This window comes from Lacisediminihabitans profunda, assembly GCF_008040105.1.
GTDB lineage: Bacteria > Actinomycetota > Actinomycetes > Actinomycetales > Microbacteriaceae > Lacisediminihabitans > Lacisediminihabitans profunda.
In genome coordinates, this window is record NZ_VRMG01000009.1 from 278,249 (window position 1) to 334,033 (window position 55,785).

Sequence of the window (55,785 nt, forward strand, 5' to 3'; positions counted from 1 at the left end):
GATCCCGCTCGCCTCCACCCCTCCCTTCCCCTTCCGAAATCCATGCGTTCTTCGCCGACCACCGCGTGTCGTGGTACGACACGCCGGGTGGCATCCAAAAAAGCATGGATTTCGGAAGGCGGGACGACCGCATCCTCACGAAAGAGAGAACGACAATGACTTCACGAATCGAGATCGCCGGCCCGCTGCGCGATCGTTACGACGAGATCCTCACGCCGGGGGCGCTGCGCTTTCTGGCCGACCTGCACGACCACTTCGCCGGCCGCCGGCACGACCGGCTCGCCGCCCGCATGCAGGTGCGCTACGACCTGGGCAACGGCCGCAACCTGCGGTTCCTGCCCGAGACGGCCGCCATCCGGGCGGATGACTCGTGGCGCGTCGCCGGCGCCGGCCCCGGCCTCGAAGACCGCCGGGTGGAGATCACGGGCCCGACGGACCGCAAGATGGCCATCAACGCCCTCAACTCCGGAGCGAACGTCTGGCTCGCCGATCAGGAGGATGCCACGAGCCCCACCTGGGGCAACGTGATCGAGGGCCAACTCTCGCTCTTCGATGCCTTCCGCGGGCGGCTCGAGTACACGAGCGACGACGGCAAGCAGTACCGGGTAACCGGCACGCAGCCGACCGTGGTCATGCGTCCGCGCGGCTGGCACCTCGTGGAGAAGCACCTCACCTACGTGGACCGCACCGGGCGCCGCACCGCGGCATCCGGATCGCTCGTCGACTTCGGCCTCTACTTCTTCCACAACGCGAAGCGACTGATCGAGCTCGGCCGCGGCCCGTACTTCTACCTGGCCAAGCTCGAGTCGCACCTCGAGGCACGGCTCTGGGACGACGTGTTCAGCTTCTCGGAAACGGCGCTCGGCATCGACCATGGCACCATTCGCGCCACCGTGCTGATCGAGACGATCCCCGCCGCGTTCGAGATGGACGAGATCCTCTGGGAGCTGCGCGACCACTGCGCCGGTCTCAACGCCGGCCGCTGGGACTACATCTTCAGCATCATCAAGAACTACCGCGGCCGCGGCCAGTGGTTCGTGCTGCCGGATCGCACGCAGATCACCATGACGGTGCCGTTCATGCGGGCCTACACCGAGCTTCTCGTGCAGACCGCCCACAAGCGCGGGGCCCACGCTATCGGCGGCATGTCGGCGTTCATCCCCAACCGGCGCGACCCGCAGGTCACGGAGCAGGCGCTCGAGAAGGTGGCAGCAGACAAGAAGCGTGAGGCCGGCGACGGGTTCGACGGCACCTGGGTCGCGCATCCTGACCTCATCCCCACCGCACGGGCCGAGTTCGACGCCGTGCTCGGCTCCCGGCCGAACCAGCTCGACCGGCAGCGCCCGGAGGTGTCGGTGACCGCCGAGCAGCTGCTCGACATCCGCTCGGCCGGGGGAACCGTGACGGATGCCGGGGTGCGCGGCAACGTGTCCATCGCCATCCGTTACATCGAGTCCTGGCTGCGCGGCGTGGGCGCGGCGGCGATCGACAACCTCATGGAGGATGCCGCCACGGCGGAGATCAGCCGTTCGCAGATCTGGCAGTGGATCCACCAGGACACCGTCACCGAGGAGGGAACGGTCATCACCCGGCCGCTCATCGAGGGCTACATCGCGGAGTTGGGGTTCACCGGCGGACGTTTCGCCGACGCCATCGAGGTGTTCCGCGAGGTGGCGCTGAAGGAGGAGTTCCCGACCTTCCTCACCGTGGCCGCCTATCCGCGGTACCTGGTGGAAGAGGCGGAGGGAGCCCCGCGCGAGAGGGTGGGAGTCGCGGCCTGAGCCCGCCGCGCCGCCTCCGCCGCGCGGCCCCGGCCGACGGCATCCGCAACTGTGCCCGTGTGACGTGACTGTGCCTGCTCGACCCGGCACGGATGTGTCACGCGGGCACAGTCACGCGTGCGGGGGCCGAGCGGCGAGACGAGGGGCGCTACGACTCGCGCGACCGGTGGATGAGCTTCGAGAGCACGATCGCGCTGCGGGTGTGGTCCACGTTGGGCGCGACGCGCACCCGTTCGAGGGCGAGCTCGAGCGACGGGATGTCGCGCGAGCGCATGTGCACTATCGCATCCGCACTGCCGGTGACGGTGCCGGCGTCCACCACCTCGGGCACGCCGGAGAGGATGCGGCGAAGCTCCTCCGGTGCCACGGTGCCGCGGCAGAACAGCTCCACGTACGCCTCCGTGCCGAGCCCGTCGACGGCGGGGTCGACCTGGATGGTGAAGCCGCGGATCACCCTGTCGGCGACGAGCCGGTCGACGCGCCGTTTCACTGCGGATGCGGAAAGCCCGATCACCTCGCCGATATCGCCGTATCCGGCGCGCGCATTCTGGCGGAGAAGATCGATAATGCCGTAGTCCAGGCTGTCCATGGCCCTACCTTACGGTTTATATTTGTGCCGCAGGGTGCAATTTCAGCGATTTCGTGCGCCTTAAGCGCTGAATGTTCTGATGTGTGCGTGTGACACTGGAACGACCCCACACCCCGATCTCCAAAGGAGCCCTCGTGTCGGCCACCACCCCCATTACGGATGCTGCACCCAGCATCGAAAAGACCCCTCAGCGCGTCGCCACCAAGCGCACAGTGCTGATGTGTCGCCCCGACTTCTTCACCGTCGTGTATCGCATCAACCCGTGGATGGATCCGCGGCTCCCCACCGACACGGCGCTCGCCGTTCGCCAGTGGGAAGTGCTGTACAACACCTACCTCGAACTCGGCTTCGACGTGGAGCTCATCGATCCGATCGACGGCCTGCCCGACATGGTCTACGCGGCCAACGGCGGTTTCGTCCTCGACAACATCGCCTACGGTGCGAGCTTCACCTACAAGGAGCGCCAGCCGGAGGGCCCGGCGTACATGGACTGGTTCCGCGCCAACGGCTTCGACGTGCGCGAGCCGCAGAACGTGAACGAGGGCGAGGGCGACTTCCTGCTCGTCGGCGACGCCATCCTGGCCGGCACCGGCTTCCGCAGCGCCTCCAACAGCCACCGGGAGATCGGCGAGATCTACGGCCGCGAGGTCGTGACGCTCGAGCTCGTCAACCCGAGCTTCTACCACCTGGACACCGCGATCGCCGTGCTCGACCCCGCACCGGCCCCCGGCGAGTCGCCCAACATCGCCTACCTGCCGTCGGCCTTCAACGAGGACGGGCTGGCGGTGCTCCGGGAGCGCTATCCGGACGCCATCCTCGTGAACGAGGAGGACGCGGCGGTTCTCGGCCTCAACTCCTTCAGCGACGGCTACAACGTCGTGATCGCCGCCCGCGCGAAGGACTTCGAGCGACAGTTGCTCGAGCGCGGCTACAACCCCATCGGCGTCGACCTCTCCGAGCTGCTGCTCGGCGGCGGGGGCGTCAAGTGCTGCACCCTCGAGCTGCGACGATGAGCGTGATCTCGGGGCTGTCGACCTCGGCCTCCGCGCAACTCATCGAGCTCGAAGACGCCCACATCGCCCACACCTACCATCCGCTTCCCGTGGTGGTGGCGACGGCGCAGGGCGCGTGGGTCACGGATGTCGAGGGCCGCAAGTACCTCGACTGCCTCGCGGCGTACTCGGCCGTGAACTTCGGTCACGGGCATCCGGCACTCATCGCCGCGGCGAAGGCGCAGCTCGACCGCGTCACGCTCACGAGCCGCGCGTTCCACAACGACCAGCTCGGCCCGTTCGTCGCCGCGCTCGCCAAGCTCTCCGGCAAGGACATGGTCATCCCGATGAACACGGGAACCGAGGCTGTCGAGTCCGGCATCAAGGTCGCCCGCGCCTGGGGCTACCGCGTGAAGGGCGTCGAGCCGGAGAACGCCAACATCATCGTGGCCGAGGGCAACTTCCACGGCCGCACGATCACGGTCGTGGGTTTCTCGAGCGACCCGGTGGCCCGTCACGGCTTCGGTCCGTTCACCCCGGGCTTCCGTTCGGTGCCCTACGGGGATGCGGCGGCCCTCGAGGCGGCCATCGACGACAACACCGTCGCCGTGCTCATCGAGCCCATCCAGGGCGAGGCGGGCATCCTCGTTCCGCCGGCCGACTATCTCCCCGCGGTGCGGGAGATCACCGCGCGGCGCAACGTGCTCTTCATCGCTGACGAGATCCAGTCCGGTCTCGGTCGCACCGGGGCCACGTTCCAGTGCGACAACGTCGGGGTCATTCCGGACCTCTACCTCCTCGGCAAGGCGCTCGGCGGCGGCATCGTCCCGGTCTCGGCGGTGGTCGGAAACGCCGACATCATCGGCGTTCTCGGCTCTGGAGAGCACGGCTCCACCTTCGGTGGCAACCCGCTCGCGGCGGCCGTCGGGCGCGCGGTGGTCGGCCTGCTCGAGACGGGGGAGTTCCAGGAGCGCTCGCGCACCCTGGGGCTCCGCCTGCACGCCTCTCTCGATCGTCTGGTCGGCAAGGGAGTGCTCGCCGTGCGCGGCGTCGGCCTCTGGGCGGGGATCGACATCGATCCTGAACTCGCCACCGGCCGTGAGGTGTGCGAGCTTCTCGTGGCGCGCGGCGTGCTCGCCAAGGACACCCACGGTTCCACCATCCGTCTCGCGCCGCCCATCGTTGTCGAGGCGGCCGATCTGGACTGGGCCGTTGAACAGCTCGAGGCCGTGCTGCAGGAGCTGGCCGCCGCGAGGTAGTCGTTGCCTATGCTGGGCGGATGACGTCGCCCAGCATCCGCGGCCGCATGGTGGCGCGCAACCCCAGCGAGCCGCACCGCGCCTCCAGCCCGCTCGAACTGCTCTTCGACCTCACCTTCGTGGTGGCGATCGCCCAGGTCGCCGCCCCGCTCGCCGCACGAATCGCCGACGGGCACGGCCTGGACGGGATCGTGCCGTACCTCATGGTCTTCTTCGCCATCTGGTGGGCGTGGATGAACTTCACCTGGTTCGCCTCCGCGTACGACATCGACGACGTGCCATACCGCCTGCTCACCATGCTGCAGATGGCGGGGGTGCTCGTGCTCGCGGCGGGCGTGCCGGCGGCGTTCAAGGGTCAGGACTACCTGGTCGTAACCATCGGCTACCTCATCATGCGGGTGGGACTGGTGAGCCAGTGGGTGCGCGCCGGAGTCGAGCACCCGAAAGGCAGGGTCACGGCGTTCCGCTACGCGGGCGGGGTGACGGCGGTGCAGATCGGTTGGGTGGCGCGGCTGGCGCTTCCCCCGGAGTTCGGCGTCGCCTCGTTCCTCGTGCTCGCCATCCTCGACCTGTCGGTGCCGATCTGGGCGGAACGGACCGGGATGACGTCGTGGCATCCGCACCACATCGCGGAGCGGTATGGCCTGTTCACGATCATCCTGCTCGGGGAGTCGGTGTCCGCCGCGACGATCGCGGTGAAGGGGAGCCTCTCGTCGACCGGCGTGAGCGTCGGGCTCGTCGAGGTTGCCGCGGCGGGGCTCGTGCTGCTCTTCGCGCTCTGGTGGCTGTACTACCTCGAGCCGGCGGGAGGTGGCCTGGCCGCCCGTCGCAACCGCTCGTTCCTCTGGGGCTACGGGCACTACGTCATCTTCGCCTCCCTCGCGGCGGTGGGGGCGGCGCTCGAGGTGGCGGTGGAGCGCGGGGCAGGTGCGGCGCCCCTCCCGGATGCCGGGGCGGCGCTCGCGCTGGCCGTTCCGGTCGCGCTGTTCCTGGCCTCGCTCTCCGCCCTGCACGCGCCCCTCGTGACCAGGCTCGCCATTCGTCCGGCCGCCGTCGCGATCGCCGTCGCCCTGGTGCTGGCCGTGCCGCTCGCGGCCCCGACGATCGGGGTGCCGTCGTCCGTGCTCGCGATCGCGCTGGTCACCGCGGCGCTCGCGGCGGTCACGATCGCGGACCCCCGACGTCGCGGGACAGCGACCTCCTGAGGCGTGGTACCGATTCGGTACCGTTCCGGTACCATTGCCGAATGGCAACGAATCTGCGGCTGAGGGCCGACGCCGAAGCGGCGGTGAGGGCCGAGGCCGAGAGGTCCAACCGGTCGCAGCAAGACGTGATCCGGGCGGCGATCGCCAGTTACCTGCACCTGGACGGGGCCGAGCCGCCGGCCCCCGCAGCGTCCCCAAGAGGCACAGAACCGGCGGAGGGGTCGGCGCCCGACCGCCTGCTCCCGCCGCGGTCGCGCTTCGCGCGCGCCGGCCAACGGTTGCTGCTGCCGACGTCGATGCGCTCGAGCGACCTGATGGGGCGCACCGACCGTGGCTAGGTTCTACGTCGACAGCAGCGCGCTCATCAAGCGGGCGGTCGAGGAGGTCGAGTCCGACGCCCTGGAGGAGGAGCTCTCCTTCGGGGTGGAGCGCGGCCACGTGCTCATCGCCTCGTCCCTCGCCTGGGTCGAGGTGACGCGGGCGCTGAGGTCGCGGCTCGGTTTCGAGAACGCGGACGACATCCGGCTGCTCGCCGACGTCGCCCTGTCCGGGATCTCCGAGGGGGTGATGGATGGCGCGGTGGTCGCTCTCGCCCGCCGGCTCTCGCCCGTCACGCTGCGGAGTGTCGACGCCATCCATCTCGCCACGGCGGTGTTGCTCGACGCGGATGTCGTGATCGCCTACGACCAGCGGCTCATCGAGGGCGCGCGCGAACTCGGTCTGCGCACGCGCAGCCCCCGCTGAGGCCCCGGGCTACTCGATGGTCGCGAGCAGCTTCATGAACTCCCGCATCCACTCCGGGTGGTCCGGCCAGGCCCGTCCGGAGACGAGGTTGCCGTCGACCACCCCGGCGCCTCCCTCGAAGATCCCGCCGCCCAGCTCCACGTCCGGCTGGAGCGCTGGGTAGGCCGAGGTCGTGCGGCCGTGGAGCACGCCGGCTGCCGCGAGCAGGAGCGGCCCGTGGCAGAGGGCGGCGACCGGCGCGTTCTTCTCGAAGAAGTAGCGCACGATCCGCTTGGCGTCCTCATCGTTGCGGATGTATTCCGGCGCCCGGCCGCCGGGCACCACCACGGCGACGTAGTCGGACGGGTCCACGTCTTTGAACGCGATGTCGGCATCCCACATGTGGCCGAGCTTCTCGGTGTAGGTGTCGAAGCCATCGACGAAGTCATGCACCACGAACTGCAGTTTCTTCTTGGTCGGGGCCGCGATGTGCACCTCGTAGCCGGCCTCACGCAGGCGCTGGTAGGGGTAGAAGACCTCGAGGGTCTCGGCGGCGTCCCCGGTCAGGATGATGATCTTGGCCATGTCATACCTCTCTGTATGCGAAATCGGGCTCGTCACACGGGCCCGATGACCCAAGCGTCGGTCCCGGGGCGCGGGGAGGCAACGCGGTTTCGCACCATCTGCGAAACGGGGCCCGATGGGCCTCGATCGCGGGGCGGCACACGGCCTAGACTCGCCCCATGTCTGCAGCGACGCAGTTCTCCGACCGGTCCGGCATCCAGTCCGCCGAGCGCGTGCTCGCCCTCCTCGGCGAGATCGGGGCGGCGCCGTCCGGGGCCACCGCCCACGAGCTGGCGGGCCGTCTCGGCCTCACGCTCTCGACCACCTACCGCCTGCTCAAGACCCTCGAGCGGCAGGAGTTCGTGAGCCGCCAGGCGGTGGACCACCGCTACATCCTCGGCCGCACCGTCGACACGCTCGGCCGCGCTCTGCGCTACCAGCTCGTGGCCACCGACGAGGTTCGGGCCACCCTCCGTTCGGTGCACGACGCGGTGCACGCTCCCGCCTACCTCACGGTGTTCCGCGGCGAGGACATCGCCGTGGCGCACATCGAGGACTCGCCAGAGCATCCGCGCATCGGACAGCTGCACGTGGGATTCGCCGAGGCGTCGCACGCCACCGCGTTCGGCAAGCTCATGCTCGCGGCGATGGACGACGCGTCCCTCTCGCGCTTCCTCGAACGCCACAATCCCCGAGCCCTGACGACCCACAGCGTGACCGACGCGGCCAAGCTGCGCGAGCAGCTCGACGAGGTGCGCGCCCAGCAGATCGCCGTGGAGGTGGAGGAGTACACACCACTGCTCGCGTGCATTGCGGCCCCCGTGCGGGCCCGCGGCGGCAAGGTCATCGGGGCCGTGTCGGTCTCCGTGTCGGCGGCCGACTTCTCCCGCCGGTCCGGAGAACTCGAGAAGGCGGTGCGGCGGGGAGCCTGGCACGTCTCGGCCCAGGTCGAGTGATCGCGCCGCCGATCGCGGGCTGACCCGCCGCCAGCTGTACTGTCCAGGCAGGTTGGTTTCGCGTGTGGCCGTCGGCGACGTTTGCGGATCTCGTGGTCGTGGACCTCGACCCCGTCACGGCCGCCGCGGACCTCCTCGCGGCTGCCCCGGACGTCCTCCGCCGCATGCCGGTCGCCGCATGCCGGAGGCTGGACCTTCTCGGCCCTCTAGTTGTACCGCCTAGTTGTGCCGCCCGCGTCGGTCGGGCCGCGTTCTGCAGGACGGGCCCCGGAGGTGCGGGTGCCCACCCCGCAGACTCCAGTTATGCAGGACATCTTATGCAGGACAGCTTGTGCAGGACACGGCAGGGGGTGGCGAACCGAAGGGTCCCGCTCTGCAGGACGCTCCCGTCGATTCTGCACCAATCGTCCTCGCTATCCGCCCGAGCCGTCCTGCAGAACCGTCCTGCACAACTGGAGTCTGCGGGGTGGGCACCCGTGGACGGCGGAGCCGTCCTGCAGAACCCGTCCTGCACAACTGGAGTGTGTGGGGTGGGCGCCCGTGGACGCCCGAGCCGTCCTGCACAATTGGGGTCTGCGAGGCGGGCACCCGTGGACGCCCGAGCCGTCCTGAGCCGGCCCCATCCATCAGCTGGTTAACAAACGTCCCTGGCAGTACAACTAGCGTGCGCGGGGCGCGAGCCTCTCCAGCTGGGTGACGTGCGCCGGGGTGAGTTCCTCGAGCGAGTTCACCCCGAGCAGGCGCATGGTGCGCACGATCTGCTCGCCGAGGATCTCGATCGCCCGGTCGACGCCCTCGCGGCCGCCGGCCATCAGCCCGTACAGGTAGGCGCGACCGACCATCGTGAACTTGGCGCCGAGCGCCACGGCGGCGACGATGTCCGCGCCGCTCATGATGCCGGTGTCGAGGTGGATCTCGGTGTCCATGCCCACCTCCCGGGCGACCTCCGGCAGCAGGTGGAACGGGATCGGCGCCCGGTCGAGCTGGCGCCCGCCGTGGTTGGAGAGAGTGATGCCGTCCACTCCCATGCTCGCGAGCCGCTTGGCGTCCTCGAGGTTCTGCACGCCCTTGACCACGAGCTTGCCCGGCCACTGGTCCTTGATCCAGGCGAGGTCCTCGAAGGTGACCGTGGGGTCGAACATGGTGTCGAGCAACTCGCCGACGGTTCCGCTCCAGCGGTCGAGGGAGGCGAAGGCGAGCGGCTCGGTGGTGAGGAAGTTGATCCACCACTCGGGGCGCGGCAGGGCGTTGACGACGGTTCCGAGGGTGAGCTGCGGGGGGATGGAGAATCCGTTGCGCTTGTCGCGCAGGCGCGCCCCGGCGACCGGCACATCCACCGTCACGAGCAGGGTGTCGAAGCCGGCGGCGGCGGCGCGGTCCACGAGGGCCATCGAGCGCTCGCGGTCCTTCCACATGTAGAGCTGGAACCAGTTGCGACCGTTCGGATTCGTCGCCTTCACGTCTTCGATCGCGGTCGTGCCCATTGTCGAGAGCGCGAACGGGATGCCGGCGGCGGCGGCGGCCCCGGCCCCGGCGATCTCACCCTCGCTCTGCATCATGCGGGTGAAGCCGGTCGGGGCGATGCCGAACGGGAAGGCCGTCGGGCCGCCGAGCACGGTCGACGAGGTGTCGACGACGGACACGTCGCGCAGGATTCCGGGGTTGAACTGGATGTCCTCGAACGCCTGGCGGGCGCGGGCGAGCGAGATCTCCGCCTCCGCCGCGCCCTCGGTGTAGTCGAACGCGGCCTTCGGGGTGCGGCGTTTGGCGATCGTGCGCAGGTCGTGGATGGTGAGGGCGTTCTTCAGGCGGCGCTTCTTCGCGTTGAGCTCCGGCGTCTTGAAGTGCATGAGCGGCGCGAGATCGCGCGGTCGGGGGAATCGTCGTTGCAGGGAGGACATGGCTCAGCTTTCGTTGTGGTCGTCGTCGAACTTGCGCAGCAGGCGGTCCCGCGCGTTGAAGATGTGCTCCCGGGTGAGCCGGCCGGCGAGGGCGATGTCGCCCACCGCGACGGCGTCGAGGATGCCCTGGTGCTGCTCCGCGACATCCGACGGCCTGATCAGCTGTTGGGCCTGCACCTGCCCGATGCACAACTCGATCTCGCCCATGATGAGCGAGTGCAGCCGACTGAGCCGGGGGCTCTGCTGGGCGAGGACGAGGGCGCGGTGGAAGTCGATGTCGGTGCGGGCCAGGGCGGCGCGATCGTCGTTCGCCGCGTGCTCCTCGAGTTGCCGTTGCAGCGCGAGAGCAGTGGATGGCACAGTGCCGGCCATCGCGAGGTTGTGCAGCGCGGCCTCCTCGATGAGGGCCCGGTTCGCGTAGAGGTCGACGATGTCGTCCCGGTCGAGTTCGGGCACGCGCGCGGCGTGGTGTGCCTGGCGGGTGAGCAGGCCCTCGCTCACGAGGCGCTCGAGTGCCGCCTTCGCCGTGGGCCGGGCGACCCCGTACTGCAGGGCGATGGCGGTCTCCGTCATGAGGGACCCCGGCGTTGCCGAGCCCGTGACGATGCTCTCTCGGAGCGCCTCATAGACGGCCTCGGGGAGGGACGTGGTCTTCAGTGACACGGACATTGTTATACAAGTATACGAGCCGCGCGGCCGGGCGCAAGTGCCCCGGGGGATGGGGTGCCGCCGTGCGATCGCGACGAGCTACGAACCGCGGTACCGACGTGCCTGAGGCATCAGGATGGCCCCAGCTCGGCGTCGATCACCGCCCTGATGGCGGGGACGGCGGCGACGAGGCGCTCCATCGGGCAGCGAAAGGCGAGGCCGCTGACGCTCACCGCGCCCGAGGGGAGCGGTCCCGGCTCGAGGTGCACGGCAAGCGCGACGCAATTGACGCCGACTTCGTTCTCCTGGTCGTCCACCCCGTAGCCGCGCTCGCGGGTCGCCTGAAGCTCCTCGAAGAGTGCCCTCGTCGAGACGATGGTGCGAGGGGTGCGGGCGACGAGAGGCGCGGGGCCGAGCCGGCGCTTCAGCTCATCCTCGGAGTCGACGACGTAGCTCAACAGCAGCTTGCCGACGGCGGTGCGATAGGCGGGATTGCGGCCGCCGATCGTGGAGGTCAGCCGCATCGCCCCGTCCGGCGGATCGACCTTCGCCCGGTAGACCACGTCGGCGCCGTCGAGGACCGCGTAGTGGGCGGTCTCGCCGTACTCGGCGGCAAGCCGGCGCAGCAGAGGCTCGACCCTCGCGCTCTCCGGTCGCTGGTCCTGGTAGCGGAAGGCGAGCCGCAGGAACTCGTCCCCGAGCACGTAGATGCCGCGGGCAGACAGCCTCGCGAGCCCCGCCTTCCTGAGCGACGCCAGGGCCCGGTGCACGGTCGGCTTGGAGCTGGAAAGCCGGCGGCTCAGGTCGTCGAGACCGATTCCCCCCGGATGCTCCGCGAGTTCGATCAGCACGGCGAGCACCCGGTCGGAGCCGACGAGGCGCGGGTCGTCGGATTCGTTGTCGGTCATTTCGGTCACTTTCGGGGGTCCACGTGAACCTTGGGACCGGGTCCGGCGTCGGGGCCCCGGCCGCCCTCGAGCCGGGAGGCGACCTCGTGTAGCCCGACCGTCTCGCTCACGAGGGGTTCGGGGTTCACCGCGCCGGAGGCGAAGTACTCGATCGCCCCCACGAGCCCGGGCGAGGCCGAGAGGATGCCGATCGCCGTGATATCGCCGAGGGCGAGCTCGCGGGTGTCGATGAGGCTGGGCGTGCTGGAGAGGCCGATCAGCACCACGCGGCCGGCCGGCTTCACCAGGCGGGCGGCCAGGGCCGGACTCGAGTCGATGCTCGTGGCGTCGATGACGGCATCGAAGCGCCCGACCGTGCCCGGATCGAGGTCGACGGTGCGGTGGGTGTGCTCGACGCCGAGCGTCGCGGCGAGGGCGAGTGAGCTCGGTCGTGCGCCGGCGACGTGCACCTCCCGGCCCTTGGCGAGGGCGAATTGGGCGGCGAGCAGTCCGATCGTGCCGGAGCCGAGAACGAGCAACCGGCCGCCGGGTGGGAGCGCCGCCGCATCGATCGCGCGCAGCGAATTGCCCGCCGGCTCCACCAGCGCGGCGGCGGTGACGCTCACGGCCTCGGGCACGCGGTGGGCGAACCGGGCGGGGATGACGAGCTGTTCCGCCAGCGCGCCCGGCCAGCCGTCGAGTATTCCCACTTCGGAGCGGTCGGGACACACCCAGTGGGTGCCGGCGCGGCAGTACTCGCAGACCCCGCAACCCAGCATGGTGTCGCCGACGATGCGCGCGCCGATCCACGACTCGTCGGTGTCCGGTCCGACGGCGGCAACCCGGCCGGTCCATTCGTGCCCGAGCCTCAGGGGAAAGTGGGTCCTGCCCTGGTGGATGTAGGCCATCTCGCCCGAAAACAGCTCGATGTCCGTACCGCAGATTCCCACCCTCTCGACATCAACAAGCAGTTGCCCGGCTCCGGGCACCGGGGCGTCGAACTCCTGCACTGCCGCCCGGCGGGGCGAGGTGACGACTAGTGCCCTCATCGGGCCGAGGCCGGGATGACGCGCTGGGTCTGAGTGCCCAGGCGGGTGATGCCGAGGGTCATCGTCTCGCCTCCGTGCAGGAAGATCTGCGGCGAAAGCCCCATCCCGACGCCGGGTGGGGTCCCCGTGTTGATCAGGTCGCCGGGTTCGAGGGCCAGGAACTGGCTGAGGTAGTGCACGATGAACGCCGGGGAGAAGACCATCGTCGAGGTGGAGCCGGTCTGCCGGCGCGTTCCGTCGACGTCGAGCCAGAGGTCCAGGTCGAGCACGTCGCCGACCTCGTCGGGCGTGACGAGGTAGGGTCCCGCGGGGTTGAAGGTCGGTGCGGACTTGCCCTTCACCCACTGTCCGCTGCGCTCGATCTGCCAGGCGCGTTCGCTCAGGTCGTTCACCAGCACGAAGCCGGCGATGGCGGCGGCGGCCTCGGTCTCGTCGGCGAGATAGGACGAACGCGAGCCGATCACGATGCCGAGCTCGACCTCCCAGTCCATCTTCTGAGACTCGCGCGGCACGACCACATCGTCGTTGGGGCCGATGAGCGTGTTCGGCGCCTTGTTGAAGATGATCGGCTCCGGTGGCACGGCCTGGCCGGTCTCCGCGGCGTGGTCCCGGTAGTTGAGGCCGACACAGAGGATCTGATGCGGCCGGGCGAAGGGGGCGCCGATCCGCCGCCCGCCGATCGGGGTCGCCGCGTTCTCGCGTTCGGCGATCGCCGCCGGCAGGGAAGCGATCTGCCCCGAGGCGAAGAACGCCTCGTTGAAGTCGACGACGATGTCCGAGAGATCGACGAACAGGTCGTCGCGGATGAGTGCGCCCGGGCGTTCGGCTCCGGCCTGGCCGACTCGGACTAACCGCATTGTGTTCCCGCCCTCGATTCGTGGCCGGCGCGCCCGGCTGTGACATAATTCAGAATAGCAATACACCATTCGAATAAATGGAATGCAAAGGAATCACCGTGGATGACCTTCGTAGCGCCGAGTGGTATGCCGGCCAGGACCGGAACTCGTATATCCATCGCGCCTGGATGAGACGCGGCCTCCCGGACAATGCCCTCGATGCGACCAAACCGCAGATCGCCATCGCCAACACCGCCTCCGACCTCACGCCGTGCAACTCCCACCTGAACGAGGTTGCGGAGAGCGTGAAGCAGGGGATCTGGGAGGCCGGCGGGGTGCCGTACAACCTCCCGGTGGTGTCTCTTGGCGAGACGCAGGTGAAACCCACGGCCATGCTCTGGCGCAACATGGCGGCGATGGCCATCGAGGAGATGCTCCGCGCCAACCCGATCGACGGCGTCGTGCTGCTCGGCGGGTGCGACAAGACCATCCCCGCCCTGCTCATGGCCGCGGCCTCCGTCGATCTCCCGGCGATCGTGGTGCCCGGTGGCCCGATGCTCACCGGCCACTTCCGCGGCGAGGCCCTGGGCTGCGGAACCGACGTCTGGCGGCTCAGCGAGGAGGTGCGGGGCGGCCAGATCACCAACGGCCAGTTCCTGCAGTCCGAGTCGTCGATGATCCGCAGCAAGGGCCACTGCAACACCATGGGCACCGCGTCGACGATGGCCGTCGTGGCCGAGGCGCTCGGGATGACCATTCCCGGGTTCGCGGGCACGCCGGCCCCCGACTCCCGGCTGCTCGCCCTCTCGCACGAGACCGGCCGGCTCATCGTGGACATGATCCGGGAGGACCGCCGACCGAGCGACATCCTCACCCGGGAGTCCTTCCTCAACGCGATCGTCGCGGTGGCCGCCGTCGGCGGCTCGACCAACTCTGTCGTGCACCTCCTCGCGATCGCCGGTCGCCTGGGGCTCGACCTCACGCTCGACGACTTCGACGCCGCCGGTCGGGACGTGCCGCTCATGGTCAATCTCCAGCCCTCAGGCACCTTCCTCATGGGCGACCTCTACCGGGCCGGCGGGGTTCTCGCCGCCCTCTCCCAGGTGAAGGAGCTGTTCAGCCCCGTACCGATCACCGTCACCGGCCGTCCGCTCGTGGAGTACCTCACCGACCAGCCGGTCTTCGACGAGACCGTGATCTTTCCGCGGGAGAGCCCGCTCATGGCGGATGCCGGCATCGCCGTGCTGCGGGGCAATCTCGCTCCGCGCGGTGCCATCATCAAGCCCGCCGCGGCGACCGCGGAGCTGCTGCAGCACACCGGACCGGCCGTCGTCTTCGACAGCATCGAAGACATGCGGGCCCGTCTGGACGACCCGGACCTCGACGTGACCGCCGACTCCGTGCTCGTGCTGCGCGGGTGCGGCCCCCGCGGCTACCCGGGAATGCCCGAAGTCGGCAACATGCCGCTCCCCCGCAAGCTCCTCGAGCAGGGCGTGCGCGACATGGTGCGCATCAGCGACGCCAGAATGAGCGGCACCGCCTACGGCACCGTCATCCTGCATGTCGCGCCCGAGGCCGCCGCCGGTGGGCCGCTCGCCTTCGTGCGCACGGGGGACATCATCACAGTCGATGTCGCCGGCCGGTCGCTCAGCCTCGCCGTGTCGGATGCCGAACTCGCCTTGCGCGGACAGAGCGCGGCGAGCGAGGCCGCGTACGCGGCGCCGCAGCGCGGCTGGGCCAAGCTGTATGTCGAGCATGTGATGCAGGCAGACACCGGGGCCGACCTCGACTTCCTGGTCGGATCGAGCGGAGACCGGGTGACGCGTGAGTCCCACTGAGGTGGCGTCGCGCGCCGGCCTGGGAGAGGACGGGGGCGCGCTCGGCGTGCGCCTGCACGAGGCACTCCCGCACGAGGGCCAGGCATGAGACGCGCGATCGTCACCGGCGCACAGAGCGGGATCGGCGAGGCGTGCGTGGCGCGACTCCGTCGGGAGGGAATCGAGACCTTCTCCCTCGATCTGTCGCCCGACGCCGACTTCTCCCTCGATGTGAGCGACTCCGCCGCGGTGAACCGGGCGGTGGCGGAGATCGGGCAGATCGACATCCTCATCAACAGCGCCGGCATCATCGGTCCGAACCTGCCGCTCTGGGAGGTCGACGACCGGTCGTGGCAGAAGACTCTCGACGTGAATATCACCGGCGTCTTCAACCTCTGCCGAGCCGTCGTGCCCGGCATGCGCGAGAGGGGTTGGGGCCGCATCGTCACGATGGCGAGCATTGCCGGCAAGGAGGGCAACCCCAACCTCAGCGCCTACTCGACGTCGAAGGCGGCGGTCATCGGCCTCACCAAGTCCCTCGGCAAGGAGCTCGCCACGAGCGGCGTGCTCGTCAACGCGATCGCCCCCGCGGTGATCGAGACGCCGATGAATGCGGCGAACACCCCGGAGGTGCTCGACTACATGATCTCGAAGATCCCGATGGGCAGGCTCGGCAGGGCGGATGAGGTGGCGAACCTCGTCTACTGGCTCGCGTCCGACGAGTGCAGCTTCTCCACCGGCAGCGTGTACGACATCAGCGGCGGCCGCGCCACCTACTAGGCGTACTGCCCAGGCGGGTTCCGGCCGAAGGCCCACTCGTTGGCGAGGGTGCGGTCCGCGACGCGCGACCACACGATTCTGGCGCCGTCGAGCGATGCCCGCGTCGGGTGCTCCGCGTGCTCGGCCGCCTCATCCAGATAGCGCTCGCTGACGACCTTGATGTCGAGGTAGCCGCCCGCGGCGTCGTGGTGTCTCACCGCCGGCCCCCCGGCAGGTAGCGTCGCACCTCGATGCTGGAGGCCACCCGCGCGCGCAGCGACTCGACGGTCCCCGTGATGAGCCCGAGCGCGCGAGCCTGGACGAGCACGTTGCCGATGGCCGTGGCCTCGGTCGGCCCGGCGAGCACCGGTAGGGCGCAGCGGTCGGCCGTCAGCTGGCAGAGCAGTTCATTCTGGGATCCGCCCCCCACCAGGTGCACCGCAGACACCGTCGTGCCCGAGAGCTCGCTCGCGAGCTGCACCGTGCGCGCGAAGGTCGCGGCGAGGCTCTCGACGATGCTCCGCACGTATTCGGCGCGGCCCTGCGGCACCGGCAGGCCATGCTCCCCGCAGTAGTCGGCGATCCGCGCCGGGATGTCGCCTGGCGCGAGGAAGCGGGGGTCGTCGGCGTCGAAGACCGAGACCTCCGTCGTCACGGCCGCGGCCGCCGCCAGGAGGCCGGCGAGGTCATCCGTCTGCCAGCTGCGAAGCGACTCGCTCAGCAGCCAGGTGCCCATGACGTTGTGCAGGAAGCGCACCCGCCCATCCACTCCGCCCTCGTTGGTGAAGTTGGCGAGGCGGGCGGCCTCGGTGACGATCGGCGCGTCGAGCTCCACCCCGACCAGGCCCCAGGTGCCGCAGCTGATGTAGGCGAAGTCGCTGTCGACCGCCGGCACGGCGAGAACGGCGGATGCCGTGTCGTGGGATCCGACGGCCGTCACGACGGTCGACTCCGGCAGGCCGAGCTCCAGGGCCATGGCGGCCGCGAGCGTGCCGAGGGTGGTGCCGGCGTCGATGAGCTCGGGGAAGAGGCCGCGCGGCAGGCCGAGTCTCGCGATGAGGGCGTCATTCCAGCCGCCGCGGAGGTCGAGCAGGCCCGTCGTGGAGGCGTTGGTGCGCTCGGCGGCCGGCCGACCGGTGAGCCAGAAGGCGATGAGGTCGGGGATGAGCAGCATCGAATCGGCCCCGGCGAGGGTGCCGTCGGCGAGATCGGCGGAGAGCTGGAAGAGGGTGTTGAACGGCAGGTGCTGCAGGCCATTCGCCGCGTACAGTTCGGCCGGCGTCAGGGCCGCCAGCACGGCGTCGACGCCGCGGAAGTTGCGCTCGTCGCGGTAGTGGTGCGGGGCGCCGAGCATCCGTCCCTCGCGCAGCAGGGCGTAGTCCACGGCCCACGCATCGACCCCGATGCTGCGAAGACCCGGCTCCCGGCGGCCGGCGTCGGCGAGCCCGGCGCGCACGTCGGCGAAGAGCCGATCGATCGGCCAGTGGATGCCGTCCGCACCGGTCACCGGCCCGTTGGGAAACCGCGCCACCGACTCCAGGCGTAACTCGTTCGGCCCGACGTAGCCGAGCATCACCCGCCCGCTCGTCGCGCCGAGGTCGACCGCGGCCACCGCCTCCGTCATCGCCAGCCCCCGCATCCTCTTCCGAAATCCATGCATTTCTCGGTGGGGCCCGGCGTGTCTGTGTCAACACGCCGCCGGAGCATCACGATTGCATGGATTTCGGAAGGGCGGGAAGGGCGGGAAGGGCCGGGAGGGCGGGGGGAGCCGTGTCCGGTCATCGGAGGAAGGCCGCGGCGACGCCGGCGTCGACCGGGATGTGCAGGCCGGTCGTGTGGCTGAGGTCCGCGGAGCAGAGCACGAAGACGGCGTTGGCCACGTTCTCGGGCAGCACCTCGCGCTTCAGCAGCGTGCGCTGGGCGTAGTACTTGCCGAGGTCCTCCTCCGGAACGCCGTAGACGGCGGCGCGCTTGGCGCCCCAGCCGCCGGCGAAGATGCCGGAGCCGCGCACGACGCCGTCGGGGTTGATGCCGTTGACCTTCACGCCGTGTTCGCCGAGTTCGGCGGCCAGCAGTCGCACCTGGTGGGCCTGGTCCGCCTTGGTGGCGGAGTACGCGATGTTGTTGGGGCCGGCGAAGATCGAGTTCTTGCTCGAGATATAGACGATGTCGCCGCCGAGCTTCTGGTCGATGAGTACCCTCGCGGCCGCGCGGGAGACGAGGAACGATCCCTTGGCCATCACGTTGTGCTGCAGGTCCCAGTCCGCGACGGTGGTCTCGAGCAGGGACTTCGACAGGGACAGACCGGCGTTGTTGACCACGAGGTCGAGACCGCCGAACGCGAGCACGGTGGCGTCGACGGCGGCCTGCACCTGGTCCTCGTCGGTGACGTTGGCCTGCACGCCGATCGCGACATCCGTGGTTCCGAGTTCCGCGGCGGCGGCCTGCGCCTTCTCGAGGTCGAGGTCGGCGATCACGACGCAGGCCCCCTCGGCGGCGAGACGGGTGGCGATGGCCTTGCCGATTCCGGATGCCGCGCCGGTGACGAGCGCGACGCGGGTGGCGAGGGGCTTAGGCCTCGGCATCCGCTGCAGCTTGGCCTCTTCGAGCGCCCAGTACTCGATGCGGAATTTCTCCGCCTCGTCGATGGGCGCGTAGCGGGAGATCGCCTCGGCACCCCGCATCACGTTGATGGCGTTGATGTAGAACTCGCTCGCCACCCGGGCGGTCTGCTTGTTCGCGCCGTAGCTGAACATGCCGACGCCGGGCACGAGGATGATGAGCGGGTCGGCACCCCGGATGGCGGGACTGTCCGCAGTCGCATTGCGGTCGTAATAGGCCTGGTAGTCGGCGCGGTACTCGGCGTGGAGCTCGTGAAAGCGCGCGAGCTGCTCCTCGAGGGTCGCGGTCGGCGGCAGGTCGAGCAGCATCGGCTTGACCTTGGTGCGCAGGAAGTGGTCGGGGCAGCTCGTGCCGAGGGCGGCGAGGCGGGGGTGCTCCGAGCGCTCGAGGAAGTCGAGAACGACCTCGGCATCGGTGAAGTGGCCGACCAGGGCGCGGTCGGTGGAGGCGAGCCCGCGCAGGGTCGGGGCGAGGGCGGCGGCCCGGGCGGCCCGGGATTCCGGGCTCAACGGGGCGTAACCGGCCAAGGCGGTTCCGAATGGTTCGGCCCGCCCGTTGGTGGCGATGAACTTTTCGGCGGTCTCGATGATCCAGAGCGAGTTGGCCTCCGCTTCGGCGCTCGTGTCGCCCCAGGCGGTGATGCCGTGGCCGCCGAGGACGCAGCCGATCGCGTTGGGGTGGGCGCTCTTGATCGCCGCGATGTCCTCGCCGAGCTGCCAGCCCGGCCGGCGCCAGGGCACCCAGACCACATTCTCGCCGAACGCCTTGGCGGTGAGCTCCTCGCCGTCGGCGGAGGTGGCGAAGGCGATGCCGGAGTCGGGATGCAGGTGGTCGACGTGCGCGGCATCCACCAGCCCGTGCATGGCCGTGTCGATCGAGGGCGCTGCACCCCCCTTTCCGTGCAGGGTGTAGTCGAACGCCGCGACCATCTCATCCTCGCGGTCCACCCCGGGGTAGACCGCGGAGAGGGCGCGCAACCGGTCCAGGCGCAGCACCGCGAGCCCGGACTCGGTGAGGGTTCCCAGGTCGCCCCCCGAGCCCTTCACCCAGAGCAGCTCGACGGGCTCGCCCGTGACCGGGTCGGTCTCGAAGCCCTTCGCGGAGGTGTTGCCCCCCGCGTAGTTCGTGACGCGCGGGTCCGAGCCCAGGCGATTGCTGCGGTTGATGAGATCCTGCTTGGCGGTCATTGCTCTTCCTCGATGGTGTCGCTCCTCAGGGAGCTGTTGTGCGGGTGATGGTCGCGTCAGTCAGTCGACCGCTGCGGGGGCTCCGGCCTCCAGATGGAAGACCTCGTCCAGCCGTGGGGCGTCCTGGTCGGCGCGCTCGGCGATCGAGACGAAGAACGGCTTCATCTCGGCCTCCCAGCGCGCTGCGACCGCTGACCTTGCGAGGTACTCGGCCGACGTCGAGTCGGAGGCCGTCTCGTAGTAGCCGACGAGGAGGCCGTCCGGCCGAAGGAAGAGGCTGTAGTTGCGACGCCCGGAGAGCCGGATCTCCTCCAGCATCTCCGGCCAGACCTCGGCGTGACGCCGCCGGTACTCGTCCAGAAGGTCGGGTCGAACCTGAAGGGTGAAGCACACGCGCTCCATCAGGCTCCCCAGCCGGCCTGCACACCGCCGACGCGGTCGGCGGCGATGCCGGCCTGGTAGCCGGATGCCGCGTAGGCGGCCATCGGGTCGCCGGCGAGGCCGCGGGACTCGCGCCAGGCGGCGAGGTCGCCGCGCACGTCGGTGTAGAAGGCGTCCATGAGGATGCCGTTGGCGCCGAGCACGTCCCCGGCATCCTGTGCCGCCTTCAGCGCGGCCCCGTCGACGAGCAGCGCGCGTGCCGTCATCTCCTGCACGTTGAGCACGGAGCGGATCTGGCCGGGGATCTTGTCTTCGACGTTGTGGCACTGGTCGAGCATGAACGCGACTCCCGAGTCCGGTCCGAAGCCGCCGCCGCGGATCACCTCGTAGAGGATGCGGAACAGCTGGAACGGGTCGGCGGCACCGACGATGAGGTCGTCGTCGGCGTAGAAGCGGGAGTTGAAGTCGAACGAGCCGAGCTTGCCGAGTCGCAGCAGCTGGGCCACGATGAACTCGATGTTGGTGCCCGGCGCGTGGTGGCCGGTGTCCAGGCAGACGAGGGCGCGCTCGCCGAGGGCCGAGACCTGGGCGTAGGAGGTACCCCAGTCCGGAACGTCGGTGTGGTAAAACGCCGGCTCGAAGAACTTGTACTCGAGCACGAGCCGCTGGCTCTCGCCGATGCGGGCGTAGATCTTCGCGAGTGAGTCCGCGAGGCGGTCCTGGCGGCCGCGGATGTCGCCCTGGCCCGGGTAGTTGGTGCCGTCCGCGAGCCAGATCTTCAGATCCCGCGAGCCGGTCGCGTGCATGATGTCGATGCACTCGAAGTGGTGGTCGATGGCCTTCTGCCGCACCGCCGGATCGACATGGGTGAGGCTGCCGAACTTGTAGTCGTCGTCCTGGAACGTGTTGCTGTTGATGGTGCCGAGCGCGACGCCGTGGTCGGTCGCGAAAGCGCCGAGGGCCGCGTAGTCGTCGACCTTGTCCCACGGGATGTGCAGGGCGACCGTCGGCGACAGGGCCGTGTATTTGTTCACCTGCGCGGCATCCGCGATCTTCTCCTGCGGTGTGCGCGGTGTGCCCGGCGTGCCGAACACCTTGAAGCGGGTGCCCGAATTGCCGAACGCCCACGAGGGAAGCTCGATGGCCTGCTGGGCGAGCAGCTCAGCGATCTGGGTGAATTGCGCCATTGGAGTTCTCGTGTCCTTCTCGTGGTTCAGCGGCAGAGGGTGAAGTTAGGTGAATCGTTTCAATAATAGGGCCTGGCCGGCAGTGACGCCAGCGGGTGGTGCCGGGGTCGGCGGAACTGCTCCGCCGACCCCGGCCTCCGTGGGTGCTGCTTAGAAGTTGAACTTCGCGATGTTGCTCTTGTCGAACGTGTACGGGTCGCCGAGAAGAACGGTGCCCTTGGCGCCGACCTTGAAGGTGCCGAGCTTGCCAGCCTTGAAGCTGTCGCCCTCCTTGCCGGTGATCGTGCCGTCGATCAGGGCCTTCGCCGCATAGGAGGCGAGGTAGCCGAGGTCGGCCGGGTTCCACAGCGCGAACGCCGTGACCGTTCCGTCGTTGACGTAGTCCCGCATCTGGTTCGGGGTTCCGAGACCGGTCAGTGCGACCTTGCCCTTGTAGGCGGAGGTCGACAGGTAGCGCGCGGCGGCGGCGATTCCGACCGTGGTGGGCGAGATGATGCCCTTCAGGTTGGGGTACGTCTGCAGCAGTGCGGCGGTCTTGTCGAACGACGTCTGATCGTCGTCGTTGCCGTAGACGACGTCGTCGAGCTTGACGTTCGGGTGGTTGGCGGCGAGATCCTTCTTCATAAGGTCGATCCACGCGTTCTGGTTCGTCGCGTTGGCCGCGGCGGAGAGGATGGCCACCTCGCCCTTGTCACCGATCTGCTTGGTGATGAGGTCGACCTCGATCTTCGCGATGCCGTCGGCGGTGGCCTGGTTGATGAAGATGTCGCGGTACTTGGCGTCGGTGTCCGAGTCGAAGGTGACGATCTTCACCCCGGCGGCCTTGGCCTGGGTGAGGGCGCTGCCCACGGCGGTCGGGTCATCGGCGGAGAGCACGATCGCCCCGACGTTCTGCTGCGTGAGGGTGTTGATGTAACTGACCTGCGCGTCGGCGGTGGCGGTGGCCGGTCCGACCTCGGCGTAGGTTCCCTTGAACTCCTTGATGGCCGCGGCGCCGCCCTTGTCCGAGGTGTCGAAGTAGGCGTTGCCGAGGTTCTTCGGCAGGAAGGTGATCTTGTAGTTCTTCGAGCCGGACGACCCGGACGACCCGGACCCGCCGGCGGTGCCCGCCGAGCAGCCGGTCGCCACCAGGGCCAGGGCGATCGCCGCTGCGGTGAGGCTCAGCGTGCGCGTGACGGTGCGCGTGCTGGATTTCTGAAACAACATCGTTGTGCTTCCTTTCGTTGGGATGGTGATGCAGGCGGCGCTCCTGTGCAGTGGGGCGCCTATTTTCTTTGCCTGGGCGCCGACGGTCGAAGCCGTCGAGCCCAGGCAAGAATCCGTGGGGAGAGCACTGACACGATGAGCAGCGTCCCGATGATGATGTTGATGGCGTCGGAGCTGACGTTGGCCAGGCGGAGGGCGCTTTGCAGCACCCCGATGAGCAGCACCCCGGCGATGACGCCGTGCAGCGCTCCCTTGCCGCCGAAGATCGAGACTCCGCCGAGGAGCACCGCCGCGATCACCGAGAGCTCGAGGCCGGTCGCATTGTCGCCGCGCGCGCTTCCGTAGCGGAGCGTCCAGTAGATGCCGGCGAGGGCCGAGATGAGTCCGGTGAGCAGGAAGGCGATGAACTTGGCGCGATTGACCTTGACGCCCGAGAACGTGGCCGTGTCCTTGCTCAGGCCGAGGGCGAATAGGCCGCGACCGAACGGCGTGACGTGCAGCACGAGCGCGAAGATCACGATGAGTACGACGACGAGCACCATGACCACCGGGATCCCGGTGAGGCCGAATCGCGCCTGGGCGAGGTTCTGCCAGAACGGCGGGAAGGTGGTGATCGCGGTCGTGCCGAGAAGACCGACCGCGATGCCGCGGAAGAGGGCGAGGGTGCCGATCGTCACGGCGAGCGAGGGCAGTCCCACGATCGTGACGAGGAACCCGTTGACCGCACCGGCGAGGAGTCCCACGACCAGGCAAAAGACCATCGCGAGTTCGATGGGCATGCCGCCCTTGGTCAGCACCCCAAGCATCACGCTCGAGAGCCCCAAAGTGCTCGCCACCGAGAGGTCGATCTCTCCGGTGATGATCACGAAAGTCATCGGTAGCGCGATCAGGAGGATCGGCGTCGCGTCGAGAAGCAGGAAGTCGAGCGTCGTGGTCGTGCCGAAGTAGGGCACGACGGAGGAGGCGATCACCCAAACCAGGATCACGGCCACGATCACGGCGCTCTCCCGGCTCAGGAGCCAGCGCCGCCAGAGCGGGCGACCGTAGTTCGCGATCGTCTTCGCCGCGAGGGGTGAGCGGGTGTCGAGGCTAGTCATGAGACACCTGCCGTTCCGAGGTCAGTTTGCGGGAAAGTCGAAGGGCGAGCAGCCGATCGAGAACGATGGCGCCGATGATGAGCGCTCCGACGACGGCCTGTTGCCAGAAGTCCTGGATGCCGAGGATCGGGAGTGCGCGGTTGATGGTGAGAAGCAGCACCGCGCCGATCGCGGCACCGTACACCGTGCCGCTTCCGCCGAAGATAGCGACACCGCCGATAACCGCTGCACCGACCGCCTGCAGCTCCAACCCGGTTCCGGTCTGCGAATTCGTGGTGCCGTACCGGGCGGCGAACAGGATGCCCGCGAGCCCGGCGAGGGCGCCGCTGAGTACGAAGGCGGTGACGATGCGTCGCGGAACGCGCAGGCCGTAGAGTTCTGCCGCATCCGGGTCGGAGCCGATCGCGTAGAGCTCGCGGCCGCCGCGCTTGTTGCGCAGGTACCAGCCCGCGGCGAGAACGACGACGAGCGCAATGATCGTGAGGGAGGGGATGAAGAGGAGGGTCTGGGTGCCGAGGCCCAGGAAGGCCTTCGGCATGTCGGAGGAGTTGATTCGGTTGCTCCCGGTCCAGAGCACATTGATGCCGCGATAGGCATACAGGGTGCCGAGGGTGATCACCAGCGCCGGAACCTTGCCGTAGGCCACGAGGAGTCCATTGACGAGTCCGAGAAGGGCGCCGCCGGCGACCGCGATCAGGAACACGGCGATGATGGGGATGCCCGGCACGTCAATGAAGAGGCGACCGGCGAGGTAGGCGGTGAGCCCCACGACCGAGCCGACCGAGAGATCCACGCTTCGGGTGATGATCACCATCGCCTGTCCCACCGCGATGAGGATGAGGATCGACGGCGTGAGGAGCAGGTCGCGGAACCCGTCGGAGCTGAACAGGAAGGTCGGGTTGACGATTGTCGTCACCGCGATGACGATGACGAGCGCCGCAAGAATACCCGTCTCGCGGGAGCGGAAGAACTGGCCGGTGAGCCGGGCGACCGCGTTCGTCGGCGGTCGTTCTGTGCTGGTGAGTGTCATCGGACCGGCTCCTCGGCGTGGGTCGCGGCGAACATGACGGACTCGGCCGTCGCGTCGGCTCGGGCTATTTCGGCGGTGATCCGGCCCTCGCGCACGACGAGCACGCGGTCGGCCATTCCGAGCACCTCGGGGAGTTCGGACGAGATCATGAGAATTCCCAATCCGCGGCCGGCCAGGTCGGACAGCAGACGATGGACTTCGGCCTTGGTGCCGACGTCGATCCCGCGGGTCGGCTCGTCGATGATGAGCACGGTCGGCTCGGTGGCGAGCCACTTGCCGAGCACGACCTTCTGCTGGTTACCGCCACTGAGCGTTCCCGCGAGGGTGTCGAGCGCGCTCGATTTGACCTGCAATCGTGTGGCCCAGATGCGGGCCGCCGCGTTCTCGGCCCGGGAGGTGATGAAACCGAATCGGCTCAGCTTCGTGCGGATGGAGAGCGTGGCATTGCGCGCGACGGACGATTCGAGGATGAGGCCCTGCTTGCGGCGGTCCTCGGGCACGAGCGCCAGGCCGAGGGTCATCGCGGCGGCCGGATTGTGCCGGGGAACGCGGCGGCCGCCGAGGGTGACGGTGCCACTGTCGTACCCGTCGACGCCAAACACGGCGCGCGCGATCTCGCTGCGCCCCGCGCCGACCAGTCCGGCCAGGGCGACGATCTCGCCGGAGCGCACGGAGAAGCTGACGTTGCTGAAGACCCCGGTCGACGAGATGTCGTCGACCTGGAGAAGCACGTCGCCGATCACTGCCTCTTCCTTCGGGAAGAGCTCGGTGATGTCGCGGCCCACCATCCGTCGAACGATCTCGTCTTCCGTGACGTCGGTGATCGCATCCGTCGAGATGTAGCGGCCGTCGCGCATGACCGTGATCGTGTCGCTCAACGCGAACACCTCGTCGAAGCGATGGGAGATGAAGACGATCCCACGGCCCTCGTCGCGCAGGCTGCGGGCGACGGCGAACAGCCGGTCGACCTCTACACCGCTGAGTGCCGCCGTCGGCTCATCCATGATGAGAACGCGAGCGTCGAGGGAGATCGCCTTGGCGATCTCGATGAGTTGCTGATCGGCGATCGACAGGCCCTCCGCCGGGCGATCGAGGTCCATGTGCACTGCGAGCCGCTCGAAGATCTGCGAGGCCTCGGCCTTCATCGCCCTGCGGTCGATTCGACCGTATCGATCCGTCGGCTGGCGGCCCATGAAGATGTTCTCGGTGACCGACAGGTCGGGGAATAGCGTCGGCTCCTGGTAGATGACGGCGATGCCGGCCGCCTTGGCCTGGGCGGTGGAGGTGAAGTCGACCGATTCGCCACGGAGGAGGAAATCACCGGCGTCGCGCTGGTAGAGACCGGCGACGATTTTCACGAGCGTGGACTTGCCGGCGCCGTTCTCGCCGACGAGGGCGTGGATCGAGTTCATCTCCAGGCGCAGGTCGGCGGAGGCGAGCGCGACGACGGCGCCGAACGACTTGGCGACCCCGCGGAGTTCGAGGGCTGCGGGTGCGGGGCTATTGGGGCTCATCGTCATTGACGCCTGATCCTCCACTGTGAGGTTATTGAATCGTTTTAACAACGGGAACGAAATGCACTCTATGACTCCGGCGTCCACTCGTCAAGCTGGACTCTGAATCGCTCGGAATTCGGTCTTGTGAGGCGCGCGTTTACTGGCATCATGCAATGAGTGACGCAGTGGGGCGTCGGCCGATCAAACTCGAGGAATCAGATGTCAGCCAGTGTCAAGGATGTCGCCGCCCTAGCGGGCGTCTCGGTCGGCACTGTCTCCAACGTGATGAATCGCCCCGAGAAGGTCTCGGCCGCCGTCTCCGCGCGGGTTCAGGCGGCCATAAATCAGCTCGGTTTCGTTCGTAACGATGCCGCGCGGCAGCTGCGGGCGGGTCACAGCTCCACCATCGGGCTCGTCGTGCTCGACGTGCGCAACCCCTTCTTCACCGACGTGGCCCGCGGAGCGGAAGACCGGGCGGCCAGAGATGGCTTTTCGGTGATCCTCGGCAACAGCGACGAAAAGACGGACCGGGAGGCGACTTACCTCGACCTGTTCGAGGTGCAGCGGGTACATGGCGTGCTCATTTCTCCGATCGGCGACATCACCGACCGACTCCGGCGGCTGAGAGAGCGCAGGATTCCCGCGGTGCTCGTCGACCGCACGAGTGACGACACCTCCTTCAGCTCGGTATCGGTCGATGACGTCGACGGTGGCGCGCTTGCGGTGGAGCACCTCATCTCCCAGGGGCGTCGCCGTATCGCCTTCATCGGCGGGCCGATGGAGATCCAGCAGGTCGTCGACCGGCTCGAGGGCGCCCGGGCCGCAGTCGCGGCGCATCCGGATGCCACTCTCGAGGTGATCCACCTCGACGCCCTCAGTGTGATCGAGGGCCGAATCGCCGGGGCCGGCCTCGTGGCTCGTGCTCCGGAGGACCGTCCCGACGCGGTGTTTGCGGCCAACGACCTCGTGGCGATGGGGGTGCTTCAGGCCCTGATGATGCAGGGCGCCGACGTGCGGGTTCCCGACCAGATCGCGCTCATCGGCTACGACGACATCGACTTCGCCAGTGCCGCGGTCGTGCCGCTGTCGTCCATCCGCCAGCCGAGCGCCCTCATTGGGCAGACGGCAGTCGAGATCCTGCTCGAAGAGGCCGCCGATCCCGCGCTCTCGCCTCGGCAGGTGGTATTCCAGCCCAAGCTCGTCGCGCGAGAGAGCACCGTGCGCCGCGCCTGATCTCCTCCCCTCTTCTCCCCTTCCGAAATCCATGCATTTCGTCCGCTGCCTCGGCGCGCCGTGCGCAACACGCCGAGTCGAGGCAAGCGGAGCATGGATTTCGGAAGGGGAGGCGACCGCGAAACGCCGGGTACGCAGCGGCGAAACAACGCCGCAACATCTTCCGTCTAGGCTCACACCATGGATGGCCTGTTCGACGGATACGGCGCCCAGGCAACCACGGGTCGAAAGACCGGTGCGAAGGCCTGGGATGAGATGTTTGCCGCGCCGGACTCCGTGCGCACGGCGTACCGGGAGATCCATTCCGCGCTCGCCCAGATGACCCAGGAGGAGTTGCGCGGGCGCACAGACGCCCTCGCCAGCTCGTACCTCGCCCAGGGCGTCACGTTCGACTTCGCCGGCGAGGAACGGCCGTTTCCCCTGGACGCGGTGCCCCGGGTGATCGAACTCGCGGAGTGGGTGAGCGTCGAGGCCGGAATCAAGCAGCGAGTGCTCGCCCTCGAGGCCTTCCTCGCCGACATCTACGGCAAGCAGAACGCGGTCAAGGACGGCGTGATCCCGGCGGCCCTGATCAGCTCGTCGAGTCACTTCCACCGCGAGGCCGCCGGCATCGTTCCGGCGAACGGCGTGCGCATCCAGGTCTCCGGCATCGACCTCATCCGCGACGAAAACGGCGCGTGGCGGGTGCTCGAAGACAACGTTCGCGTGCCCAGCGGTGTCAGCTACGTCATCTCCAACCGCCGAGTAATGGCCCAGACGCTGCCCGAACTGTTCGTGAGCATGCGCGTGCGGCCGGTCGGCGACTACCCGCACAAGCTCCTGCAGGCGTTGCGGGCGAGTGCGCCGGAGGGGGTGGATGATCCGACGATCGTCGTGCTCACCCCCGGCGTCTACAACTCGGCCTACTTCGAGCACACGCTGCTCGCCCGTCTCATGGGGGTGGAGCTCGTCGAGGGCCGGGACCTCTTCTGCTCCGGTGGGCGGGTGTGGATGCGCACGACGGCGGGCCCCACCCGCGTGGACGTGATCTACCGCCGGGTGGACGACGAATTCCTCGACCCGCTGCAGTTCCGCGCGGACTCGATGCTCGGTTCGCCCGGCCTCCTGCTCGCCGCCCGCCTCGGCAACGTCACCATCGCCAACGCGATCGGAAACGGGGTCGCCGACGACAAGCTCGTCTACACCTACCTGCCCGACCTGATCCGCTACTACCTCGGCGAGGAGGCGATCATCCCCAACGTCGACACGTGGCGGCTCGAGGACCCCGAATCGCTCGAGGAGGTGCTCGACAGGCTGGACGAACTCGTCGTGAAGCCCGTCGACGGCTCGGGCGGCAAGGGCCTCGTCGTCGGCCCGGCCGCGAGCCGGGAGGAACTCGACAAGTTGCGCACGCGGCTGCTGGCCGACCCGCGAGGCTGGATCGCCCAACCTGTGGTGCAGCTGTCGACCATCCCCACCCTCGTCGAGGACGGCATGCGACCGAGGCACGCCGACCTTCGCCCGTTCGCCGTCAACGACGGCAAGGATGTCTGGGTGCTGCCGGGCGGACTCACCCGCGTGGCGCTGCCAGAGGGCGAGCTCGTCGTCAACAGCAGCCAGGGCGGCGGATCGAAGGACACCTGGGTCGTCGGCCAGGATCCGCTGCAAGTCTCCCGGCATTCGATCCAGGGGCTCGTCGCCGACCAGGCGACCTCCGCCGAGGCGATTCCGATCGTCTACACCGAGGTGCACCACATCGACCAGGCGCCCAGGGACCGTGCGCTCGGCCAGGGCCAGCAGGAACAGCAGCAACAGGGCCGGTCGGCTCCCTCCCCCGAATCCGGTCCATCACCCCACGCCGGGTCACGGCGGCCCGATCGGGCCGGCACGCCGACCCGGATCGCCCGCACTGGCCCGGCGGAGCCCGCGACCGTCGGCGAGGAGCCGCAATGCTGAGCCGCATCGCCGAGAGCCTGTTCTGGATCGGCCGCTACATCGAGCGGTCCGATGGCACCGCGCGCATCCTCGACGTGCACCTGCAGCTGCTGCTCGAGGACCCGTGGATCGAGGAGAACCTCGCCTGCCGTTCCCTGCTGAGCGTCATGGGCACCGACGTGCCAGAGGGCACGGTGCTCACCCGCCAGCACGTTCTCGAACTCCTCGCCGTCGACCGCTCCGAGCCCGCGTCGATCGCGTACTCGCTCGGGGCCGCGAGGGAGAACGCCCGCCGGGCCCGCGAGATCGTGTCGAGCGAGCTCTGGGAGTGTCTCAACACGACAAGGGCGCGGATGCCGCGCAAGGTCTCGAGCGACAAGGTGCACGAATTCTTCGGCTGGGTCCGTGAGCGCAGCGCCCTCGCCGTCGGCATCATCGAGTCGGCGACGAGCCGGGACGAGGCGTGGCAGTTCTTCACCCTGGGCCGTTCGATCGAACGCGCAGACATGACCGCCCGGCTGCTCTCCACCCGGTCGCTCACCGAGGCGAGCGGGCCGTCCTGGACCACTATCCTGCGCTCGTGCGGGGCCTACGAGGCCTATCTCCGCACCTACCGCGGAGTGCCGAGCGCCCGCAACGCCGCCGAGTTCCTGCTGCTCGACCGGCTCTTCCCCCGCAGCATCCTCTTCTCCGTGCGCCGCGCCGAGATGTGCATGCGCGACATCGAACCGCGCACCGACCGGGTCGGAGTCTCCGACCAGGCGCAGCGACTGCTCGGCCAGATCCGCAGCGAGCTCGAATACCGGCCCATCGCCGAGATCCTCGACGACCTCAGCCTGCACATGGACAACGTGCAGGCCGCCACGAGCGCCGCGTCCGAGGCGATTCGTCAGAGGTACTTCCCGACCAATGCCGCGCCCAGCTGGGTCGGTGAGGTCACGTGAACCGGCTCCGCATCAAGCACATGACCGGCTTCCGCTACGGCGGGGAGGTCACGGCGAGCTACAACGAGGCGCGGATGCTGCCGACGAGCAGTGACGGACAGTTCGTGCTCTACTCCAACCTCGACATCCTGCCGATCTCCTCCCACCACACCTACGTCGACTACTGGGGCAGCCGGGTGTCGTCATTCGAGATCCTCACCCCGCATCAGGAGCTCGCGCTCACGGCGACGAGCCTCGTGGAGGTGCGCCCCCGGGATCATCCGCAGCACGTGGTGACCTGGGAGCAGCTCGCCACCGAGGCGGAGCGGGCGACAGAGTACGTGGAGCAGCGCAAGCAGACGAAGCGCACCGAGCCTCCGGCCGATGTCGTCGAACTGGCAAAGGAGATCGTCGGAGACACCGACAATCCGTGCGACGCCGCCCTCGCGATCTGCGTGCGCATCGGCGAGAGTGTGGAGTACATGCAGGGTGTGACGGGAGTGCACACGACCGCCGCCGAGGCCTGGACGCACCGCAAGGGGGTCTGCCAGGACATCGCCCATCTCGCGCTCGGTGCGCTGCGCTCGGTGGGCATTCCCGCGCGCTACGTCTCCGGCTACCTGCATCCGAAACCCCAGGCCGCGATCGGAGAGACGGTGGCCGGCGAGTCGCACGCGTGGGTCGAGTGGTTCTGCGGTGACGGCTGGCGCGGCTTCGACCCGACGAACCAGATCGACATCGGCGACCGGCACGTGACGATCGGCCACGGCCGCGACTACAACGACGTTCCCCCGCTGCGTGGCGTCTACGCGGGGCCGTTCAAGTCGCAGCTGTTCGTCACGGTGGAGATCACCCGCGAGAGCTGAGGCACGGCCTTCGAGGCATCCACGCGAGCGGCCGGGAACACCGATCTGTCACAATGGGGCCAGTTCGAGGGGGAGAACCGTGCGACAACACAGCAACGCGGTGACGGTCGTGCGGGCCCTGCCCTCGCCCGCGCGCTTGGGAATCATCGGCGCCGCCCTCGCCGCAACCTACCTCCTCGGTGTTTCGGCGGTGTTCCTCACTCCTCCCGGCTCCACGACGGCCGCCTGGTGGCCCGCGGCCGGTGCGGCGGTGCTCGCCGTTCTGTTCGCGCGCCGCGCGCGGTGGGCCGTGGTGATCCTGATCTTCGTCATCGGGGTCGCCTCCAACTTTTCGGCCGGCCGGCCCATTCTCGTCTCCGTGGGATTCGGTGTCGCGAACGCGAGCGAAGCCTGGATCGTCGGCTCGCTTCTGTCCAGCGGCCGCCCCGATCCCGGGCTTCGCACCATGAGGGACGTCGGCCGGCTGCTCATCGCTGCCACACTGGGCGCGCTCGCGATCGGCGCGCTCGCCGCCCTCGTGGTGCTGGTCGCGGACGGCGGCGACTTCGTCTCGACGATGGCGGCCGTCACCGCGTCCCACGCGTCGGCGGTCATCGTCATCGTTCCCACCGCCCTCGCGTCGTTCGGCGGTCCCCGCTCGGGGCGCCGGAGCGAACAGGCGACACAGATCCTGGTCGCAGCCGCGGTGGTCGGCTTCGTGTTCTCCCTCTCCAATTCGCTTCCGCTCGCCTTTCTCACGCTTCCGGTGCTGTCCTGGGCGGCCTTCCGCTTCAGTTACGGATTCGTGGTCGCCGAACTTTTCTTCACCGCCCTCGTCGCCTCCGTGCTCACTTCTCTGGGCGGCGGACCTTTCGCCCGCGCCGAGCTCTTCGGTACGACGGTCACCGACGAGATGCTGCAGATCTTCATCGTCGCCCAGGCCGGGTCCGTGCTCTTCTACGGCGCCGGGCGGCTCGAGCGCGAACGACTCGCCAGGCAGGTGGTCGCCCGGGAGCAACTCCTGCGCGGCGGACTCGTCGGTGCGCAGGTGGGGCTGCTCATCCTCGAGCCCCGAGTGTTTCCCGAGGCGCGGATCGTGCTCGGCAATCTCGCGGCGGCGCAGTTGTTGGGCTGGCCGGAGTTGGAGGGCATCGGGGAGGCCGGAGTGGCCACGAAGATGCTCGATCTCACCCGGCCCGATCCGGTGATCCGGATCCTCGCCAAACACTTCGCGGGCGACGGTTCGGCCCAGGCAGGTGAGACGACCACACCGACCGGGCGGCGGGTGCAGTTCTTTCTCGGTACCCTCGGCCCCGACTCCGACGGCGCGATTCTCACGGCGCAGTTCGTCGACATCACCGAGCGTCACGCCCTGGAGGTCGCCAACGAGAAGGCCCTGCTGCGCGAGCAGGAGCTCGTGGACCAGTTGCGCGACCTCAACCGGCACAAGGACGACTTCGTCTCGTCGGTGAGCCATGAGCTGCGAACCCCGATCACGAGCATGCTCGGATTCGCCGAGGAGCTCGAGGACTCCGTCGTCGATCCGACCCAGAGCGGGTACGTCCAGGTGATCCTGCGCAATGCCCGGAGGCTGGCCGATCTGGTGGAAGACCTCCTCGAACTCGGAAGCATGACCTCCAGGATGCCCGTGCGGGATGCCGCGCTCGTCGACGCCAATGCGGTGGTCGTGGAGTGCATAGTCGAGCAGTCCACCACCGCGAGAGACCGCAGCATCGAGGTCTCGACGTCGCTCTCCGCCGAGTCACCGTGGGTCAGATCGGCCTCCCACGACCTGGCGAGGATCGTCTCCAACCTCCTCTCGAACGCCATCAAGTTCTCCCACGCTCAGGGCTCGGTGAGCGTGAGCACGGCCTGCGAGGCGGATGAGGTGCGCATCACGATCACGGACAGGGGGCCGGGTATTCCGCCCGACGATCTCGAGCGCGTGTTCGAGCGCTTCTATCGATCGCCGGCGGAGGCGCTCCGGGTGATCCCGGGCACGGGGCTCGGGCTCCCGATCGTGAAGTCTCTCGTGGAGCGTCACGGTGGCCGCCTCACCCTCGAGAGCGACCACGTGCTCGGCGGCACCACGGTCAGCGTGACGTTCCCCACCGAGCCGGCGCCGGCGGTCAGCCCTTCTGCGCGGTGACCTCGTCCGCGAGCACGGCCTGCAACCGCTGTTGGCCGTCGTGGCTCAGGCTCAGCCGTCGATCGGCAAAGTGCAGCCGGAGGTGCCGGTACCGAATCAGCCAGCCGAGGGCGACCGCTGCGGCCAGAATTCCGGATGCCGCCCCCACGCCCAGTGCCCAGCGCGGCCCGAACTCGTTGGCGACCCAGCCGACGACGGGGGCGCCGATCGGCGTGCCCCCCATGAAGATCGCCATGTAGATGGCCATCACCCTGCCCCGAACCGGGGCCGGCGTCGACAACTGCACCGCCCCGTTCGCGGTGGTCATCAGTGTCTGTGAGGCGAGGCCCACCACGGTGAGCGCGACGGCGAAACCCCAGAAGCTCGGCATCACCGCGGCGGCGATGCAGGCCACGCCGAAGAGCGCCGTCGACGCGAAAAGAAAGCGCAGGCGAGGCTTCTCGCGCCGGGCCGAAAGCAGCGCGCCGACCACCGAACCGACTGCCATGACCGACGAGAGCAGGCCGAATTCGGCGGCCCCCTTGTGGAAGACGGAGGTGGTCATGGTGGAGATGAAGATGGGGAAGTTGAGGCCGAACGTGCCGATCAGGAACACCATGACGAGAATCACGCAGATGTCGGGCCGGGTGAGCACGTAGCGGAAGCCCTCGGCGAGCGCGCCGCGTCGGTGCGGCGCCCGCGCCATCCGCTGGAGCTCGCTCACCCGGAGGAACCTGAGGGAGACGAGAACCGCGCCGAAGGAGGCGGCATTGATCAGGAACACCGGACCGGCACCGACGAGAGCCGTGAGTACACCGGCGAGGGCCGGGCCGATCATGCGTGCCGCGCTGAAGGATGCCGAGTTGAGGGCGACGGCGTTGGAGAGGTTCTGCCGGCCCACGAGCTGCGCAACGAAGGTCTGTCTGGCCGGTGCGTCGAAGGCGGCGGCGCAGCCCAGCAGGAGCGCGAACACGTACACGTGCCAGAGCTGCACGACCCCGGTGACGGTGAGGGTGCCGAGAACCAGGCCCAGCACGCCCATGGTCGCCTGGGTGGTCATGAGCACTCTTCGCTGGTCGAAGCGGTCAGCGACGAGACCGCTGAGCGGAAGGAGGAGGAGCTGCGGGCCGAACTGGAGCGCCATGACGAATCCCACCGCCGCCGCGTCATGGTGGGTCAGCTGGGTGAGCACGATCCAGTCCTGGGCGGTGCGCTGCATCCACGTTCCCACGTTGGAGACCAGCGCGCCGGCGGCCCACACGCGGTAGTTGAAGCCGCTCAGCGATCGGAACATGGCACTCACTGGTCGGCGAGCTCCCTGAGGATCGGCGCGACCTCGTCGAGCAGGCGGCGGTGCTCGGGGGTGAGCAGCGCGAGCCGCTTGGTGAACCAGGCGTCCCGCCGCCGACGGGTCTCGTCGATGAAGGCGCGGCCGGCCTCCGAGAGGTCGAGCGTGACCTTGCGGGCGTCGTCCTCGGCGGTGACCCGGGTGACGAGGCCCGCCGCAACGAGGGCGTTGACCGTGCGGTTCATGCTCGGCGGCGTCACGTGCTCGTGTTCGCTCAGGGAGCCGAGGGTCTGCGAGCCCTTGTTGTCCAGGGCGAAGAGCACGCTGCGCTGGCCCTCCGTCACGTCTTCGTCGGCCTGCATGGAGCGGATGCGACGGGCGAGACGTTGGATGGAGAGGCGGATCTCCTGATCGTCGTGCGGCACAATTACTTAGCGTAGCAAATTAGCCTTGCTAATGAAAATGCGGGGTGACCGCGGCGCAATACACTGGGGGCACGAATTCGCGAGCGGAGGAGGCCGGATGATCCAGTTCATCGCCGCACGCCAGGAGCGCACGTTCGTCGATGCGGACGGCGTGACGATCCACTTCTACCAGTGGAAGGTCGGCAAGCCGCGCGGAATCGTGCAGATCGCGCACGGCCTCGGTGAGTATGCGGGGCGTTATGAGGAGCTCGCGCAGAAGCTGGTCACCGCCGGCTTCACCGTCTACGCCGACGACCACCGCGGACACGGTCAGACCGGGCTCGACCAGTGGGGCGGCGACCGATCGAAACTCGGCGATCTCGGCCCCGGCGGCATCCGCTCCACGATCGCGGAGGTGCGGCAGCTCAGCCAGATCATCCGGGAGGAGAATCCGGGAGTCCCGCTCGCCCTCCTCGGGCACAGCTGGGGCTCGCTCATCGCTCAGTCGATCGTCAACAAGCACGCCGAGGACTACGACGCCCTCGTGCTCACCGGCACCGCGTACCGCACGCTCATCCACATGAACGGTGGCGACCTCGCGAAGAAGCACGCCCACCTCGGCAGCACCGGCTACGAGTGGCTCAGCCGCGACGACAGCGTCGGACAGGCGTTCCTCGACGATCCGCTCACCTTCAAGGCCAACGGGATGAAACTCTTCGGGCTCGCGGACAGCCTGCGGCTGCTCGGCCGCCCGGCCAGGAACCTCGCCAGGGACATCCCGGTGCTGATCCAGATCGGCAGCGAGGACACGCTCGGCGGGGAGCGCAGCGTCGAGAAGCTCGCCCGGGCGTACCTCAGCCGCGCTCAGCTCAGCGACGTGGAGCTCATCGTCTACGCCGATGCCCGGCATGAGATCTTCAACGAGATCAATCGCGAAGAGGTCTACGCGGACACAATCGCCTGGCTGCTCTCCCGCCTCGCCCCCGCCAGCTGACCGTCGAAGCTCCCGCCGCCCGGCGGCTTCTCGTGCCGCGCGTTTCTCGTGCCGCGCGTCTCCCGTGCCGCGTTCTAGTTCCGCGTGTTTTTGGCGCCGCGCGTTCTAGTTCCGCGTGTTTCTGGCGCCGCGCGTTCTAGTTCCGCGTGTTTCTGGCGCCGCGTTTCTGGCGCCGCGTTTCTGGCGCCGCGCGTTTCTCCGGAGGTTTTGCGTCATCCGGCCCGTTTCGACCGATGTGGGTCTGATTTGGGGCCTGGATGCGCGGATGCTCCGGAGAAACGTGAGGGCGGCCGGCCGGGAGCGCGGGAGGGCGGCCGCGCGGCCGGGAGGGTGCGCGGGCGAGCGCGGGCGCGCGAGGCTTAGGCTGGAGCAGGCAAGCGGGCGGTCGATTCGAAAGGCACACTCATGCACGGCGAGTTCAAGGTTCCTGGCGGCAAGCTGGTGGTGGTCGACCTCGACGTCGTCGACGGTCTGATTGCCAACTTCCACCTGTCCGGCGACTTCTTCCTCGAACCGGACAGCGCACTCGGCCGCATCGACAGGGCCGTGAACGGTCTGCCGGAAGACAGCGATGCGGCCACGATCGCGACAGCGGTGCGACGCGCACTGCCGGAGGATGCGATCCTGCTCGGCTTCGCGCCGGAATCGGTGGCTGTGGCTGTGCGCCGTTCGCTCGCTCGCGCTACCAGTTGGACCGACTACGACTGGCAGCTCATCCACGGGGAGGCCTATCCGCCGGTGCTTCAGATGGCGCTCGACCAGGTGCTTTCGGAGGAGGTCGGCTCCGGCCGTCGCCAACCGACGCTGCGCATCTGGGAGTGGAATGAACCCGGCGTGGTGATCGGCAGCTTCCAGTCGGTGAAGAACGAGGTCGACCTCAAGAACGCGGCGAAGTATGGATTCCAGGTGGTGCGCCGGGTGAGCGGCGGCGGGGCCATGTTCATGGAGGCAGGCTCCGTGATCACCTATTCGATCTACGCGCCGATCGAACTCGTGCAGGGGATGACCTTCGCCGATTCGTACGCCTTCCTCGACGAATGGGTGATCACCGCGCTCAAGTCGCTCGGCATCGACGCGTCTTACCAGCCGCTCAACGACATCACGAGCCCCACCGGCAAGATCGGCGGGGCCGCCCAGAAGCGGCTCGGCACGGGTGCCGTGCTGCACCACGTGACGATGAGCTACGACATGGACGGCGACCGCATGGTCGAGGTGTTGCGGATCGGGCGCGAGAAGATGAGTGACAAGGGGACGAAGAGCGCGAACAAGCGCGTCGACCCGTTGCGGAGCCAGACCGGGCTCAGTCGCGCCGCGATCATCCAGCGCATGGAGGAGACCTTCACTGGCATGTACGGGGCGACCGCGAGCGACGTCACGATGGACGAACTCGCCCGCGCCCAGCAACTCGTCGTGGACAAGTTCGGTACCGAGGAGTGGCTGCAGCGCGTTCCCTAGCCGAACGGAACGGCGGGGGAGATTCCACGCCATCCGTGAATCGTCGAAGTGTCGTTTACGCTTGAGGCATGAACTGGTGGATTTTCGGTGCCGTGGTGCTCGGCGTCGTCGTCCTCGGTTACCTCGCGCAGCGCTTCGGTCTCATCGACCTCAGCGGGCATGACAAGCCCAAGAGTTCGGGCACCGGGGCCGGGCTCATCGGCATCGGAGACGAGGTCTTCGCTCCTGCGCGGCACGAGGCGGCGATGGAACTGGATCGTCAGACGATTCTTCCCGCGCCGGCGCCGGTGGCCGGCGATCCGGATCGGGGCATCTACAACGGCCAGGTCAAGATCGACCTGAACCGCGGATCCCGTCGAAGCTAGCCGCGCAGCTCCAGCTCCTGGTATTCCGGGTGCTTCCCCAGCCAGTCCACCACGAACGGGCATTCAGCCACCACGCGGTAGCTCGTGTCGGTGCGGATGGCGTCGAACACCGACTGCACCATCTCCGCCCCGAGTCCGCTGCCCCGGAGGTGCGGGTCGATCTCCGTGTGGGTGATGTGGATCGAATTCCCGCGCAACGTGTAGTCGGTGAGGCCGACCTGTTCGCCGTCCTTCTTGAAGACGTAACGATTCTGGCCCGGGAGATGCAGCACTTCTGTGGACATCCATCGAGCCTACGTTTGGCGCGCTCGCCGACGCAACGTGACGGGCGGCCGCGATGGGAGAATGAGGGAATGCCCCCGCTCTTCACCGCCGATTCCCCGAATCGGGTGATCCTGGGAGACAACCTGGAGGTTGCGGCCGGGCTGCCCGATGGTGCCTTCACCCTCATCTACCTCGATCCGCCGTTCAACACCGGCCGCAGCCAGGCCAGGCAGTCGACGACGAGTGTGCGGTCGGCGGATGGCCCCATCCGGGGCTTCAAGGGCCAGCAGTACGAGCGCATCCGGGGAGACCTGATGAGCTATGACGACAGCTTCGAGGACTACTGGCTATTCCTCGAGCCGCGGCTTGCCGAGGCGTGGCGCCTGCTCGCCGATGACGGCACGCTGTACCTGCACCTGGACTTTCGCGAGGCGCACTATGCCAAGGTGCTGCTCGACGCGCTTTTCGGGCGGGAGTGCTTTCTCAACGAGATCATCTGGGCGTACGACTACGGGGCGAAATCCAAGTCCAAGTGGCCGACCAAGCACGACACGATCCTCGTCTATGTGAAGAACCCGCAGGCGTACCACTTCGACTCCACCGCGGTCGACCGCGAGCCGTACATGGCGCCGGGCCTCGTGACCGCCGAGCAGGTGGCCCGCGGCAAGCTTCCGACGGATGTCTGGTGGCACACGATCGTCTCCCCGACCGGCCGGGAGAAGACCGGATACCCCACGCAGAAGCCGGAGGGGATCCTGCGCCGCATCGTGCAGGCCTCCAGTCGCGAGGGCGACTGGGTTCTCGACTTCTTCGCCGGTTCCGGCACGACGGGTGCGGTCGCAGCCGCCCTCGGCCGTCGCTTCGTGCTGGTCGACCAGCGCGAGGAGTCGATAGCGGTGATCGGCGCCCGGCTGGCCAGGGCTGGAGTCAAGTTCTCCTAGGCCGTCGCTCAGGCCGAGTCCCGCTCCACGATGTGGGTCTCCATGATGCGTCGGTGCTCCACGGGTTCGCCACGCAAGAGCGCGAGCATCATCCGGGCCATCTCGGCCCCGACCGCCTCGGATGGTTGGTGCACCGTCGTGAGCTGGATGGTGCCGCTGGTCGCCGCCGGCGAGTCGTCGAACCCCATCACGGCGACATCCCCAGGCACGCTCAGGCCACGCTCCAGGAGAACCTGGATGGCGCCCGTCGCCATGAGATCGCTCGCCACGAACACGGAATCGAGGTCGGGAAAGCGATCGAGCAGTTCGCGCATGGCTCTGGCGCCGCTCGCGAGGGAGAAGTCTCCGTACGCGATCCGTTCCGTCGACAGGCCGGCCGCGGCCATCGCCGCCGACCAGCCCGCCGCGCGGTCGAGGCCGGCCGGCATGTCCGGCGGCCCGGCGACCGTCGCGATCCTGGTGCGCCCCTTGTTGATGAGGTATTGCGTGCCGCGCTCCGCGGCGGCCACGTTGTCCACGTCCACGAAGTAGGCCGGCGGGTCGTCGGGACGCAGCGGTCGCCCGCCGTAGACCACCGGCATCGAGGACGCCAGGCTGCCCGGAAACAGGTCACCCGAGTGGTGCGAGACGACGAAGGCGCCGTCCACATTGCCGCCGGCCAGGTACCGCATCGTCTTCTCGCGCGGGTGCGACTGCGCCACCTGCAGGGTGAGTACATAGTCGCTCTCGTCGAGACCCCGGGTGATGCCCTGCACGATCGCGGCGAAGTACGGGTCACCGAAGAACCGTGTGGTGTCCTCGGGAATCACCAGCGCGATCGCCATGGTCTGGTTGTTGGCGAGGGAGCGAGCGGCGCGGTTCGGGATGTAGTGCAGCCGCTCGATCGCCGCGTGCACGGCCGCCTCGACATCCGGGCTCACCTGGTTCGACCCGTTCACCACCCGCGAGACCGTGGACCGCGACACGCCCGCCTCGGCTGCAACCGCTTCCAGGGTCGGCGCGACACGGCGGGGTGGCGGCACGGTAGTCATTTGAAACGAAGTCTAGCCAGTGATCCCCGACCTACAGCGCTCTCGTCCCGATGATGTCTCGATACCCGATCGCGCTGTCCTTAGGGGTGCGCAATTGGCTGTCATAGTCGACGCGCACGATGCCGAATCGCTTGTCGTAGCCCCAGGCCCACTCGAAGTTGTCCAGGAGCGACCAGTAGAAGTAGCCCTTCACCTCGACTCCGTCCTCTATCGCGTCGAGGATCGCGCCGAGGTGCAGTCGAAGGAACTGGAGCCGGTCGGCATCGTGCACCGAGCCGTCGGGCTCGACGACGTCGTTGTAGGCCGCGCCGTTCTCCGTGACGTAGAGCTCGACGCCGGCCGCCCCGGTGTACTCGTCGTGCACGCGCCGCAGGAGCCTGGTGAGCCCCTCGGGCTGCACCTCCCACTCCATGGCGGTGAGCGGGAGCCCGCGCGGATGCCAGAACACGTCGTCGGCCGCGGGGAACGGCGAACGCTTCGGGCGCTCGGAGGGAGCGGCGGTGGTGGCCTCGGCGGTGCCGGGCCGCGAGCTCACGAAGTCGCCGTGGTAGTAGTTGACGCCGAGAACGTCGATCGGCGCGGAGATGATGGCCAGGTCGCCCGGCTGCACCACTGTCTCGAAGTCGTTGCCCGCGACATCCGCCAGCACGTCTTCGGGGTATTCGCCGCGGAAGATGGGGTCGAGAAAGAAGCGGTTGAACTGCCCGTCGATGCGCCGCGCGGCGTCGACATCCCCCGGCTCGTTTGGATCGACCGGGTCGGCCACGGTGAGGTTGAGGGTGATGCCGAGTTCGAGGGACGAGTCGCGCGATCGAAGCTCGTTCACGACGAGGCCATGACCCAGCAGCAGGTGGTGTCCGGCGGCCAGGCCCGCGGGAACCTCCTGGCGACCGGGGGCGTGCTCCCCGCCGATGTAGCCGAGGAAGGCCGCGCACCAGGGCTCGTTGAGGGTGGTCCACGCGGTCACCCGGTCGCCGAGCACGTCGTGCACGGTGGCGGCGTACTCGGCGAACCGGAACGCGGTGTCGCGGTTGGCCCAGCCGCCCTTCTCCTCGAGGGTCTGGGGCAGGTCCCAGTGGTAGAGCGTGAGCCAGGGCTTGATGTTCTTCTCGAGCAGCTCGTCCACGAGCCTCGAGTAGAAGGCGAGACCCTGCTTGTTCACGTCGCGGCCGCCCGGGCGCACCCGGGACCAGCTGGTGGAGAAGCGGTAGGTCTGCAGCCCGAGGTCCGCCATGAGCGCCACGTCATCCGTGTACCGGTGGTAGTGGTCGCAGGCCACCTCGCCGTTGTCGCCGCCCACGACGGCACCCGGAACGCGGCAGAATGCGTCCCAGATCGAGTCGGTGCGGCCGTCCTCGTGAGCGGCGCCCTCGATCTGGTACGCCGCGGTGGCCACCCCGAAGAGGAAGTCCTGGGGGAACGCTCGACGGGAGCCGTCCGGCGTCGGCCGGATCTCGCGCAGTGTCATGTCGGTCATCCCTTTACTGCTCCCTGCATGATTCCGGCCACGAGCTGACGGCCCGCCACAGCGAACAGAGCGATCAGCGGGATCGTGGCGAGCAGCACCCCGGCAAGCACGATCGAGTAGTTCACGAAGTAGTTCGCCTGCAGTGTAGCCAACGAAACGGGGAGGGTGGGATTCGAGGCGTTCAACACGATGAACGGCCAGAAGAAGTTCGTCCAGGTCGTGATAAAGGTGAACAGGGCGAGCATCGCGGCGGCGGGACGCGCGGCGGGCAGGCCGACGCTCCAGAACGAGCGGAACATGCTCGCCCCGTCCATGCGGGCGGCTTCGATGAGCTCGTCGGGAAGCGACTGGCTCAGGTACTGGGTCATCCAAAAGACGCCGAAGGCCGTGACGAGCGCGGGCACAATCACGGCGCCGAGCGTGCCGGTCCACCCGAAAGCGGACATCGCGATGAACAGGGGGACGACGCCGAGCTGGGTCGGCACCGCCATGGTCGCGATCACGAAGGTGAGCAGTCCGCGCTTGCCCCGGAACCGGAGCTTGGCGAACGCGTACCCCGCGAGCGTGGAAAAGAACACCACCGAGGCCGAGACGACCGTCGAGACGATGATGCTGTTCGTGACCGGCTTCCAGAAGTTCACGCTCTCGTTGTTGATCACCGATGCCGCGTTCGCGAAGAAGTTGCCCCCCGGGATCCAGGACATGGCGGGATCGTTGATCGTGCTGGAGTCGCCGCTTCCGATCAGCAGCGACCAATAGAGGGGGAACACCGACCCGAGGATCACGGCGGCGAGGAAGCCGTAGGCGACAAGGCCCGGGCCTCTGCGCGGAATTGACCGCTTGCGCCGCCTCGGCACCGCAGACGACGGCAGTCGTGGGTTCAGCGCGCTCATGGGCGAACTCCTTCGTTGCTGGCGATCAGGCGGGTGATCGCCAAGTTCACGAGACCGATGATGACGATGACGAGGAACAGCAGCCAGGCGACGGCCGAGGCGCGGCCGAAGTTGAGTTGGGTCCAGCCGAGGTTGTAGAGGTACAGCGTGAGGGTGAGCCATTGACCGTTGGCGCCGCCGGTGCCGGTCTGGTCGAACAGCTTGGGCTCATCGAAGATCTGGAGACCGCCGATGGTGGCGGTGATGATCACGAAGATGAGCGTCGGCCTCAACTGCGGCACGGTGATGGAGAAGAAGCGGCGCACCGGGCCCGCCCCGTCGATCTCGGCGGCCTCGTAGTAGTCCCGCGAGATCGCCTGCATTCCGGCGAGCAGGATGAGGGCGTTGTACCCGGTCCAGCGGAAGTTCACCATCGTCGCAATCGCGAGTTGGCTGGCCAGGGGGTTCGAGTGCCACTGGATCGCGGGCACTCCGATGTGCCCGAGAAGCGTGTTGACGAGTCCGTAGCGATCGCCATACAGGTTGCTGAAGATGAGGGCCACCGCCACCGGCATGATGATGTACGGAATCAGCACCCCCATGCGCCAGAAGGTCTTGCCGCGGAGGTTTTGGTCCAACACCGCGGCGATGACTATCGCGACGGCGATCTGGGGCACCGCCGAGAGCAGGAAGATGCTGAAGGTGTTGCCGAGCGCCTTCCAGAAGGTGGCCTGCGACAGCACGAAGGCGAAGTTGTCGAGGCCGACGAAGTCGCCCTGCCCGCCGATGAGGTCCCAGGCGTGAAGGGAGACCCAGCCGGTGTAGAGCAGAGGGAAGAGCCCGACCACCGCGAACAGCAGGAAGAACGGCGAGATATAGAGGTACGGCGAGAACTTGATGTCCCAGCGACCCAGGGTCTGGCTGAAGGCGATGCGGCGAGGCGAGCGGTCGACGCGACGAAGAGTTGTGGTGGTCATGGAGCACTCCGGGGGTTGGGGGCGATGCATCCGGGGGTGAGGCCGTGCCCGGCGGACGGGCACGGCCTCACCGGTGGGGCTAGCCCAGCGCCTTGATGTCGGAGACCACCTGGGTCCACGAGTCATCGATGGACTGCGATCCGGATTCGACCCGGGTCAGACCGTTCTGCACCGCGGTCATGACCGCGGAGTACTTGACTCCCTTGAAGGGAGTCACCTTCACGGCCTTGGCGCGGTCGATGAAGATCTGGCCGATTGCGGCGTTGTTGAAGAACTCGTTGGTTGCGCCCGTCAGGGTCGGGTCCGTGTAGGCCGCGACCTGGCTCGGGAAGGTTCCGGCGGTCTTGAACGCCGAAATCTGCTGCGCAGGAGCGGTCAGCCAGTCCGCGAAGGCCTTGGCCTCGGCGGTGTGCTTTCCCTGGGCGGGGACGGTCAGGTACGACCCACCCCAGTTGCCACCACCGTTGGGAAAGACGCTCGCGATGTTCCAGCCGGTGACCTTCGGCGAGTCGCCGGCGATGACGCCAAGCATCCAGGCCGGGCAGAGCATGGTCGCGTAGGCGCCATTGGCCATTCCCGACGCCCAGTCGTTCGTCCACTCCGCCAGGTGCGACGACGACGTCTTGCTGGCAGTCAACACGGAGTAGAAGGCCTTCTTCACATCCGGGTTGCTCGTGGCGATGACGGTTCCATCGTTCTTCTCGTAGAAGTTCTTGTACTGGTTGGCGAGACCCTGGAAGGTCGCGCCCGCGGAGTCGAACCAGGCAGCGCCCGTCTTCGCCGCGGTGAACTTGTCGCCGACGGCGAAGTAGTTGTCCCAGTCGCCGGTGAGGAGCTTGGCGACGTCGGCCGGAGCGGTCGGCAGGCCGGCCTTGGCGAGGAGGTCTGAGCGATAGCAGATCGCCTCGGGACCGATGTCGGTCCCGAGCCCGATGACCTTGCCGGCCGCGGTTCCGCCGGCCGTCTTCCAGGCGGAGTAGCGGCCCTTGTTGTCGGCGCTCGCGAGGTCGACGAACTTGCTCGAGTATTGGCGAAGCTTGGGCATCCAGTCGCCGTCCACCGCCTCGATGTCGCCGAGGCCGGAGCCGGCGGCGAGCTTGGTGAACATGTTGGTCTGCGCGGCGTCCGACGTGGCGGCCTTGTTCTGGACCACCGTGATGTTGGGGTGCAGCTTGTGGTAGCTGGCCAGCAACGCGTCCGAATAGCCGAAGTTGTTGAAGGTTGCCAGGGTGAGGGTGATCGGCTTGCTCGAGTCGGCGGCCGGGGCTGTTGAGGCCGAGCATCCGGTGGCGATGATGGCGAAAGCTGCGGCGCCGGCGATGGCTGCTGCGGCTGTGGTGCGTCGTGAAAACTTCACGGTCACTCCTTTGTGTGCGTGTGTGTGCGTGGGTGTGGGGTGCGTGGGAGCGCTCCCAAATCGGGTTGTGGGAGCGCTCCCACGCAATGCGGCCAACCATACCCAGAGACTTCGACCGCTGTCAACACGAAAAGGGGCGGCTCACCAAAACCGCTGGTGAGCCGCCCCAAATTGGTCGAACGCTACGAGCCGGACGGCGCCGGTTCCCGGCGACCGCCACTCGTCGCCGTGTCGGGCTCGAGCGGTGCGCCCATCATCTCGGCGGCCTGCACGGCGAGGATCGCCGCGTCCTGGTCGGCGACCTCCTGGATTGCCGACTTCTGGCGAAGCGGCGTGGCCTTGAGGAAGAAGCTCAGGATGAAGGCCACGAGCACCACGATCAGGCTCACCCAGAATCCGCGCACCATGGCATCCGAGAACCCGTTGAGGAACGGCGCGGCGAGGGCGTGATCGGCGTGAGTGAGGAACGAGGTGTTGCCGTCCAGAGACGTCGACGCGCTGCTGCTTTCGCCGGCACCCGGCGTGAACTTGGCGATCACGCCGTCCACGACCTGATGACGTGCCGCTGCATTCGAGAGGTCCACCTGCGGGGGCAGATTGTGCTTGATCGGATCCACGATCGCGTTGTAGATCTTGGACATGATGCCCTTGTTGTTGGGCGCACCGGCAACGGCCGGGTTGAGTGCGGCATCGAGCGCCGCGCGAAGCGTGCCCTTATTGCTGAACGAGGCCTTGATGTAGCCACCCACGACGCTGAACACCACCGAGAAGACCACGGCGACACCGAGGGTGCCACCGACCTGGCGGAAGAAGGTCGACGATGACGTGGCCACCCCGATGTCGCGTGGTCCGACCGAGTTCTGGCTGGCGATGGTGAGGGTCTGCATGAGCTGGCCCAGGCCGAGGCCAACGAGCAGCATCGCGCCGGCGAGCACCCAGTAGTTGGTGTCCGCCCTGATCGTGGTGAACAGCAGGAAGCCGATCACCATGAATCCGGTGCCCACGATCGGGAAGATCTTGTAGCGTCCGGTGCGCGAGATGAGCTGGCCGCTGACGATCGAGGAGATCATGAGACCGAGGATCATCGGCAGCAGCTGGAAGCCGCTCTCGGTGGGGGTCGAGCCCTTCACGAGCTGCAGGTACAACGGAACGGTCGAGATCGCACCGAACATGCCGAATCCGACGAGCACGCCGAGGATGGTGGCAACCGAGAAGGTGGGCGACGTGAAGAGCTTGAGCGGGATGAGCGCGTCGTCCCCCATGAGCTTCTCGGAGACGATGAAGGCGATGATGCCGAGCCCGCCGACGATGTAGCAGGCGATCGCTCCGGTCGAACCCCAGCCCCAGTCGCGCCCCTGCTCGGCGACGAGCAGCAACGGCGCGACGGCGATGATGACCGTCGTGGCGCCCCACCAGTCGATGCGCACGCTGCGATTGACGCTCCGCTTCGGCAGGTGCAGGAACCGCAGCACCATGCCGAGGGCGATGATGCCGATCGGGATGTTGATCAGGAAGACCCAACGCCAGCCGTCGATGAAGAGGATGAACGGCGCACCGGCGAAGAGGCCGCCGATGAGCGGACCGATGACGCTCGAAATGCCGAATACCGCGAGGAAGTACCCCTGGTACTTGGCGCGCTCCCGCGGGGCGAGCATGTCACCCATGATCGCGAGGGGGAGGGCCATGAGGCCTCCGGCTCCGATCCCCTGGATGGCGCGGAACCCGGCGAGCTCGAGGATCGAGGTCGAGAACCCGGAGGCGATCGAGCCCACGATGAAGATCGAGATCGCGACGATGAACAACGGCCGGCGACCGAAGATGTCGGAGAGCTTGCCGTAGATCGGCGTCGCGATGGTCGACACGATCAGGTAGGCGGTGGTGACCCAGGCCTGCTGGCTCAGCCCGTTCAGGTCATCCGCGATGGTTCGGATCGACGTGCCGACGACGGTCTGGTCGAGGGCGGAGAGGAACATTCCGGCCATGAGGCCGTAGAGCACGAAGAGAATCTGGCGGTGAGTCATAATCCCACCAGAGTCGTGGACCGCTTGGGCCCGGCTTGAAGTTTCGGCGCGTGACATGGATCCTCGTTCTGGATGGAGTTGGGGATTAACGGACAGTGGCCACAGCGGAACGCATCCACCAGTGGCCAAGAAACTTTGCGTAGAGTGCAAACTTACACCTGCGGCAAGCATTTTCGCAAGTTGCCGCGGGGCTAAAATCGGCAGCATGTCCTCGCGCAGCAGAAGCCCCGCCTTCGTCTGCGTGGTGGTCGTCGCTACCGCGCTCGGGCTGGTGGGATGCGCGCCGGAGACGGCCCCGACCCGCTCGTCGAGCGCGACCCCAGCGGCCCCTCAGGCGCCCACCGCATCCCCCTCACCCACCGGTTTCGACAAGACCGCCCTGCCGATCGACGATCCTGCGAGCATCTGGGTGGTGGTGAACAAGCTCCGCGCGCTCCAGCCGTCCAGCTACGTGCCGGCCGACCTGATCGCCACGCCGGTGCCGCACCTCAACCCTCCCCACCTTCGTTCGGAGGCCGCGAGCGCGATGGCGGCCATGTTCGCCGCCGCGAAGGCGGAAGGGGCGGGGGGAATGCAGCTCCAGAGTGCGAGCCGCTCGTACGGCGTGCAGGTGAACGTCTACAACGGTTACGTCTCACGCTCGGGCGAAGACGGTGCGGATGCGCAGAGCGCCAGGCCCGGACACAGCGAGCACCAGACCGGCCTCGCGGCAGACATCAGTGCCCTTCCGTTGACCTGCGCGCTCGCCGCCTGCTTCGGGCAGACCCCCCAGGGGCGGTGGCTCGCCGCCAACGCATACCGGTTCGGCTTCCTGCTGAGATACCCGGCGGACAAGACCGCGATCACCGGCTACATGTACGAGCCCTGGCACTTCCGCTACATCGGGTTGCCGCTGGCCACCGAGATGCACGCCACCGGAGTCACGACCCTGGAGGAGTTCTTCGGCCTGCCGCCGGCGCCCGACTACTCGTCCTGAGCGGTCGGCTCACCACTCTCCCGCCGCGACGGCTCCCGCGGCCGCCAGGGATCAGGAGCCGAGGGCGGCATCCACGATGGTCTTCGCCTCGGCCTGCACGCGCTTGAGGTGCTCCGCCCCGAGGAACGACTCGGCGTAGATCTTGTACACGTCCTCGGTGCCGCTCGGGCGGGCCGCGAACCAGGCGTGCTCGGTGACCACCTTCACGCCACCGACGGCGGCGCCGTTGCCAGGCGCCTCGCTGAGCTTGGCGACGATCGGCTCGCCGGCGAGGCTGTCGGCCGTGATCGCAGAGCCGTTCAGCTTGCCGAGCGCGGCCTTCTGCGCCTTCGTGGCCACGGCATCCACCCGCTCGTAGACCGGGGAGCCGTACTTCTCGGTGAGTTCGGTGTAGAGCTCGCTCGGCGACTTGCCGGTCACGGCGATGATTTCGCTGGCGAGCAGGGCGAGCAGGATGCCGTCCTTGTCGGTGGTCCAGACGGTGCCGTCCTTGCGCAGGAAGCTCGCCCCCGCCGACTCCTCGCCGCCGAACGCGACCGAGCCGTCCACGAGCCCGGGCACGAACCACTTGAAGCCCACCGGCACCTCCCAGAGGCGGCGGCCGAGCGAGCTGGCCACCCGGTCGATCATGGTGCTCGAGACAAGGGTCTTGCCCACCGCGGCATCCGGCTTCCAGCCTGGGCGGTGACCGTACAGATACTGCACGGCCACGGCGAGGTAGTGATTGGGGTTCATCAGGCCGCCGTCGGGGGTGACGATGCCGTGCCTGTCGGCGTCCGCATCGTTGCCGGTGACCACGTCGAAGTCGTCCTTGTGCTTCAGCACGCTCGCCATGACGGATGACGAAGAAGGGTCCATGCGGATCTTGCCGTCCCAGTCCAGGGTCATGAATCCCCACTGCGGGTCGACGGTCGGGTTGACGACGGTGAGGTCGAGACCATAGCGCTCGGCGATGGCGCTCCAGTAGTGCACGCTCGCGCCACCGAGCGGGTCGGCACCGATGCGCACCCCGGCCTTCTTGATCGCCTCGATGTCGATGATGTTCTCGAGGTCGTCCACGTACTTGCCGCGGTAGTCGTAGGTGCCCACCCCGGTCGGCTCCGAGCGCTTGACGTCGTGGCTGCCCTCGGCGATGATCTCGTTCGCGCGGTTGGCTATCCAGTTGGTGGCGTCGCTGTCGGCCGGTCCGCCGTGCGGAGGGTTGTACTTGAAGCCGCCGTCGCGGGGCGGGTTGTGGCTCGGGGTGACGACGATCCCGTCGGCCTGGTCGTCGTGGCCGGCCGCGTTGTAGGCGATTATCGCGTGGCTGAGCGCCGGGGTGGGCACGAAGTCGTCGAACTCGTCAACGAGGGCGTTCACGCCATTGGCGGATAACACCTCGAGCGCCGTGGTCTCGGCCGGCCGGCTGAGCGCGTGGGTGTCCCGGCCGATGAAGAGGGGTCCCGTGATGCCCTGGGACGCCCGGTACTCCACGATCGCCTGGGTGATGGCGGCGATGTGCGTCTCGTTGAACGCGGCGTCGAAGCTCGACCCTCGGTGGCCGGACGTGCCGAAAACCACGCGCTGTTCCGGTACCGTCACGTCCGGTATCAGCTCGTAGTAGGCGTGCACCAACGCCTTGATGTCGATGAGATCGGATTCCTGGGCGGGCTGTCCTGCGCGAGCGTTCATGCCGCAAGTCTCGCATCCGGCGGTGTCGGGCCACCAGCCACGGATTGCTCGCGCGGGCAATTCGTCGTCGGCTACGCCGTGCCGCGAGCCAGCCGTTGTCCTCGGGCCGTCATTGTCCTCGGCCGCCCTCGGGCAGCCTCCATCGGCCAGCCTCCGTCGGCCAGCCTCCTTCGGCCAGCCACCGTCGGCCAGCCTCCGTTGCCGTCCCTCGTTGCCCCCCCCCGCCGCGTGCATAACTCCTGCAGGATGCGTCCGGCTCAGGCTCCGGCGCAGGAAACCCGGCATCGTTCATGCCCCTGGCCCGAGATTTGCCGGAGTTATGCACGCGGACGGGAGGGGGGCGTCGGCGATCAGGGTGGAGCGGCGTATGCGCGCGCCGCCTCCCGAGCGCCGCCTCCTGCGCCCGGTCGTGGGCCGCCGGTCACGGGCCCGGGTCCCGCGCCGCCCGCAGTGCATAACTCCTGCAGGATGCGTCCGGCTCCGGCTCCGGCGCGGGAATCTCGGCATCGTTCCTGCCCGTGGCCGAAATTTGCCGGAGTTATGCACGCGGACGGGACGGGACGGGACGGGACAGGACGGGACAGGACGGGATGGGAAGGGACGGGACCGGACGGGATGGCAAGAGAAGGGGTGACGGCGATCAGGGCGGAGCGGCGGATGCGGGCCGGGTACCTCCCGCGGGCCGTCTCCTGCGTGCCGTCGGTCGCGTGCCGCCGCCCGCAGTGCATAACTCCTGCAGGATGCGTCCGGCTCCGGCTCCGGCGCGGGAATCTCGGCATCGTTCCTGCCCGTGGCCGAAATTTGCCGGAGTTATGCACGCGGAGCCCAGTCCGGGCGCGCGGAATGTGGCCGAGGGCAGCGGGATACTCGGGGGCGGCGGGGCAGCCGAGGACGGCGGCGGCAGCCGAAGGCGGCGGGGTACTCGAGAACAGCGGGCAGCCGAAGGCGGCGGGGTACTCGAGAACAGCGGGCAGCCGAAGGCGGCGGGGTACTCGAGAACAGCGGGCAGCCGAGGACGCCGGGGCAGCCGAGGAGAGCGGGGCAGCCGAGAAAGGCCGGGCAGCCGAAGGCGGCGGGGCACTCAAGGACACCGGGGCAACAAGGACGCCGGTGGGCCGGTCGAGGCCGCCCAGCCAATAGGCTCGGGGCATGCCCGAAACACCGCAGCCGGAGACCTACAGCTACCTCGGGCCAGCCGGCACCTTCACCGAGGTCGCCCTGTCCCAGGTGGCCGCCGCCGCCGGCAAGCCGTGGCGCTCGGTGAACAACGTGGGTGAGGCACTCGACGACGTGGTCTCCGGCCGCAGCGCCGCCGCCATGATCGCGATCGAGAACTCGGTCGAGGGCGGTGTCTCGGCCACTCAGGACGCCCTCGCGAGCATCCCGCACCTGCGCATCATCGGGGAGTACCTCGTGCCGGTGAACTTCGTGCTCGTGGCGCGACGGGGCACGACCCTCGCCGACGTGCGGGTGATCAACGCGCATCCGGTGGCCTACGCCCAGTGCCACGTCTGGCTCGACGCCAATCTCCCGAGCCACGGCCACATCCCGGCCACCTCCAACGTGGCCGCCGCCGCCTCGCTCTTCGATTCGGACCACGCGGATGCCGCGATCGCCCCGCCCGGGATCACGGCGCACCACGACCTCGACGTGCTGGCGGAGAACATCGGCGACAACCCGAACGCCGTCACCCGGTTCATCCTGGTCAGCCGGACGACCACGACCCCGGCGGCGACCGGGGCGGACAAGACGAGCATCATCGCCGAGCTGCCGGATGACCGGGCCGGGTCGCTTCTCGAGATGCTCGAGCAGTTCGCCACCCGCGGGGTGAACATGAGCCTGCTGGAATCCCGACCCATCGGCGACGCCCTCGGACGCTACCGCTTCGTGATCGACCTGGACGGACACATCGACGAGGAACGCGTCGCGGATGCGCTGATGGGCCTCCGTCGATTCAGCCCGAATGTGACGTTCCTGGGTTCCTACCCCCGCGCCGACGGAATACGAGTAAAATTCGACCAACGATACGGCGACGCCGTGTTCACCGAAGCGCGAGACTGGCTCGACCGTCTGAAGTCCGGGCTGGAATAGCCGGAATCGTCGGTCGCCGAGGGGGCAGCATGACCGACGACCGAGTGCAGCGGATAGATCCGCGTTACAACCCGGAGTTCCAGCGCGGCTACGAGCCGGGCGCTGGGCCATCGAGGGCTCGGGTCGAGTCGCCGCCGGCGTCCCCCGGGCCGGTTCCGGATGTCGCTCCCGAGGAGCACGCGGACGCGAACGGCGTCGAACCCGTGCGACGCGGCTTCAACCCGTACTTCGCGGCCCTCTGGGTGCTGGCCGTGGTGTGCGTGGCCGGCGGCGTGCTGGTCTCGATCTGGTCGACGATCGCGAACTTCGAGGGCATGGTCCAGGGTCCGGTCGACCGGGTCGTCCGGACCATGCAGGTGGTCGCCTACTTCGCGGGGCCGGCGACCGTGACGGTGGGGCTCCTGACCATCGCCGGCCTCATCTTCGTGGCGGCCGTGCGCGGCTCCGGGCGCTCGCGATGAATTGGGCCGAGCGGGCGCTGATCGCCTTCGCCGGACTGCTCCTGACCGCGGTCGTCGCCGGCGCGGCGTATGCCGACCTCATCCGCCAAGAGACCTTCACCGAGGGACACATCCCGGTCTCGCTAATCCTCAGCCAGCTCATCTCTCAGCTCGCCCCGTCGTTGACCCTGGCCGGGATGGGGATCCTCGTCGGGCTGCTGTTCGCGCGCGGACTGCGCTGGCCCACCCGGGTCGATGCGGACGACGCCGACGCCGGCGCGCGCCCGGAGTAGAGGAGCGAGGGCCCGGCCCGGCCCGTTCGCCTGCCGCGCGTGTACCCGCCCGTCGCTGCTGGCCTAGGAGTGGTCGCCCTCGGTGGGCACCTTCACGGCGAGGGCACCGGCATCCGCCCAGGTGTGCAGCGACTTGGCGAGGCCGAACTCGTCCCCGTCGAGCTGTACCTCCTGCGGCGTCTCCACCGTCAGGCGAAGGTCCTTGCCGCGAAAGTAGAGGACATCCTTCACGTCGGCGGTGAGGTCGATGATCGAGCGGCCGAGCGCGCTCTTGCGCAGGACGCCGTTCTCCCAGGCGACCTTGTTCCAGACCTTGAGCCAGCCGAACGGGCCGCTCGGGCGCAGAACGGCGATGTCGAGGATTCCGTCATCGGGCTTGGCGTCCGGCATGAGCAGGATGCCGCCGGGCAGCATTCCGCAATTGCCCACCATGATCGTGTGCACGCTCGCGGTTCTGTCGCCGGCCCCGTCGAGGCTGTAGCGCAGGCGCACCGGCTTCAGTTCGGGCAGGGCGCGCACGCCGGCATCCACGTAGGCCAGCCAGCCGACGGCCTTCTTGAGCTTGGAACTGGTCTTGGCGATCATCTTCGCGTCGAGCCCGAGGCCGGCCATCACCAGGAACACGTGCCGTTCCTCGGCGTCGTCTTCGCGCACGATCTCGGCGATGCCGAGGTCGATCGTGCGCTCGCCGCTCCCGAAGGCCACCCGGATCGACTCCTCGACGTTGTTGAGCGTGAGGGAGAGGTTGCGGGCCAGCAGGTTGCCGGTGCCGGAGGGCACCAGAGCGATCGGCACGCCGCTGTCGCGCAGCGCCTCGGCCACCGCCCGAACCGTGCCGTCGCCGCCGGCGGCGAGAACGACGGCCGCGCCCCCGTCGAGTGCCTGCTTCGTCATGCCCTGGCCGGCATCCTCCTCGGAGGTCGCGAGCCAGACTGTCGACTCCCAACCGGCCTCGGTCTCGGCGGCCTCGACGATGGCCTCGAGCTTCGGCAGATCGACCTTGATCGGGTTGTAGACGACGGCGGCATGCCGGCTGCTGGGGGAGGAGGTCTCGGGCACGTGACCTACGGTACGGCATTGCTCAATAGACTGGACGGGTGATCGACCCCCAGCTGCTTCGTGACAATCCCGAGGCAATACGGGACTCCCAACGAGCGCGAGGGGCCGCGGCAGAGCTCGTGGATGTCGCGCTCGCCGCCGACATCAACCGCCGCAGCGCGATTTCGGAGTCCGAATCCCTGCGTGCCACCCAGAAGATCCTCGGCAAACTCGTGGCCCAGGCGTCCGGCAACGAGAAGGCCACCCTGCTCTCCGAGGCACAGGAACTCGCCATGCGGGTGAAGGCGCTCGCCCAGCAGGCGGCGGATGCCGAGGTCGAGTTCACGCGCGCGGCGCGGGGCATCGCCAACCCCATCATCCACGGCGTGCCGGCCGGCGGCGAAGAGAATTTCGTCACCTTGCGCGAGGTGGGGCAGAAGCCGACGTTCGAGTTCGAGCCGCGTGACCATCTCGAACTCGGCGAACTGCTCAGGGCCATCGACATGACCCGCGGCGCCAAGGTGTCCGGCAGCCGCTTCTACTTTCTGCGCGGCATCGGCGCACGGCTCGAGATCGCGCTGATGAACCTCGCGCTCGACACGGCGCTCGGCCACGGCTTCGAGCCGCTCATCACACCGACCCTTGTGCGCCCGGAGATCATGGACGGCACCGGTTTCCTCGGCGAGCACTCCGACGAGATCTACTACCTCCCCGCCGACGACCTCTACCTCACCGGCACAAGCGAGGTCGCGCTCGCCGGCTTCCACTCCGACGAGATCCTCGACCTGACCGGCGGCCCGGTGCGGTACGCCGGGTGGTCGACCTGTTATCGGCGCGAGGCGGGCTCGGGCGGGAAGGACACCCGCGGCATCCTGCGCGTGCACCAGTTCAACAAGCTCGAGATGTTCAGCTACGTGCTGCCGGAGCAGGCGGAGGCCGAGCATGAGCGGCTCGTGGCGCTGCAGGAGTCGATGCTGCAGGCTTGCGAGCTCAGCTACCGCGTGATCGACGTCGCGGCCGGCGACCTCGGCTCGAGCGCCGCACGCAAGTTCGACATCGAGGCCTGGGTGCCCACCCAGGGCACCTACCGCGAGCTCACCAGCACGAGCAACTGCACCACCTACCAGGCCAGACGACTCGACACCCGCTATCGCACGGAGTCGGGCAAGACCGCCCCGGTCGCGACGCTCAACGGCACCCTCGCCACCACCCGCTGGCTCGTCGCGATTCTCGAGACCCACCAGCAGGCGGACGGTTCGGTGCGCGTGCCGGCGCCGCTCCGTCCGTACCTCGGCGGCCTCGAAGTGATGGAACCCGCCCTGTGACCGACCGCTGGCTCATCGCCCTGGACATCGACGGCACGATCCTGCGCGAGGACGGCACGGTCTCCGACGAGGTGATCGCGCAGGTGCAGCGCGTGCGTGACCTCGGGCACGAGGTCATGCTCGCGACCGGGCGATCCGTGTCGATGACGCTCCCCGTGCTCGACCGGTTCGACATCTCTCCGCACTACATAGTCTGCTCGAACGGCGCGATCACTTTGGAGCGAGATGCCGACGCGCCCACCGGGTACTCGCGCATCGCGGTCGACTCCTTCGACCCCTCCGAGGTGCTCACCACGATTCGGGAGAGCCTCGCGGATGCCAGCTACGCAGTCGAGGACGAGAACGGCTTCTACCGCTACACCGGATTCTTCCCCGATTCCACGCTCGGCGCGAGCAGCCAGAAGGTGGCCTTCGAGGAGCTGCTCGAGCACGAGGCGACGCGGGTGGTCGTGATCTCGCCCGAGCACGCGATCGAGGACTTCCTCTCGATCGTGGAGCGGATGGGGCTGCACAAGGTGACCTACAACGTCGGCTGGACGGCCTGGCTCGACATCGCCCCGGATGGCGTGAACAAGGCGACGGCGCTCGAGCGTGTTCGGGAGTGGCACGGCATCCCGCGTTCGCGCGTGATGGCGGTCGGTGACGGACGCAACGACATCGACATGCTCGAGTGGGCATCCCTCGAGGGCAGGGGCGTCGCGATGGGGCAGGCGCCGCACGAGGTTCTCGCTGTGGCAAGCGAGGTCACGGCCTCCGACCTGGATGACGGCGTCGCCATCCTCTTCGCCGACTTCTGACCCTCATCCCGGCCGCGATCCGGTCTCTGACCGACAAGTTCGGTAGGATCGGGCGTGTTCCACCTGGAGGGCTGTCCGAGCGGCCGATGGAGCCAGTCTTGAAAACTGGTGGGCAGAAATGTCTCTAGGGTTCGAATCCCTAGCCCTCCGCATAAAAAATGCTGGTCAGCGCTCTCTTTATCGGGCATCGGTCGAAACTTGCCCATATTTGCCCACATGAGCGGGCGGTGCCGTCGAGGAACGCGACCGTTTCGGCGACGTGGTGGGGCCGGCCGAGCCGCTCTCGAGCGGGATTGCCTCGGAGAGGCTTGCGATGGTGGTCTCGACCTTGCCGTCGAGAACCAGGGGTCGAAGATCACGGTGATGCGTTAGTCACCGCACGGCAATAGCGACTAGTTGAGGCGGCCGAGTGTGATCCAGACAAGGGCCACGATGACGAGGACCTGGATTGTGGCGATGACAGCGAGCACGACCCGTTCTCCCACGGTGAAGGGCACGTGTT

General features: G+C 68.2%; 53 protein-coding genes and 1 tRNA gene (2 of these 54 only partly in view). 26 read left to right on the plus strand and 28 right to left on the minus strand.

Annotated elements, in window-relative coordinates; all coding sequences use genetic code 11:
- Window positions 1–2, plus strand: partial view of an isocitrate lyase gene (gene aceA, locus FVP33_RS14675; RefSeq protein ID WP_147784428.1) — a 2-nt sliver only. The gene continues 1,315 nt to the left of window position 1, outside the view; only 2 of the gene's 1,317 nt are visible here; the start codon falls outside the window, past its left edge; its stop codon straddles the left edge of the window (only 2 of its three bases are visible, at window positions 1–2).
- A gap of 153 nt (window positions 3–155) precedes the next feature.
- Entirely contained in the window at window positions 156–1,781 is a 1,626-nt protein-coding gene (gene aceB, locus FVP33_RS14680; protein ID WP_147784429.1) for a malate synthase A, read from the plus strand.
- 148 nt (window positions 1,782–1,929) lie between these two features.
- On the opposite strand, the gene FVP33_RS14685 is transcribed toward aceB, so the two are convergent.
- Window positions 1,930–2,370, minus strand: a complete 441-nt coding sequence (locus FVP33_RS14685; protein ID WP_147784430.1) for an Lrp/AsnC family transcriptional regulator — start codon at window positions 2,368–2,370, stop codon at window positions 1,930–1,932.
- A 152-nt stretch (window positions 2,371–2,522) separates the two neighbouring features.
- Between FVP33_RS14685 and ddaH the strand changes: the two genes are divergently transcribed.
- The 5 genes from ddaH to FVP33_RS14710 are packed head-to-tail and all read left to right on the plus strand — an operon-like array spanning window position 2,523 to window position 6,570.
- Window positions 2,523–3,383 (plus strand): dimethylargininase, encoded by an 861-nt coding sequence (gene ddaH, locus FVP33_RS14690; RefSeq protein WP_222706754.1) that lies wholly within the window; start codon window positions 2,523–2,525, stop codon window positions 3,381–3,383.
- A complete protein-coding gene (gene rocD, locus FVP33_RS14695; protein WP_147784431.1) occupies window positions 3,380–4,621 on the plus strand; it encodes an ornithine--oxo-acid transaminase in 1,242 nt (413 codons plus the stop codon). Before ddaH ends, rocD begins: the two co-directional genes overlap by 4 nt.
- A 20-nt stretch (window positions 4,622–4,641) precedes the next feature.
- The gene (locus tag FVP33_RS14700; RefSeq protein WP_222706734.1) at window positions 4,642–5,826 is read left to right on the plus strand and encodes a low temperature requirement protein A; all 1,185 of its coding nucleotides are present in this window, start codon (window positions 4,642–4,644) and stop codon (window positions 5,824–5,826) included.
- Between the two features lie 41 nt (window positions 5,827–5,867).
- Window positions 5,868–6,164, plus strand: a complete 297-nt coding sequence (locus tag FVP33_RS14705) for a ribbon-helix-helix protein, CopG family (RefSeq protein ID WP_147784432.1) — start codon at window positions 5,868–5,870, stop codon at window positions 6,162–6,164.
- Window positions 6,157–6,570: a type II toxin-antitoxin system VapC family toxin gene (locus FVP33_RS14710; protein WP_147784433.1), complete on the plus strand. Its 414-nt coding sequence runs from the start codon at window positions 6,157–6,159 to the stop codon at window positions 6,568–6,570. Before FVP33_RS14705 ends, FVP33_RS14710 begins: the two co-directional genes overlap by 8 nt.
- Before the next feature lie 9 nt (window positions 6,571–6,579).
- Here FVP33_RS14710 and FVP33_RS14715 read toward each other — a convergent pair whose 3' ends face one another.
- Window positions 6,580–7,134 (minus strand): DJ-1/PfpI family protein, encoded by a 555-nt coding sequence (locus FVP33_RS14715; protein WP_147784434.1) that lies wholly within the window; start codon window positions 7,132–7,134, stop codon window positions 6,580–6,582.
- Window positions 7,135–7,292: 158 nt separating this feature from the next.
- Between FVP33_RS14715 and FVP33_RS14720 the strand changes: the two genes are divergently transcribed.
- Window positions 7,293–8,069 (plus strand): IclR family transcriptional regulator, encoded by a 777-nt coding sequence (locus FVP33_RS14720; RefSeq protein WP_147784435.1) that lies wholly within the window; start codon window positions 7,293–7,295, stop codon window positions 8,067–8,069.
- Between the two features lie 659 nt (window positions 8,070–8,728).
- On the opposite strand, the gene FVP33_RS14725 is transcribed toward FVP33_RS14720, so the two are convergent.
- The 5 genes from FVP33_RS14725 to FVP33_RS14745 all read right to left on the minus strand — a co-directional run bounded on the left by FVP33_RS14725 (window position 8,729) and on the right by FVP33_RS14745 (window position 13,411).
- The gene (locus FVP33_RS14725) at window positions 8,729–9,970 is read right to left on the minus strand and encodes an alpha-hydroxy acid oxidase (protein ID WP_147784436.1); all 1,242 of its coding nucleotides are present in this window, start codon (window positions 9,968–9,970) and stop codon (window positions 8,729–8,731) included.
- 3 nt (window positions 9,971–9,973) lie between these two features.
- Window positions 9,974–10,639 carry a GntR family transcriptional regulator gene (locus tag FVP33_RS14730; protein ID WP_147784437.1) on the minus strand — a complete coding sequence of 222 codons (666 nt, stop codon included), beginning with the start codon at window positions 10,637–10,639 and terminating at the stop codon, window positions 9,974–9,976.
- Between the two features lie 110 nt (window positions 10,640–10,749).
- Window positions 10,750–11,526 (minus strand): IclR family transcriptional regulator, encoded by a 777-nt coding sequence (locus FVP33_RS14735; RefSeq protein WP_147784438.1) that lies wholly within the window; start codon window positions 11,524–11,526, stop codon window positions 10,750–10,752.
- A gap of 5 nt (window positions 11,527–11,531) precedes the next feature.
- Entirely contained in the window at window positions 11,532–12,554 is a 1,023-nt protein-coding gene (locus FVP33_RS14740) for a zinc-dependent alcohol dehydrogenase (RefSeq protein WP_147784439.1), read from the minus strand.
- Window positions 12,551–13,411 carry a fumarylacetoacetate hydrolase family protein gene (locus FVP33_RS14745; protein ID WP_147784440.1) on the minus strand — a complete coding sequence of 287 codons (861 nt, stop codon included), beginning with the start codon at window positions 13,409–13,411 and terminating at the stop codon, window positions 12,551–12,553. The genes FVP33_RS14740 and FVP33_RS14745 overlap by 4 nt, the downstream gene beginning before the upstream one ends.
- Before the next feature lie 98 nt (window positions 13,412–13,509).
- On the opposite strand from FVP33_RS14745, the gene FVP33_RS14750 reads away from it, so the two are divergent.
- Together FVP33_RS14750 and FVP33_RS14755 are read left to right on the plus strand one after the other, a co-directional pair.
- The gene (locus FVP33_RS14750) at window positions 13,510–15,228 is read left to right on the plus strand and encodes an IlvD/Edd family dehydratase (RefSeq protein ID WP_246142353.1); all 1,719 of its coding nucleotides are present in this window, start codon (window positions 13,510–13,512) and stop codon (window positions 15,226–15,228) included.
- A gap of 84 nt (window positions 15,229–15,312) precedes the next feature.
- The gene (locus tag FVP33_RS14755) at window positions 15,313–15,987 is read left to right on the plus strand and encodes an SDR family NAD(P)-dependent oxidoreductase (protein WP_147784442.1); all 675 of its coding nucleotides are present in this window, start codon (window positions 15,313–15,315) and stop codon (window positions 15,985–15,987) included.
- Here the strand turns inward: FVP33_RS14755 and FVP33_RS14760 are convergent.
- The 9 genes from FVP33_RS14760 to FVP33_RS14800 form a co-directional block, all read right to left on the minus strand.
- Window positions 15,984–16,184, minus strand: a complete 201-nt coding sequence (locus FVP33_RS14760) for a hypothetical protein (protein ID WP_147784443.1) — start codon at window positions 16,182–16,184, stop codon at window positions 15,984–15,986. The two genes, FVP33_RS14755 and FVP33_RS14760, sit on opposite strands and share 4 nt — an antisense overlap.
- Entirely contained in the window at window positions 16,181–17,590 is a 1,410-nt protein-coding gene (locus FVP33_RS14765; protein ID WP_222706735.1) for a rhamnulokinase, read from the minus strand. Before FVP33_RS14765 ends, FVP33_RS14760 begins: the two co-directional genes overlap by 4 nt.
- Window positions 17,591–17,744: 154 nt before the next feature.
- Entirely contained in the window at window positions 17,745–19,775 is a 2,031-nt protein-coding gene (locus FVP33_RS14770) for a bifunctional aldolase/short-chain dehydrogenase (RefSeq protein WP_147784445.1), read from the minus strand.
- Between the two features lie 60 nt (window positions 19,776–19,835).
- On the minus strand, window positions 19,836–20,177 hold the full coding sequence (locus FVP33_RS14775) for an L-rhamnose mutarotase (protein WP_147784446.1): 342 nt from the start codon (window positions 20,175–20,177) through the stop codon (window positions 19,836–19,838).
- The gene (gene rhaI / locus FVP33_RS14780; RefSeq protein ID WP_147784447.1) at window positions 20,177–21,343 is read right to left on the minus strand and encodes an L-rhamnose isomerase; all 1,167 of its coding nucleotides are present in this window, start codon (window positions 21,341–21,343) and stop codon (window positions 20,177–20,179) included. Before rhaI ends, FVP33_RS14775 begins: the two co-directional genes overlap by 1 nt.
- A 150-nt stretch (window positions 21,344–21,493) precedes the next feature.
- Window positions 21,494–22,549 (minus strand): rhamnose ABC transporter substrate-binding protein, encoded by a 1,056-nt coding sequence (gene rhaS, locus FVP33_RS14785; RefSeq protein ID WP_147784448.1) that lies wholly within the window; start codon window positions 22,547–22,549, stop codon window positions 21,494–21,496.
- A gap of 59 nt (window positions 22,550–22,608) precedes the next feature.
- Window positions 22,609–23,646, minus strand: coding sequence for an ABC transporter permease (locus FVP33_RS14790; RefSeq protein WP_147784449.1), 1,038 nt, complete (start codon window positions 23,644–23,646; stop codon window positions 22,609–22,611).
- Window positions 23,639–24,676, minus strand: coding sequence for an ABC transporter permease (locus tag FVP33_RS14795; RefSeq protein ID WP_147784450.1), 1,038 nt, complete (start codon window positions 24,674–24,676; stop codon window positions 23,639–23,641). Before FVP33_RS14795 ends, FVP33_RS14790 begins: the two co-directional genes overlap by 8 nt.
- Entirely contained in the window at window positions 24,673–26,196 is a 1,524-nt protein-coding gene (locus FVP33_RS14800; protein WP_246142354.1) for a sugar ABC transporter ATP-binding protein, read from the minus strand. The genes FVP33_RS14795 and FVP33_RS14800 overlap by 4 nt, the downstream gene beginning before the upstream one ends.
- A gap of 195 nt (window positions 26,197–26,391) precedes the next feature.
- Here FVP33_RS14800 and FVP33_RS14805 point away from each other — a divergent pair, with 195 nt between their 5' ends.
- From FVP33_RS14805 to FVP33_RS14825, 5 genes are all read left to right on the plus strand, one after another.
- Window positions 26,392–27,405, plus strand: coding sequence for a LacI family DNA-binding transcriptional regulator (locus FVP33_RS14805; RefSeq protein ID WP_147784451.1), 1,014 nt, complete (start codon window positions 26,392–26,394; stop codon window positions 27,403–27,405).
- Between the two features lie 180 nt (window positions 27,406–27,585).
- The gene (locus FVP33_RS14810; protein WP_147784452.1) at window positions 27,586–29,340 is read left to right on the plus strand and encodes a circularly permuted type 2 ATP-grasp protein; all 1,755 of its coding nucleotides are present in this window, start codon (window positions 27,586–27,588) and stop codon (window positions 29,338–29,340) included.
- Complete coding sequence (locus tag FVP33_RS14815; RefSeq protein WP_147784453.1) at window positions 29,334–30,263, plus strand: alpha-E domain-containing protein; 930 nt, start codon at window positions 29,334–29,336, stop codon at window positions 30,261–30,263. Before FVP33_RS14810 ends, FVP33_RS14815 begins: the two co-directional genes overlap by 7 nt.
- Complete coding sequence (locus FVP33_RS14820; protein WP_147784454.1) at window positions 30,260–31,108, plus strand: transglutaminase family protein; 849 nt, start codon at window positions 30,260–30,262, stop codon at window positions 31,106–31,108. Before FVP33_RS14815 ends, FVP33_RS14820 begins: the two co-directional genes overlap by 4 nt.
- 79 nt (window positions 31,109–31,187) lie before the next feature.
- Complete coding sequence (locus FVP33_RS14825) at window positions 31,188–33,236, plus strand: sensor histidine kinase (RefSeq protein WP_187270734.1); 2,049 nt, start codon at window positions 31,188–31,190, stop codon at window positions 33,234–33,236.
- On the opposite strand, the gene FVP33_RS14830 is transcribed toward FVP33_RS14825, so the two are convergent.
- The gene (locus tag FVP33_RS14830; RefSeq protein WP_147784548.1) at window positions 33,217–34,509 is read right to left on the minus strand and encodes an MFS transporter; all 1,293 of its coding nucleotides are present in this window, start codon (window positions 34,507–34,509) and stop codon (window positions 33,217–33,219) included. The two genes, FVP33_RS14825 and FVP33_RS14830, sit on opposite strands and share 20 nt — an antisense overlap.
- Window positions 34,510–34,514: 5 nt before the next feature.
- The gene (locus FVP33_RS14835; RefSeq protein WP_147784456.1) at window positions 34,515–34,928 is read right to left on the minus strand and encodes a MarR family winged helix-turn-helix transcriptional regulator; all 414 of its coding nucleotides are present in this window, start codon (window positions 34,926–34,928) and stop codon (window positions 34,515–34,517) included.
- Window positions 34,929–35,025: 97 nt separating this feature from the next.
- Here FVP33_RS14835 and FVP33_RS14840 point away from each other — a divergent pair, with 97 nt between their 5' ends.
- The 3 genes from FVP33_RS14840 (at window position 35,026) to FVP33_RS14850 (ending at window position 37,721) form a co-directional block, all read left to right on the plus strand.
- Window positions 35,026–35,901, plus strand: coding sequence for an alpha/beta hydrolase (locus FVP33_RS14840; RefSeq protein ID WP_187270735.1), 876 nt, complete (start codon window positions 35,026–35,028; stop codon window positions 35,899–35,901).
- Between the two features lie 405 nt (window positions 35,902–36,306).
- The gene (lplAB, locus tag FVP33_RS14845) at window positions 36,307–37,356 is read left to right on the plus strand and encodes a lipoate-protein ligase LplAB (RefSeq protein WP_147784457.1); all 1,050 of its coding nucleotides are present in this window, start codon (window positions 36,307–36,309) and stop codon (window positions 37,354–37,356) included.
- 68 nt (window positions 37,357–37,424) lie between these two features.
- Window positions 37,425–37,721, plus strand: coding sequence for a hypothetical protein (locus tag FVP33_RS14850; RefSeq protein WP_147784458.1), 297 nt, complete (start codon window positions 37,425–37,427; stop codon window positions 37,719–37,721).
- Here the strand turns inward: FVP33_RS14850 and FVP33_RS14855 are convergent.
- On the minus strand, window positions 37,718–38,005 hold the full coding sequence (locus FVP33_RS14855) for a GNAT family N-acetyltransferase (protein ID WP_147784459.1): 288 nt from the start codon (window positions 38,003–38,005) through the stop codon (window positions 37,718–37,720). The two genes, FVP33_RS14850 and FVP33_RS14855, sit on opposite strands and share 4 nt — an antisense overlap.
- Window positions 38,006–38,074: 69 nt before the next feature.
- Here FVP33_RS14855 and FVP33_RS14860 point away from each other — a divergent pair, with 69 nt between their 5' ends.
- Window positions 38,075–38,926, plus strand: coding sequence for a DNA-methyltransferase (locus FVP33_RS14860; protein WP_147784460.1), 852 nt, complete (start codon window positions 38,075–38,077; stop codon window positions 38,924–38,926).
- An 8-nt stretch (window positions 38,927–38,934) separates the two neighbouring features.
- Here FVP33_RS14860 and FVP33_RS14865 read toward each other — a convergent pair whose 3' ends face one another.
- The 6 genes from FVP33_RS14865 to FVP33_RS14890 all read right to left on the minus strand — a co-directional run bounded on the left by FVP33_RS14865 (window position 38,935) and on the right by FVP33_RS14890 (window position 46,652).
- Complete coding sequence (locus FVP33_RS14865) at window positions 38,935–39,957, minus strand: LacI family DNA-binding transcriptional regulator (protein ID WP_147784461.1); 1,023 nt, start codon at window positions 39,955–39,957, stop codon at window positions 38,935–38,937.
- A 31-nt stretch (window positions 39,958–39,988) separates the two neighbouring features.
- Complete coding sequence (locus FVP33_RS14870; RefSeq protein WP_246142356.1) at window positions 39,989–41,434, minus strand: GH1 family beta-glucosidase; 1,446 nt, start codon at window positions 41,432–41,434, stop codon at window positions 39,989–39,991.
- The gene (locus tag FVP33_RS14875) at window positions 41,431–42,318 is read right to left on the minus strand and encodes a carbohydrate ABC transporter permease (RefSeq protein ID WP_147784462.1); all 888 of its coding nucleotides are present in this window, start codon (window positions 42,316–42,318) and stop codon (window positions 41,431–41,433) included. Before FVP33_RS14875 ends, FVP33_RS14870 begins: the two co-directional genes overlap by 4 nt.
- The gene (locus tag FVP33_RS14880; protein ID WP_147784463.1) at window positions 42,315–43,274 is read right to left on the minus strand and encodes a carbohydrate ABC transporter permease; all 960 of its coding nucleotides are present in this window, start codon (window positions 43,272–43,274) and stop codon (window positions 42,315–42,317) included. Before FVP33_RS14880 ends, FVP33_RS14875 begins: the two co-directional genes overlap by 4 nt.
- A gap of 79 nt (window positions 43,275–43,353) precedes the next feature.
- Window positions 43,354–44,631 carry an ABC transporter substrate-binding protein gene (locus FVP33_RS14885; RefSeq protein ID WP_147784464.1) on the minus strand — a complete coding sequence of 426 codons (1,278 nt, stop codon included), beginning with the start codon at window positions 44,629–44,631 and terminating at the stop codon, window positions 43,354–43,356.
- A 182-nt stretch (window positions 44,632–44,813) separates the two neighbouring features.
- The gene (locus FVP33_RS14890) at window positions 44,814–46,652 is read right to left on the minus strand and encodes an MDR family MFS transporter (protein WP_147784465.1); all 1,839 of its coding nucleotides are present in this window, start codon (window positions 46,650–46,652) and stop codon (window positions 44,814–44,816) included.
- 205 nt (window positions 46,653–46,857) lie between these two features.
- Between FVP33_RS14890 and FVP33_RS14895 the strand changes: the two genes are divergently transcribed.
- Entirely contained in the window at window positions 46,858–47,628 is a 771-nt protein-coding gene (locus tag FVP33_RS14895; protein ID WP_147784466.1) for a D-alanyl-D-alanine carboxypeptidase family protein, read from the plus strand.
- Between the two features lie 51 nt (window positions 47,629–47,679).
- Here the strand turns inward: FVP33_RS14895 and pgm are convergent, their stop codons facing one another.
- The gene (pgm, locus tag FVP33_RS14900) at window positions 47,680–49,299 is read right to left on the minus strand and encodes a phosphoglucomutase (alpha-D-glucose-1,6-bisphosphate-dependent) (protein WP_147784467.1); all 1,620 of its coding nucleotides are present in this window, start codon (window positions 49,297–49,299) and stop codon (window positions 47,680–47,682) included.
- A gap of 1,149 nt (window positions 49,300–50,448) precedes the next feature.
- On the opposite strand from pgm, the gene pheA reads away from it, so the two are divergent.
- From pheA to FVP33_RS14915, 3 genes are read left to right on the plus strand one after another with little or no spacing between them, the layout of a single operon-like run.
- Window positions 50,449–51,390, plus strand: coding sequence for a prephenate dehydratase (pheA, locus tag FVP33_RS14905; protein WP_147784468.1), 942 nt, complete (start codon window positions 50,449–50,451; stop codon window positions 51,388–51,390).
- Window positions 51,391–51,419: 29 nt separating this feature from the next.
- Window positions 51,420–51,851, plus strand: coding sequence for a hypothetical protein (locus FVP33_RS14910; protein ID WP_147784469.1), 432 nt, complete (start codon window positions 51,420–51,422; stop codon window positions 51,849–51,851).
- Window positions 51,848–52,123 (plus strand): hypothetical protein, encoded by a 276-nt coding sequence (locus FVP33_RS14915; RefSeq protein WP_147784470.1) that lies wholly within the window; start codon window positions 51,848–51,850, stop codon window positions 52,121–52,123. Before FVP33_RS14910 ends, FVP33_RS14915 begins: the two co-directional genes overlap by 4 nt.
- Before the next feature lie 63 nt (window positions 52,124–52,186).
- Here the strand turns inward: FVP33_RS14915 and FVP33_RS14920 are convergent, their stop codons facing one another.
- Complete coding sequence (locus FVP33_RS14920; protein ID WP_147784471.1) at window positions 52,187–53,182, minus strand: diacylglycerol/lipid kinase family protein; 996 nt, start codon at window positions 53,180–53,182, stop codon at window positions 52,187–52,189.
- 38 nt (window positions 53,183–53,220) lie between these two features.
- Here FVP33_RS14920 and serS point away from each other — a divergent pair, with 38 nt between their 5' ends.
- The 3 genes from serS (at window position 53,221) to FVP33_RS14935 (ending at window position 55,433) form a co-directional block, all read left to right on the plus strand.
- Entirely contained in the window at window positions 53,221–54,486 is a 1,266-nt protein-coding gene (serS, locus tag FVP33_RS14925) for a serine--tRNA ligase (RefSeq protein ID WP_147784472.1), read from the plus strand.
- A complete protein-coding gene (locus tag FVP33_RS14930; protein WP_147784473.1) occupies window positions 54,483–55,283 on the plus strand; it encodes an HAD family hydrolase in 801 nt (266 codons plus the stop codon). The genes serS and FVP33_RS14930 overlap by 4 nt, the downstream gene beginning before the upstream one ends.
- A 65-nt stretch (window positions 55,284–55,348) precedes the next feature.
- Window positions 55,349–55,433: transfer RNA gene (locus FVP33_RS14935), tRNA-Ser, on the plus strand.
- A gap of 242 nt (window positions 55,434–55,675) precedes the next feature.
- On the opposite strand, the gene FVP33_RS20105 is transcribed toward FVP33_RS14935, so the two are convergent.
- Window positions 55,676–55,785, minus strand: partial view of a hypothetical protein gene (locus FVP33_RS20105; RefSeq protein ID WP_281289401.1) — the 3' portion only. 25 nt of this gene lie beyond the right edge of the window; the window shows 110 of its 135 coding nt (coding positions 26–135); its start codon lies beyond the right edge, outside the window — the gene reads right to left on this strand; the stop codon is at window positions 55,676–55,678.

What these genes read in the sequence shown, in the direction of transcription:
- aceB (WP_147784429.1), top strand. Translation starts at nt 156, where the DNA reads ATGACTTCACGAATCGAGATCGCCGGCCCGCTGCGCGATCGTTACGAC.
- rhaS (WP_147784448.1), bottom strand. Translation starts at nt 22,549, where the DNA reads ATGTTGTTTCAGAAATCCAGCACGCGCACCGTCACGCGCACGCTGAGC.
- FVP33_RS14745 (WP_147784440.1), bottom strand. Translation starts at nt 13,411, where the DNA reads ATGCGGTTAGTCCGAGTCGGCCAGGCCGGAGCCGAACGCCCGGGCGCA.
- FVP33_RS14870 (WP_246142356.1), bottom strand. Translation starts at nt 41,434, where the DNA reads ATGACCGACATGACACTGCGCGAGATCCGGCCGACGCCGGACGGCTCC.
- pgm (WP_147784467.1), bottom strand. Translation starts at nt 49,299, where the DNA reads ATGAACGCTCGCGCAGGACAGCCCGCCCAGGAATCCGATCTCATCGAC.
- FVP33_RS14775 (WP_147784446.1), bottom strand. Translation starts at nt 20,177, where the DNA reads ATGGAGCGCGTGTGCTTCACCCTTCAGGTTCGACCCGACCTTCTGGAC.
- FVP33_RS14890 (WP_147784465.1), bottom strand. Translation starts at nt 46,652, where the DNA reads ATGACTCACCGCCAGATTCTCTTCGTGCTCTACGGCCTCATGGCCGGA.
- FVP33_RS14715 (WP_147784434.1), bottom strand. Translation starts at nt 7,134, where the DNA reads ATGGCCAAGATCATCATCCTGACCGGGGACGCCGCCGAGACCCTCGAG.
- FVP33_RS14875 (WP_147784462.1), bottom strand. Translation starts at nt 42,318, where the DNA reads ATGAGCGCGCTGAACCCACGACTGCCGTCGTCTGCGGTGCCGAGGCGG.
- FVP33_RS14880 (WP_147784463.1), bottom strand. Translation starts at nt 43,274, where the DNA reads ATGACCACCACAACTCTTCGTCGCGTCGACCGCTCGCCTCGCCGCATC.
- FVP33_RS14915 (WP_147784470.1), top strand. Translation starts at nt 51,848, where the DNA reads ATGAATTGGGCCGAGCGGGCGCTGATCGCCTTCGCCGGACTGCTCCTG.
- FVP33_RS14810 (WP_147784452.1), top strand. Translation starts at nt 27,586, where the DNA reads ATGGATGGCCTGTTCGACGGATACGGCGCCCAGGCAACCACGGGTCGA.
- FVP33_RS14730 (WP_147784437.1), bottom strand. Translation starts at nt 10,639, where the DNA reads ATGTCCGTGTCACTGAAGACCACGTCCCTCCCCGAGGCCGTCTATGAG.
- FVP33_RS14800 (WP_246142354.1), bottom strand. Translation starts at nt 26,196, where the DNA reads ATGACGATGAGCCCCAATAGCCCCGCACCCGCAGCCCTCGAACTCCGC.
- FVP33_RS14855 (WP_147784459.1), bottom strand. Translation starts at nt 38,005, where the DNA reads ATGTCCACAGAAGTGCTGCATCTCCCGGGCCAGAATCGTTACGTCTTC.
- lplAB (WP_147784457.1), top strand. Translation starts at nt 36,307, where the DNA reads ATGCACGGCGAGTTCAAGGTTCCTGGCGGCAAGCTGGTGGTGGTCGAC.
- FVP33_RS14765 (WP_222706735.1), bottom strand. Translation starts at nt 17,590, where the DNA reads ATGACGGAGGCGGTGGCCGCGGTCGACCTCGGCGCGACGAGCGGGCGG.
- rhaI (WP_147784447.1), bottom strand. Translation starts at nt 21,343, where the DNA reads ATGGCGCAATTCACCCAGATCGCTGAGCTGCTCGCCCAGCAGGCCATC.
- FVP33_RS14895 (WP_147784466.1), top strand. Translation starts at nt 46,858, where the DNA reads ATGTCCTCGCGCAGCAGAAGCCCCGCCTTCGTCTGCGTGGTGGTCGTC.
- FVP33_RS14805 (WP_147784451.1), top strand. Translation starts at nt 26,392, where the DNA reads ATGTCAGCCAGTGTCAAGGATGTCGCCGCCCTAGCGGGCGTCTCGGTC.
- FVP33_RS14725 (WP_147784436.1), bottom strand. Translation starts at nt 9,970, where the DNA reads ATGTCCTCCCTGCAACGACGATTCCCCCGACCGCGCGATCTCGCGCCG.
- FVP33_RS14720 (WP_147784435.1), top strand. Translation starts at nt 7,293, where the DNA reads ATGTCTGCAGCGACGCAGTTCTCCGACCGGTCCGGCATCCAGTCCGCC.
- FVP33_RS14860 (WP_147784460.1), top strand. Translation starts at nt 38,075, where the DNA reads ATGCCCCCGCTCTTCACCGCCGATTCCCCGAATCGGGTGATCCTGGGA.
- FVP33_RS14705 (WP_147784432.1), top strand. Translation starts at nt 5,868, where the DNA reads ATGGCAACGAATCTGCGGCTGAGGGCCGACGCCGAAGCGGCGGTGAGG.
- FVP33_RS14790 (WP_147784449.1), bottom strand. Translation starts at nt 23,646, where the DNA reads ATGACTAGCCTCGACACCCGCTCACCCCTCGCGGCGAAGACGATCGCG.
- FVP33_RS14850 (WP_147784458.1), top strand. Translation starts at nt 37,425, where the DNA reads ATGAACTGGTGGATTTTCGGTGCCGTGGTGCTCGGCGTCGTCGTCCTC.
- pheA (WP_147784468.1), top strand. Translation starts at nt 50,449, where the DNA reads ATGCCCGAAACACCGCAGCCGGAGACCTACAGCTACCTCGGGCCAGCC.
- FVP33_RS14735 (WP_147784438.1), bottom strand. Translation starts at nt 11,526, where the DNA reads ATGACCGACAACGAATCCGACGACCCGCGCCTCGTCGGCTCCGACCGG.
- FVP33_RS14740 (WP_147784439.1), bottom strand. Translation starts at nt 12,554, where the DNA reads ATGAGGGCACTAGTCGTCACCTCGCCCCGCCGGGCGGCAGTGCAGGAG.
- FVP33_RS14770 (WP_147784445.1), bottom strand. Translation starts at nt 19,775, where the DNA reads ATGACCGCCAAGCAGGATCTCATCAACCGCAGCAATCGCCTGGGCTCG.
- FVP33_RS14685 (WP_147784430.1), bottom strand. Translation starts at nt 2,370, where the DNA reads ATGGACAGCCTGGACTACGGCATTATCGATCTTCTCCGCCAGAATGCG.
- FVP33_RS14700 (WP_222706734.1), top strand. Translation starts at nt 4,642, where the DNA reads ATGACGTCGCCCAGCATCCGCGGCCGCATGGTGGCGCGCAACCCCAGC.
- FVP33_RS14815 (WP_147784453.1), top strand. Translation starts at nt 29,334, where the DNA reads ATGCTGAGCCGCATCGCCGAGAGCCTGTTCTGGATCGGCCGCTACATC.
- FVP33_RS14795 (WP_147784450.1), bottom strand. Translation starts at nt 24,676, where the DNA reads ATGACACTCACCAGCACAGAACGACCGCCGACGAACGCGGTCGCCCGG.
- FVP33_RS14840 (WP_187270735.1), top strand. Translation starts at nt 35,026, where the DNA reads ATGATCCAGTTCATCGCCGCACGCCAGGAGCGCACGTTCGTCGATGCG.
- FVP33_RS14865 (WP_147784461.1), bottom strand. Translation starts at nt 39,957, where the DNA reads ATGACTACCGTGCCGCCACCCCGCCGTGTCGCGCCGACCCTGGAAGCG.
- FVP33_RS14755 (WP_147784442.1), top strand. Translation starts at nt 15,313, where the DNA reads ATGAGACGCGCGATCGTCACCGGCGCACAGAGCGGGATCGGCGAGGCG.
- FVP33_RS14830 (WP_147784548.1), bottom strand. Translation starts at nt 34,509, where the DNA reads ATGTTCCGATCGCTGAGCGGCTTCAACTACCGCGTGTGGGCCGCCGGC.
- FVP33_RS14910 (WP_147784469.1), top strand. Translation starts at nt 51,420, where the DNA reads ATGACCGACGACCGAGTGCAGCGGATAGATCCGCGTTACAACCCGGAG.
- rocD (WP_147784431.1), top strand. Translation starts at nt 3,380, where the DNA reads ATGAGCGTGATCTCGGGGCTGTCGACCTCGGCCTCCGCGCAACTCATC.